Consider the following 57,671-nt stretch of genomic DNA (forward strand, 5'->3'; position numbering starts at 1 on the left):
GAGGCTCCAGCCGAGCTTTATCCACGGGGCCGGAGGCTCGCGCCCGGGGGCAATCCGCTGCGTTATGTCTAGAGACATTTTTGTATTTGCCGAGTTCACTTTCGATTCTGAAACCGGCATTCTCATGCGGAAGAATCGTGGTTCCCATCTTCCGGGCCAAACCGCCGTGCTGCTTGAGGTGCTGCTCAAAAATGCGAATAATCTGGTGAGCCGAGAGGAGCTCCGCCAGGTGCTTTGGCCGAACGAAGAATTTCTCGACTACACTCAGGGGATCAATGTCGCTGTCAACCGGCTTCGCCACACTCTTCGCGACAGTTCACGGAATCCTCGCTTTCTTAAAACGATTCCTAAGCGCGGCTATACCTTCTATGCAGAAGTCCGGGTTGTACCACGAACCACGACCTCTACAACAACGTCCCCGGCCTTGTCCGTTGATCTGTCGGCCTCTCCTCCGGCAGCCCCCCTCGAAATCCGAGCGGCCGAAGCTGGCGATCGTGCTTCAACGGAGATTGAAGCCGAGCCGATTGCCCAGATATCGACCAGTTCATCGGAATTTAGTCCTGTTCATGTCCTTCCGCCGTTCGCCCCGGCGACTGCCTCCCCGCTTTCACCCCTCAGCCGGTTTTCCAATCGACTTTCTGCGACGATCGCTCTCAGCCTCTGCGGTCTGATTGCGCTTATGGGGGGAATCCACTTTCGCCATGCCCATGCGGCTACTCGAGTGCTCAAGCTTGGCATTATTCCACTGCGCGCTCATGGAGATACTCAGACCGGTGACGCTGGCGAGGGATTTCGGCTCATGCTCAGCGACGACCTCTCACGCTTACCGAACGTCCAGGTGCGCGCCACCAGCAGCCTCACCAGCTCCGACGCCGCCGACATCCCACGCCTTTCCCGCAAACTCGGCCTGGATGACCTCCTCCTGGGCAGCATCGCGCGGCAGGGAGATCAGTACGATCTGAAGTTCGAGCTCGTGCGCGCCGAGGATGCGACCCATCTGGCATCCTTTGAATACAGCGGCGCAGCCAAGGACCTTCCCTCCCTCAGCCAACGTTTGCAGCAGGATGTCTTCCACTACCTGCAATCGCAGACCCAGGCGCTGCAAACGATCAAGGGCAGCACCAACGATGCCGATGCATATGAACTTTACCTGCAGGCCTCTTACCATATGTTCGAGCGGGACCAGGACTCACTCCGTCGCGCCCTCGATCTCTTTCAACAGGCCACTATGCGCGATCCCAACTTTGCCGCTGCCCACGCCGGCATGGCGACGGCCTGCCTGAAACTGAGCAACTACTACACCAGCCCGCAGGAAAATTATCTCGGCAAGGCTGAGCATTTTGCCCAGACCGCCATTCGCCTCGATCCCTCCTTAGCGCAGGCGCATGCCGTCCTTGGTTCGACTGCCTACAAGCTCGACCGGGACTTTCCCCGTGGCGAAGCCGAGCTGCACAATGCTATTCGCATCGACTCGACTCAGGCCGAGTACCGCAACTGGCTGGCCATCCTGCTTGCGGAAGAGGGACGCTTCGACGAAGCGCTGGCTCAACTTCAGCTTGCCCAGACCAGCGCTCCCTTCTGGCCATCGGTTTACGCAATGCAGGGGTTGGTCGGTACTTACGCCCGTCGCGATGATATTGCGCTGCGCGCTGCAGCTCACTATGCCGAGCTGCTTCCGGATCTTCCCATCGCGCACAACACCCTGGCGTGGGTCGATTTCGAGACCGGCCATTATTCGGAAGCTGCGGCGGAGTGGCGGCGGATGGCACTGCTTCAAAATGACCAGGCCCGGGTTGAGCTGGAAGAAAAGGGCATGGGAATGCTCAAGACGCAGGGAATTCGTGCCTATGCCGAGCTCCACCTGGCCGCAATCCAGAATCACCGAGGCGTCGCTCAGGTTAACGATTTCTCGCCCGCCGAGTGGTATGCCTGTGCCGGACACCGCAATCAGGCAATCGCCGAGCTCGAAAGGCTCTCCGCCGCGCGCGACCCGTATCTGCTGCACGTCGGCGTCGATCCCCTCTTCGACTCGTTGCATGGAGATCCGCGCTTCGCCGCGCTGCTTGAAAGAAGCGGCGTTGCGATTCCTGCATCCCTGGCCACCCAAGACTCGCATCTCTGCGAACCGGGCGTAAGACGCAGTGCACGACCGACTTAGATCGACTTACACATACCGCGTGAGCATTGGCGTAAAAACTCCCCGACCGGTCCCTTGGGCTGCCAAAGAAACTGATTTAAGGGTGCTCCTTTCAGAGACTCCCAAGTTGTACCGTCCGCGCTACGCATTAAAAAAGGAGTTATCTTCAAGTGGGCCATAAGTCGGCAAGTCGGATACATGGTTGCGGCGAGCCGGCCGACTAACATTGCGGATAACTCTCATCGCGCAGTAAATATTCTGGTTTTGAGGTGGCGGAAAGGCCGTTCTGTAAGGGACACGGTCCGAGTTGGCTAGATGGCTGCCTCGTTCTTCGTGGGTCGCGTCCGTCCGTTTGAGAATCCTAAGATTGCCGTCATGGCCACAAAAGGTGGAACGTGTGAGCGACTCGATTTCAGTGCGACAAGGTTCGCAAGTCATTCCAATCGTCCCTCACGTCGTAAGAAGACATCCGAGTCTCGCGGTACGGGGAGTGCTTGTCGAGCACCACGCGGTTGAACCGGCCGAGTTCCCTGAGCGTGAGCCCCAACAGCATAACTTCTTCATGTACACCAGTCCGGCTGTGCGAGCGGAGATCAAGAGCCCTGATTTCTCCGGATTGCGATGGATTCGTCCCGGCGCTCTTTGGGTGATGCCTCAAGGTTGTCGGCATGAAGTTCGTTTTGAAGGACCGGTGGAAGGAATTGCGCTGGCGTTCGAACCAGTCCGGTTCGACCACCTGGTGGAGTCTGCGGGCGGGAAGTGTTCTACAGCGATCGTTCAATCGCTAGCGGCCAGTCCGCCGAAGATTGAACACCTGATGCGCGCGCTCGGTCACGAGAGCCAACTGCCCAGCACCCACGACCACTTCGGCCTGGAGTGCATTGCCACAGCAATCGCCTTGGCGCTCAGCCAGCACGCAAGAGCCATAGCAATCGAGTCGTCGAAAACCGGCGCCCGGCTCGCGCCACGGCAAATTCGCGCGGTTCAATCGTACGTTGTTGAAAACTTGGATCAGCGCATTACCCTGGCCGAACTGGCTGGCGTGGCCGGTCTGAGTTCCTTCCACTTTCTTCGGGCTTTTAAGCGGAGCCTGGGAGTAACGCCTGGCCAGTACGTTCTTGACCTTCGTATGGAGAGAGCGAGGTCCTTGCTCATGACCAGCAATCTGACTGTAGCTGAGGTAGGGGTCCGTGTCGGCTTTGACTACTCGAGCCATTTCACCCGCGCCTTTCGTCGCGCTATTGGCACCGCACCATCCACGTTCCGGAACGGCTTCTAAATTAGCGCAAGATATGTTTCTGGGCGGCAATATCCGGTAGCAGCCTTTCCGCGCAATTCCATCACAATCGACTGAGTGCGGCGAAAGTCGGGCTCAACGCCTTATGTTTGTGAGCGCCCTCGGAACTTCCGCCTGCGGCTCGGTTAAAAGTCAGGAACCACTCTGAAATGAAATCGCAAAACGGCAGTTGAAGGAGTTTGCCATGAAAGTTACGATCGGAAATGTATCGCTGGCGGTTGAAGAGCGGGGAACAGGAAATGTTTCCCTCGTCTTCCTGCACTATTGGGGTGGAACGCACCGCACCTGGAACAAGGTGGCTGCGGAACTCCAGTCGACCTACCGAATCGTCACCTACGACATGCGCGGTTGGGGGGAATCGAGTGCGGCAGACGACGGCTACTCCATCTCAGCCCTGGCGGCCGAGTCTGCGGCGCTCATCGAGCACCTCGGGCTCAGCAAGTATGTTTTGATAGGTCATTCGATGGGCGGGAAAGTAGCCCAACTGGTTGCATCGCGAAGGCCGCAGGGACTTATTGGGCTGATCCTCGTAGCGCCAGCTACGCCCACGCCATCTCATCTGCCGGAGGCAGCGAAGGAGCAACAGATTCATGCCTATGACAATCGCGAGACCGTGCTTCAGACCCTTGCTTTTCTCAGCGCTCGCATTCCCGATCCGGATACGGTGGAACAGATCGTTCAGGATAGTCTGAGTGGAACTCCAGAAGCGAAGCTAGCGTGGCCAACCAGCGCTATGCTGGAAGACATCTCCTCGGAGGTTTCAAAGATCACCGTGCCGACCCTTGTACTCGCGGCGGAACTGGATCGTCTTGACTCGATCGAACAGCACCGGCGCGAAGTAGTCGCGAGGATTTCGGTTGCAAGGCTGGAAGTTATCCCGCACAGCGGACATCTTTTACCAATAGACGAACCCATGCAAACGGCGAGAGCAATCGACTCGTTCATCGGGCAATTGCACGTTTAACTCAAACCATCCTGCGAGAGTAGGCCCTCTCTATCGAGAGAGTGTAGAGTGACTGCCACTTAGCTGAGTTGCTATTCAGAAGCTCTTTGCAGTCTCCGGCATCACACCTGCCTCCTGCGTCCTCGGCTATCCTATTCAATCCATTTGCACCTCCTTTTTGCTCGCGAAATTTTGCTATTGAGCACATTGAATACGAGTTCAGCGGTTGCCCACCGTCTTGCGCGCCTGGCCGTTTCGTATCGCAACACGTTGTTCAACTTGCGGTTGCCGACGATGGCGTTTTGTGGCAGCAGATATAGATGTGGAAAAAACCGGTGCAGTATTAGGATTTCGGGGATTGAACCCTGTAGTTGAGAGATCGTAAGCGTACATAAATTCCCGTTTCTTGAGGTAACGCCACCGGCCAAAACCCCATCGGCTGAAGCGGCAGTTGCATTCTGCATGACCTGAGCAATATCTCCCGCCGCATCACTCCGGGCACGCTAGTCACTTGACCGGCATCAGTGTGAATAACTGGACCAACGGGACCTTCATCAAGGGCGCACCCGAGTTTGTTCGGCAAGCCTGCTCCCAATTGTTGCCTTGGAGCGAGGTTCAGGGCTTTGATCGGCAAAGTGCGTCCATCGGTCAGACGAACGCCTGAAAGCTCAACGTTTGGGCCCGCAAGACCTGCGACCTTTGTAGGTTCTAGCGTGACCCCGCGTTCCGCGAGCTATGCCCCGAACGCTTTTATCTTCGAGCGTATTTCCATCTAGGAATAACGTCGCGTGACCCCAATCAGAGATCAGTAGCGCCTGATAGATCGAGAGGGGTGCGACATGATTACGCCAAGTGGGCTGCCTTTGAACTCGAACCCGTGGCAATAGGGGCAATGCAGCACCGTCTTACCCGACGTTCAGCTACCCCCGGCAATTCAGGAAGAACGTCGATCCGCCCAAAGGCAAGGAGCAGCTTGGAAGTGCTTAGCGTCTCACCGGAACTCAGTGTCACGCTGAAGGTCCCTGTGTTCTCTCATGGGACCGGAATCAACTAACTGCGTTGCTTCGACCGCGGACGCCTTTGTACTCATGCTTCTGCCTCCTCAAGCTACGTCAGTGGGACACTGATGTTAGGTAGTTTCGAGAGTGAGCTTCAACGCTCGTGCCACACCATCGCCGTAGGCGGGATCCGCTCTTTTGCAGTTCGCAACATGCCGCTCAAGAACCTCTTGAGACGCTCCGTTGATTGCGCGAGCCGTGTTATCAAAAAGCAGCTGCTTTTGCTCAGGTGACATCTTGCGGAAGAGATTGCCTGGCTGCTCCCAGTGATCGTCATCCAACCGATGGTCATAGTGACGAGCATCGCCCTCAAGCGCAAGCGGTGGTTCGGCGTATTCCGGTTGATCGTTCCAGAGCCCCTGGCTGTTCGGGTTATAGCTGATGGTCGCTCCAAGGTTTCCATCGGTGCGCATCTCGCCGTCACGGTGATAGGAATGGAAGGGGCACACCGGCGCGTTCACCGGTATGTGATTGAAGTTCACACCGAGGCGATAGCGTTGGGTATCTCCGTAGGAGAACAGGCGAGCCTGCAACATCCTATCGGGAGAAAAACCAATTCCCGGAACCACATTCGCGGGAGAGAAGGCCGCTTGCTCCACTTCTGCGAAGTAGTTCTGCGGATAGCGGTTGAGTTCCATGACGCCGACTTCAATCAGGGGATAATCGCCCTTTGGCCAGACCTTTGTCACGTCAAAGGGGTTGTGCTTGTGCGTCTTTGCTTGTTCCTCTGTCATTACCTGGATGAACAGAGTCCAGCGCGGGAAATCTCCGCCTTCGATAGCTTGCAAGAGATCGCGGCCGTTGCTCTCCCGATCATTCGCGACGACAGCGGCAGCCGCCTGGTCCGTCAGATTCTCAATCCCTTGCTGGGAACGGAAATGGAACTTGACCCAGGTGCGCTTGTTTTCGCTGTTGATCAAAGAGAAGGTGTGACTTCCAAAGCCGTGCATGTGGCGGAATGACTTCGGAATGCCGCGGTCACATGACGATTGTGACTTGGTGAAGTGCCTCTGGAAGAAGAGTCCAGAAGTCCCAGTTATTTTGAGCGCTCCGAAGCCCGGTGCGTGGATCGCGCTTGATGGCGTGGTTGAGATCAGAAAAGCGTAGCGGGTCACGAAAAAAGAAGACTGGTGTATTGTTTCCCACCACGTCCCAGTTCCCATCTTCGGTGTAGAACTTGAGAGCAAATCCTCGGATATCGCGTTCCGCGTCGGCCGCCCCCCGCTCGCCAGCCACGGTCGAGAAGCGCGCGAACATCGGCGTCTCCTTCCCAACCTTCGAAAAGATCGCTGCCTTCGTGTATTTCGTAATGTCGTGAGTGGTGATGAAAGTCCCATGCGCCCCCCAACCCTTGGCATGCATTCTGCGCTCAGGTATGACCTCGCGATCAAAATGTGCAAGCTTCTCGATCAACCAGATGTCCTGGAGAAGGGCCGGCCCACGGCGGCCCGCTGTCAAGATGTTCGTATTGTCCGGTACGGGCGAGCCTGTAGCGTTGGTAAAGCGGTTGGAATCGGACATATTGATCTCTCCTAAACTACCTAAAGCGTGTTCACGCAGTGGACATTGCGCCGAGCGGCGACATTCACCTAGCAGACGACTTAAGGCTGCTATCGAACAGCCCATCTCTCATGTTGGGTTCTTGAAGCTGCTCCGAAGTTTCGATATCGACGAGGTTCCGCGTGCCCGTGACACATCACCGGGGTGATCTCACTATCACTTCTTTAACGTCGGGAAAATTCCTCAAAACTCTCAAAGGTATGTGGAGTTCGCTCAAAGGCGCGCCTGTCCGCAGCAGAGGTGAGAGGTACGAGTCACTTAGCCCTATGGAAGTTTCACGTCGACGACGTGAAAGAAGGCCCTCGCTAGATATGAGCGTGTCTTTGCGAGTTTCAGGCAATCACTCTCGCACCAGGCGAGAGAAGCTTGAGGAGCCATAGGCAACGGTAATGCGTGATCATTGTAAAAGGCCTAATGAACTGACTTGTTGAATCGCGATCATGAAGGTGGGCAACTCTATAAAGCCTTCATCATCCTCATGGCTGGCTGGACGGGGGCCCGCGTGCGCAAGAACAACTGAGGCGTCTAATCATTTCAATGTTCTGAGTGGAGACTATGGCCACCGTCGCGGAGATCTTGGTAGAGACACTCGCACTTTCGGGCTTGGCGAATGAAGGGGGCGACGTGAAGATCGCCCTCTTTGTACCATGCTACGTCGACGCCTTTTTTCCAGAGGTAGCCATCGCTACCCTTCAGCTCTTGGAGCGTCTCGGGCACGAGGTCGTAGTCCCGCCTCAGCAGACCTGCTGCGGTCAGCCCATGGCGAACAGCGGAGACCAGGCTGCGTCTGCCGCAACAGAGGCGCACTTCGTAGACACCTTCAAAAGCTACGACCTGATCGTTGGCCCGTCGGGGAGTTGCGTTCACCATGTTCGCCTGCATCTTGACGCATGCGAGCAGACACCAGAGGCGGCTCACGTGCGCAAGTCGATTCGAGAGCTGATCGAATTTTTACATGAAGATATAAAGAGCCTCCCCCCAATCGATTTCAAGCACAAGGTCGGGCTACATAACGGCTGCACCGCGCTGCGAGGACTCGGCCACGCACGACCGTCCGAGCGAGTCCATGAACCGGATTTTTCAAAGGCCAGGGACCTCCTCACGCATGTCGGCGGCCTCGAGATCATCCAGTCCGATCGCGTGGATGAATGCTGCGGGTTCGGTGGCAGCTTCTGTGTCACCGATGAAGCTGTCTCCTCCAAAATGGGTCAAGACCGCGTCGCTGACTTTGAGCGGAACGGGGCCGAGTACATCGCATCTGCGGACAATAGTTGCCTCATGCATATGAAGGGCATCATCGATCGCGAGAAGCGGCCTCTGAAGATTGTTCACATTGCACAGATCCTGAATGGAGGACCGTTCGCATGAATCTGTTCAACGTTCTGACCGACAGACCTGTCGACCCCGAGAGCGCAGCGGCAAAGTTCATCGCTGATACAAAGCACGAGGAGACACACGATCGTCTGGTGTGGGGTATGCGCATGCACAGGGATGAGGCGGCGCGCCAGATTCCTGGGTGGGAAGAACTTAGGGAACTCGCTTCACAGATCAAAGAACACACGCTGACCCACCTCGACCAGTATCTCGAGCAATTTGAACAGAATGCCATCGCTCATGGCGTGCATGTCCATTGGGCCCTTGATGCCGCCGAGCACAATGACATTGTGCTGAGCATCTTTCAAAAGCACAACGTTAAACGGGTGATTAAGAGCAAATCCATGTTGCAGGAAGAGTGTGGCATGGCAGCGGCTCTTGAAACCCAAGGAATCGAGGTGCGCGAGTCGGACCTAGGTGAACGTATTCAGCAGCTCGCGCACGAGCGGCCTAGCCACATTGTTGTTCCGGCCATTCACCAACTGCGGACGGACGTGGCGGCTCTTTTCGCCAAAAATTTGGCTACAGATGAGCAGAATTCAGATCCGCACTATCTGACTGAAGCCATGCGTAACGATGCTCGGCCTGCTCTTCTGCATGCTGATGCCGGCATGACAGGGGCTAACTTTGCCATTGCGGAGACCGGTGGAATCGTCATCTGCACCAATGAGGGCAATGCCGACATCGGTGTTACCGTCCCTGATCTTCAGGTCTGTAGCATAGGTATTGAAAAGCTGGTGCCGCGCTCCGCTGATCTCGGTGTTATGCTGCGCCTCCTCTCACGCAGCGCGCTGGGAACGCCGATGACTCAATACACGACGCACCTGCACCGACCCAGGCCGGGTACGCGGATCCATTTCATTCTCGTGGACAATAAGCGCTCTGACCGGCTGGCCTCGCCCGACTTCTGGCACGCACTGAAGTGCATTCGGTGTGGTGCATGCATGAACACTTGTCCGGTTTATCGTCGAAGCGGCGGATTGTCCTACCAGGCAACTTATTCCGGACCGATCGGAGTGATCCTCGACCCGGGCTTTGATCACACCAAATATCGAGAGCTTCCGTACCACTCCACTCTCTGTGGAAGCTGTTCCGAGGTATGCCCGGTCCGGATTGACATAGCAGACCAGATTTACAAGTGGAGGCGAGTCATTGCCGATGAAGGGCTACTCCCTCTGGCGAAGAGAGCGGGTATGGCGGTTATGGGCGAGACCCTTTCTCATACCGAAGCCTTCCATGGAGCCGAAGCTGTCGCGATCAAGGCAATCGAACAACTGCCCGGCGTCGTCTTCAATAATCCTCTCAACCCGTGGACAAAGCACCGCGATATGCCGAACCCGCCGAAGCAGACATTCCATCAGTGGTACCAAAAGAATCGAGGCTCGGAGTGAATCCACAGCAGATCGCACGAACCACGATCCTGAATGCTGTTCGCAAAGCGCTGCCGACTCAAAAAATTGATCTCCCTGCGGTCCCTGTGGAGCAGAAGCACTTGGGCGCAACTGGAGGTTTTGGCTACCGAGGGAATCTTTCGTCGCTCGAAAAGATTGAAGGCGCTCCTCAACCGGGCGAGTCTCTCACGCCTTACTTTGAACGTCAGTTGGCCAGAATGGGAGGCCGAAGCCTTACCATCAATACCGCTGCAGAGATCCCAGATAAAGTGAGGGAGTTGTTTCCGGCCGCGCGTCGGATCTGTTCTGTCATTCCGGAGATGTCCGACGCGAAGCCACTTTCACAGGCAACATCTTCTCGTTCTTTAGCTGACGTAGATGTCGCGGTAGTGCGAAGCCACTTAGGTGTGGCAGAAGCGGGCGCCGTCTGGCTTACAGATCTCGATTTAATCGTTCCCGCTCTTGGCGTCCTCACGCAACATCTTGTCGTTCTCTTAGATCCGAAGGATATCGTTCCGACCCTTCACGAGGCATACGGCGGGATCATTCCATTCGACAAATATCCGTACGGAGTCTTCATGGCCGGGCCGTCAGCTACCGGGGACATCGAAGGTGTCATCATTCACGGCGCGCAAGGCGCTCGTACGCTTACGGTTTTTCTCCTGGCGACCTAACTTTCGCGGGCAAAGGCAGCTTCGAATGTGTAAGCTGAGCGGATCCTGGCGATGAATTCAGCAACGCCGCGAGTAACGAGGATAGGCTTCAGATCTAGCGAAGGTACTAAGCAAGCGCGCCGGTCCGCTCGGATCGTTTCGGAATTAGAAACTGTTGAAAGTAGAGAGGGGGTCCACCGATGCTTTCTTTCCGTCTCTCGTTAGTCGCCAGCACCGTCGTTCTGCTCGTCGTCGCCGGGGCGATGATTGCAACTCCAGCTGCCCTTGGTCAAACGCCCGCCCGGGTTCGCGGAACCATTACCGCGATCGATGACCGCAGCATTACGCTCAAGGATCAGAGCGGCCGCACTCTCACGCTAAACACGGGAGCGTACTCGACGTATGCCAACTTACTTCCATCGGGCCTCGACGAGATCAAGATTGGCGATTTCGTCGGTTCCGCCGTCAAAGGAACTCCGAAGTCGATGATCGCGGTCGAAGTCGCGCTCGTTCCCAAAGACATGCGCGCCGGACGGATTGCCTACTACGGATGGGACGCCTTGCCCGACCCTACCGCCAAGCACTCCTCTGTCAAGACTCCAACCAAGATGACAAACGGTCTGGTCACAAACATCTCGGAAGCAGTAGCGACCAAACTCGTCGACGCGAGGATGACCAGCGGCGTCGTCTCGGACAAGAGCAGTAGAGTTGGCCGCACGCTTACGGTCGCTTACGATGGCGGCAGCAAGACTTTTAGGATCACGGTGCCTGCTAACGCGCCGATCGTGCGCTACGTACTGGCGGACCGATCCGCGTTGAGCATTGGTGCAGCTGTGATGATTAAGACAAGCCCGGGCGACGAGGCCGGACTTGTCAGCATTGGCAAAGGAGTTATACCGCCGATGTAATGCCTGGGTCAACACTTTTACCGGTGCGAGCTCACCTCGCTTTTCGATTTACCTAGATCTCGGGAAGAGAGCCCCGAAGCCCACTCCATCCACGAGGGGTCTGTATCGGGAGCGCAAGCCTCCAAGGGGCAGAACGACTGCAAGCGACAACTCCATACGAAGCTAAGTGGTGACTTGCTAAAAACGGCGAAAGATTATCAGAATCTTGCGATTCGTGCGAACCGTACGTAATCACTTGCAACCGCCTAATTTGCCGGGCACATCGTAGTAGTCGGGACGCGAGGAGGTACGCGCTTTTCGGCTGCCTCTGCAAGAGAAGTTTTGTGATCAGCGTCCAAGTCCTGTTTACGAAAGGCGGCTGGATTATCCGGCGGAGATGGATTTTATCCCAGCCCTGATGCGCCTGTGCCCAGTAGCTAATCAGAGCCGCACCCGTTAAGGAATCTCGGTTCACTTGAGACAGCCATGCGCAGTGTCTTCGCAGCCACGATTCACGTGAAGTCAGGATTCGGTCTTCACGATGGCTCAGGGGAGAAGTTCCTTCTGAAAGACGACGCGATGCTTTTCTTGCGCCACGAGCGCTGCGATGGGCGTTCGAACTTGAAAGGAGGTTGTTTTGACCGCTCAAGATGCTATTCCAGTGAGGAACGATGTCATTGTGTCATCTCGGCAGGCGTGCTTGGAACTCCTCGCGCGTACTCTCGAGGCCCAAGTCAGGCCGGATCCCAAAAGTGTCATAAAGAAGACCGTAGTTCCTGAAATTTCCATCATTCGGTCCAACCAGGCAACGGTGCCGAAGGCTCAGTTGTCGCGACCGGCAGTTTGGATAACGCTGCAGGGCGCGACTAGAGTTATTCGCAGGAAGCAAGAGTCCTCTTATGGTTCCGGTGAAGCGTTTCTCTTGACGGTTGACTCGGGCTGCAGCTGCACGATTCACGCAGGTAGTGCAGGGAATTCCTATCTCGGGCTCTGTATAGAGTTGGATTACGCCTACTCCCGAGAGATCGCGGATAGACTTGGTCTCTTGCGGAAGCCGGAAGGTTCCTCCGACCAGTCCGATATTTCGGTACTTGATCTAAGCTTGCCGCTACTGCAATGTTTGTTGCGCGCCATCTCTTTACTCGAGCGCCCGGAAGCACTGAAAATTCTCCGGCAGAGTCTGCTGCGAGAATTTAGCTATTGGCTACTGTCAGGTACGGGCGGCAGGCAGCTTGCGCAGCGCCTGGTTACAGCTGGTCAGGGAATTCGCGCATCCGACGCTGTGCAGCACTTGCATGCAAATTATAGCAATCCCGTGTGTATTGACGACCTGGCAGATCTTGTATGCATGAGTCCAGCGACGTTGCATCGCCAGTTCAAACTCTTGACCTCCTTGTCCCCACACCAGTACCTAAAAAGGCTTCGGCTTCTCGAAGCCAGGCGGCTCCTCTTTGGTGGAAAGACGAATGTTAAGAGCGTTGCCTTTCAGGTGGGGTACCTAAGTGCGTCCCATTTCAGCCGGGAGTATGCACGCTTGTACGGCCAGCCCCCAGGACAGAAGGAGACGACGCGCGCAAGCGATCGTACCTACCGAGATCAACGACAGAATGAGGTGACAGCTTGAGAGCTTTAGACACGAAAGCCGCATCTTGTTGGACAGGTGGATGTAACGGTGGCTAGGGATCGAAAGAAAGCAATAAAGTGGGGTATCGAGATCCTGGTGAATAATGCCGGCGTACTTGAGTTTGGCGCGGTCGTAGATATTCCAGGGGACAACATGCGAAAGGAATTCAAGGTCAACGTCATCGGCGCGATCATTCTTACGCAAGGAATTGCTAAAGTCAGATACTCACTGTGAGGTAACCCAATGGACTCGATAGATATCGATATAGAGCAGGCTAACGTCGACCTGATCCGCCGTCATTTCGCTGACTTTGTAGATCGCAAGGACGTCACGGCAGCGGAGCGCAACTTTGCTCCGGACCTCATCGACCATAATCCTCCCGGCGGGACCAAGACGATTGCCGAAGGGATGGCATTCGCAAGGCGCATCTATGAGCGGTTCCCGGATATGTGTTGCGAGCTAAAAGATGTCCTTGCGCAAGGCGACAAGGTAGCGGTGCGAGCCGTCTGGAGCGGACATGACGCAGAAAGCGGACAACTGATGGAGTTTCACGGCTTCACGCTTTGGCGGTTCAGGGGCGACAAGATCGTTGAGAGGTGGGCCACGATGACTGATCTAAAACCGGTTAGTCGCGACGATCCGAGCTGGTAGTCCTTACGTTGCAGATTGCAAAGCTTCGGGCATCTGCTCGCTTGTGGGGACCCGCGCCAATGTGCAGGAACCAACTCAGACGGTTTGTTGGCAAGAAGGCGATCCTCAATCGAAAGCTTATTTGACGGTTCTCTCCGCAACGCTGATCTGTGTCAAGGTCGCCCCAGCCCTTTGCCAAGTTCCTCCTAGGGTCTGCGGCACTGGTACCGACGTTGTCGAAGGTTAAGTGACAAAAAAGCAGTCGAATGGCAAGATCCTGAAGCTGAGCATTAGGCCTGATCCGAGTAGGCAGAAGGTTCCTGCAACTCTTGAAATGGTTGCGATTGGAAGTTTTGTTGGTACAGCAAGTAAGGGACCAATAGATCGTTGGACAGCCGTTGAACTCGTCATTGTGCCTAAAAGCATGCAGGTTGGGAGGAGGGGTTTAGCTCCTGAACCAGGCGCAACGTCTATCAATGAGGCGCTCAATGTTTGCAAGTTCCAGAGTCGGTATTCCGAGCGGCAACGTATAAGATCGACAACTCTTTCATCGTTTGCAACAAAAGACCCAACGTCGATTGGATCTTCGATTCCTCGTTCTATAGCCAACATGACCTCTGCAAAAGTTACGTAGTGGGCCTGCGCGTGAGCCGATACTAGGCCAGCAGCGCCCGGCTTCATGGAAGGCTAACCGCGCAGCGAGGGCGAGATCAGCGGCGACATAGTGCTCGAGGACCGTATCTCGAGGATGATGATGTTGGCGGTCGAAGCGACCGTCTACCGAACTATCGGTTCGTCGTCGGAGACGATATCGCCACTGGCCACTGGTCTAAGATCCTGCCTAAATAGGAAGGGACCTAGCGTCCTTGAGTCTTATAGACTCGGGCCAGCCGCGCACCGGACACGGCTGCCATGCTTTATCAATTTCGTCGGACCGGAGGTCGCCGTGGCCGCTCGCAGGATCGCTGCCGAGCCCAACCCTGGACCTCTTGCGGCGCGCTCGGATTTGTTTTGGACCATGTTTTGGCTCTCCATACGTCGGCGAGACGCTCGGCTCAAATAACGCTAATACTGTGATTCGACCAGTGCTTAATGGACCTGCAAAAAACAGCGATAGATTATCCAAAACTTACGGTTTGCGCGATGGGAAGGGCAGCAAGGATGAACGAGCTTCGCGGCCGGTGACCGGAGAGCATCACCCTAGTGTGCGTCAACGATCATGTGGTCGAAATCGCAACGACGACCGAGCCAGGTGTCTCGACGAATGATCATCCCGGTTCCGCATGAATAGGCGGTCACTACCCGTTAGGAACCCGATCGCTCTCGAACACGGATTGTCGCGCGGCTTGCTGAATTCTGTCGCTTGAGGATTTCGACTGCCAATGCACTGATTGACCGCTAATCAGTGAACGCATTGCCGATTATGCACTCGTTGCAATCTGCGGTGGGCTCGAACGCAACTCCAGGTTGCCACCAACTGGTGTCACGATAAAAGGGGGCATATCACTAGTCTTTACTTTTCTCGGGTCCGATACGAAGGCTGTAGTGAGAAGATCTATATTCCGTTGGACTTTGTGAGAACTTCCGGCGGAAGGCGGCGGCGAACTGAGATGCCGTACCAAATCCGCATGTCAAGGCAATATCAAGAACCGCTTTGTCTGTTTCCGCAAGCATCCGTTTAGCAGCTTCCATTCGTAGGTGCTGCACGTGCCGGTGAGGTGTTGCTCCGACGGCTTTGCGGAAGAGAGTTGCGAAGTGAAATGGACTAATGCCCGCCTCTTTGGAGAGGACGCTGAGGTTCAGGCTTTCAGAAAGATGCGCTTCGATGTACTCGAGTACGCGCACGAGGCGGTAATCGGAAATGCGCTCTTTGGCGAGCGACTGACGCCATTCAAAACCTTTGGTTGCGCCAAGCAACAGATGTGCTGATATCCATTGCGCAGCGGCTTGAGCGTAAAAATCTGGAGCTCCATTCTGGAGGGCCGACATCGCAGAGAAGGCGAGGTTGCCAACGACCGGATCATCAAAGAACGGACAATCGCTGAGAGAACCTCCTATGAGGGTTCTCGGATTTTGCACTTCCTGGGCGACGACATCCACGGTCTCTTGAGGCACAACCAAGAGCAATAAATTAAGAGCTTTCCCTACAAAGTCGTGGCGTACAAGGCGCGGGCACCCTGCAGGTGTGAGCATGCCGGTGCCTCGGGTGTAATCGATCTTGCGCCATCGTCCTTCAGAGAAATGGCTTATGCGGAAGCTTCTTTCAAGGACAAGGATCATTGAGGGATTAGCAAAAGCGTCGATGGGGAACGGTTCGGGAGAATACGCCTTCACTCTCGATCGGAGGTAGAGTGACTTCCATCCAGCTGACTCGCTAGTCAGAAGTTCCTTGCTGTGTCCCGCATCGCACTTGCCTCTTACGTCATCGGCTAGGCTATTCATTCGTTTTGGCCTCCTTCCCCCTTGGTCAGCTCCTGAATCGAGCATATCGAAGGCGATTTCAGTGGCTCCTGACCACGCTTTGCCGATTCACATCGGATGCATCCTACGTTAGCTCACCGCCGCCGATGCATAGCATGTTGTGAAACAAGCCTGACTGCGCCCGACTCAGGAACGGAAGATTGCAAGAACTGGCGAAATTTTATCGAAATCTTGCGATTCTGGCGAACGAACCACGAAAAGGGGGTCCAGACAAAATGATACAGAGAGATACGAAACAGTCTGCAATTGTTGCTACTCCTCTAAGATTAGCCCTTCACTTTTGTCTCGGAGTTGGATTAGCAGGGGCGATCTCAGACATTGCAGAAATTGCGACTGGCCGCCGGGCCTTCGGTAGCAAACGACTAGCTCATGTGACACGGCGACCGCAACCGTGTTCTATGATGACGCCGGTGCGGCACACATCGCTTTTACACTGACGATATGAGTGGAACCGGGGCTGCACTGCGGGCAAAGGGCGTGACGGTTCTCAGGAAGCGCCATAGCGAGATCGCCAAGCAAACGGGCCAGATCCCGCACGGAAGGCTACTGAAGGATGCCGTGACGTTTGAGTGGTTCGTGCGCAGCCGCCACCTTCCGGTTTGCCAGGGAGACTGGTGGCCAGAGACGGCGAAGGAGAAGACGGCTCAGGTTGAAATCATCTTCAAGTTGGGATCACCAATCTTGGAGTCGGTAGACAAGTTTGAGCTTCAAAATGCATGTGAATCATCTGGCAAAGACGGATTGCCAGGATCGCGTGAAGCAAGCGAGGTCGTATCTCGATGAAGTAATCGAGCAGGAGTTTCTGGTCAAGGACCCGACCCGCAGCAAGAAATCCGACGTGGGCGAGTGCTGACCGTGAGGGATCAGCCCGACTATGAGTTGCGTTCTACGTCGGACAACAGCCCGCTGCGAAACGCCATTGCAACCGCCTCTGTGCGGTCTGATACGGCGAGCTTGTCCATAATGCTGTGGACATAGTGGCGAATTGTGTAGTCACTGAGATGTAAGGTCGAGCCGATCTGCTTGTTCGTTAGCCCCTTGGCGAGCAGCTCGAGAGTCTGTACCTCGCGTGGGGTCAGGTCGGCCCTCATCATGCGATCGGCCAGTTTGGCTGCGATATGAAGGGGGATGTACCGCTTGCCCGCATGAACCACGGTGATCGCGGCGATGAGATCTGCTTCCGCAGCATCCTTGAGGACATAGCCTTGAGCGCCTGCGCGAATCGCTTGATAGATGAGTTCGTCCTGCTCATAGCTGGTGAGCACAACGACCTTCGGTGCCACTGCAAATGACTGTAGAGCCTGAAGTACGGCGATGCCGTCCATGCCCGGCATGCGCACATCCAACAGCAGCAGATCGGGGCTATAGATGTTGACCATCTTGATAGCCTCCGACCCGCTTCCGCATGTTCCGATGACCGTCATGCCCGCCTGACCATTCAGGAGGTTCGACAACCCTGAGCACATAACAGGATGATCATCAACGATCAGAATGCGGATCGAGGAGGCGCTTGTTCTTTGCATGAATTGTATTCTCCAGGAAACGGATGCCCGCACGAACGTACGATGTTAGCCTGTTTATTCCAAGGACGGGTACGGTGACCGAAACGCACGTTCCAGTTCCGAGCATACATGAGATATCCAGCTCGCCGGCAATCTCCGAGGCACGCCTCCGCATGCCTCGGATACCAAACCCAAGAAGATCGCCGCTCATCGTGAAGCCTCGACCATTATCGGTCACCTTCAACTGAACATGCTCCGGCTGGTAGTCGATGGCGATGGCGACCTTAGTTGGTGAAGCGTGACGTACGGAGTTCGCAATGGCCTCCTGACCTATGTGGAACATCTGCTCAGTAATCGCACTGGGCAGAGCACGTGATATACCCGAGGAGCTTGTCTCGATCGCAATATCCCCGCTACCCGTGAGACCCTGCGCACACTCTCTTAGCGAGGAGAGCAGATCCGTGCTGGAGAACGACTTTTTCGATATGGGTGTCAGACTTTTGCGAGCCTCACGGTGGCTGAACTGAACCAGCCTTCTGGCTACATCCACATGATGTAGAGCGCTGTCCTCCTTATTGGCGACGCTCCTGCGGATCACCTGAAGTTGGAAGCCGATCCCGGTGAAGCTTTGCGCGAGGGTATCGTGGATGTCTCGCGCTAGCCGTTCTCGTTCGTGCAGAACAGTCTCCATCTTCCATCGTTTGAGCTGAACATAGAAGAGAAGTACGAGGATGACTGCCGCCACAGCTCCGAGCGCAATGGATAGATTCACGAGCCGCGCCGTTGTCCACCAGGGGGCGGCACGAACTACGGAGACATCCGCGAGACTACGAAGGAGCAGCTCCGATCGAATGGCGTTTCCATACGTCAACCCGGTTTCGCCGGTGAGAACGTTGATACCCGACACCCGGACGGCGCTTCCCGGAACAAGGGCTTTCGAAGAACCCGTGCTATGCGCTTCGAGCTCCGCCGTGATCACTTGATCGTCCTTTTCAAGCAGCAGTAGAGTCCGCGCGGGTTCGTCGATGACTCGCAACAGGCGCATCTCGATGCTGATGAGACAGAAGCGGTATTTGCTCGACGAAGTACTCTGCAGATCGAGATGCGCAGGCGTCAGGGGAGTGCCGTGGCCGAGCTTGCGCAGCACAGCATCCCGAAGAATGGGGCCTGTCGCGTCAGGGCTCGGATATCCGACTGCTTCGACCAGGTCTCCGACCTGCAGCGTTGGAGCGTCCGCTGAAAAGATCTCGATTGCCTGCGTACCGTCCTGCAACACCAGGCTATTGCCGGGTGCATAAAAGGTCAGCACACCACGCACACGCACGGGGTGAAAGTAGTCGGTCCCGGATCCATACCGCATCAGGTTTCCGATCTGTAACATCGGCGTTTCGAAGGGATCGGGTGGCTTCGGCTGAAGGATTTCGATGTTGTTTGGATCCGGGATGGCGAGAACGACGCCTGTCGACTGCATGTTGTCGTTCTTGCGGTCCATGGCTGTCGCTGTGACACGTACCCTCGCGTCGAAAAATGCGGAGAGAGGCAGCTTGAGGGACGAGGTAAGGATCGCGTCCACACGACCTTCCGGCATCATGATGGAAAACGCGATGCCCTCCAGACCAGCGATTTTAGTTCTGGAGTTCACGGCACGGATCGTGCCTTCGATCGAGACGTACTGAACATCCTGCTGTCCGCTGCTCAACTGTCTGAAGGAGACCTCTGTGGGAGTCGGCAGCGGACCGTGCCCGAGGAAACGGATGTGCGGAGCCGTGATGCGGGGCGAGTACTGCCCGGGGCCGACCAAGCCGACCACCTCAATGCGGTCGCCGGGCTCATAGCGCCTGGAAGTGCCATCGGGGTCCACCCAAAGGCCGGCTGTGTGGTCGCGAACGACGAGCCCGAGACTGCTTGAGAGTGTGACGGTTCCGACAACGCGCGCCAGGCCGCCCTGCGCCGCTACTCCGTAGGGCAAGGCAAGGATTGAGGCTGCACTTGTGTACTTGATCCTAGACGAAGGAACCTGGCCGTCCTGAGCGAGAAGGACGGAGCATAACGTACAGAGCCACAAGAGCGCAGCGATTGCGTGTGTCTTCGAGACGATCCTTGCTGCGAATTCGGAGTCACTACGCCGGTTCATCTTTTAAAGCCTGCAGAGGATCGGTTGCATCCTCCTTCAAAACGCATGCTATCGCACTCGGGCCTTTAGCCGCTGGACACCGCTGGCATATGGCACAAATGTGCCATATCAATGTGGCCCATGTGATGGCTGCTTTACTGCGCTAAATAGGCCACCTCTTTCCGCTCATCAGTCCGTTCACGATCGTGTTCGTGGTTGCGTATCGTTCGCGAGGTACATCAATAAGCGTTTTGTGCGCTCTGATCTGCGGTTTCCGGACTGCCCGTGAGGCGAGGCCGCTGCGGTACGGGAGCTGCGACAGAGGAAAGTTGCCGAATGAAGATGGACAAGGGACTTACACGGCGGGAAGCCATGCAAGGCCTGCTGGGAGCCGCATTGATAGCGGCAACTCCGTTGAGTGCTTATACCGAACAGAAGCAGAAGGGAACGACCGCCTGGCCAGCAGAAGCTGTGCGCAACCTGCCCCGGCCACAGCCTTTGAATGAAGGCTGGCGTTTTCATCGCGGCGAGTTGGAAGGAGCATCCGCTGGCGACTTCAGCGATGCGTCGTGGCGGACCGTCACGGTTCCCCACGACTGGAGTATTGAGGATGGGGTCGCGCAGCCCCAGTCGATGCCGGGCACCGTCTGGGCCCTGGGTGACAAACCGGTGCGCGTTGGTCCTTTCGACATGTATGAGAGCGCGGGCCAGACGGCAACTGGATGGACCGTCGGTGGTGTCGGCTGGTACCGCAGGACGTTCGAGATGCCCGAGGTCCCTGCAGGCGGCAAGGTCGAGCTGCAGTTTGAGGGTGTCTACATGAACTCCGATGTTTGGATCAATGGCGCTCACCTGGGCAATCATCCTTACGGTTACACCGAGTTCGCGTACGACCTGACCCAGCACTTGAAGCCGGGCAAGAACACCATCGCCGTAAAGGTGAACAATGCCGGGCGCAACAGCCGCTGGTACTCGGGGTCTGGGATCTTTCGCAAGGTCTGGCTCCGCATGAAGGGCGAGCTGAGTATCCCTGAGTATGGCGTCTTCGTGTGGACGCAGAGCGCTACTGCCGATGCCGCACAGATCAAGGTCGAGAGCACGGTTGAGAATCGCGCGTCGACGCCGAGAAAGGTTCGTGTGGCTGTTCGTCTTGTCGATGATCAAGGCGTTCCAAGCGCTTCATCGACACAGGGTATGACCATTCCCGCGAACGCAAGCGCGGTGGCTTCCTTGCCCTTGCAGGTACAGCATCCTCGCCTCTGGTCCTCGGAGCGTCCTCAACTGTATCGGGTTGAGGTTGTCGTCGAAGACGGCACCAAGGTGGTAGACGCGGCCAGCGTCTCGACCGGCATACGCACCGTGGAGATCGATGCGGCCCATGGGCTGAGAATCAACGGCGAGAACGTGAAACTACGTGGCGGCTGCGTGCACAACGACAACGGGCCCATCGGCACCGCGTGCATTCCGCGGGCCGAAGAGCGCCGGCTCGAGATACTTAAGGCGAACGGCTACAACGCCGTTCGCACCAGCCATGCGCCTCCGTCGCGGAACTTCCTCGATGCGTGCGACCGGCTGGGCATGCTGGTGATTGACGAAGCTTTCGATGGATGGGAGCAGGAAAAGAATCCTGACGACTATCACCTCTTCTTCAACGAGTGGTCGCACCGGGATCTTGAAAACATGATCCTGCGCGATCGGAATCATCCCTGCGTCATTCTCTGGAGTATCGGCAACGAGATGAAGGAACGTGCCGAACCTCGCGGCGTGGAAATCGGCAAAGGCCTAGCCGCCGTCGCCCACAAGGTCGACCCCACACGCAGGGTGACAGCGGCTATCTGCGAACCGTATGACCACCCTAAGCAAACTTGGGAGGACATGCAGCCGGCGTTCACCTATCTTGATGTCGCCGGCTATAACTACCGGCTTGATAAGTACGAGTCAGACCATGCGAAATACCCTGACCGCGTGATGGTTGGTACTGAGTCCTATCCGGGCGCCGTGTACCAGATATGGGATTTCATTGAGAGATCAAGCTGGGTGATCGGCGACTTCGTCTGGACGGCGGCCGATTACATGGGCGAGTCGGGGCTGGGCTTCACGGCTCTTCGAAACGGCCCCGGCCGCGCTGCTGGACTGCAGGGCTACCCGTGGTTCAACTCCTATTGCGGTGATATCGATCTGATCGGCAACAAGAAGCCGCAGTCTTATTTCCGCGATATCGTGTGGCGGCGCAGCAAGATAGAGATGGCCGTGCAGAGGCCGATCCCCGCAGGGTGGTCGGAGCGCCTGGGGGATTGGTCCTGGAGTGACGAGCTGCGAAGCTGGAGCTGGTACGGCTTCGAGGGAACTCCTCTCAAGGTGCGTGTGTACACGCGCGCGACGCGTGTGAAGCTTCTACTGAACGGCAAGGAGATCGGCACGCAGGAGTTGAAGCCGAGCGATGGCCTTAAGACGGAGTTCGCCGTTCCGTACAGCCCTGGCGAGTTGAAGGCAATTGCCTACGAAGGCGACATCGAGACATCCTCGATCGCCTTTGCCACGACAGGGCAGCCTCACCATCTGGTCCTCACGCCCGATAGGCGCAGGCTCATCACCGATGGCGACGACCTCGGCTATGTCATGGTCACCGTCGTGGACGAAGCAGGTAGGCCCGTCCCGGATGCTGTCGTGCCGGTTTCCTTCACGGTAGAAGGCGCTGGCGAACTTATGGCCGTGGGCAACGCCAATCCTAAGGACGTTACCAGCTTCCAACAGCCACATCGCGATACCTACCACGGAGTTTGCCTGGCTGTGGTGCGGCCGCGCGGCGCAGCCGGAAAGATCGTCATCCGTGCGCAATCCCCTGGCTTGCAGGGCGGCACGGCCGAACTGGAATCCGCATCAAGCTAGCCACTCGGAATAAGGAGCGTTCCCGTTCCTCGCAATGTTCAGCGAAGCTGTGCGGGGAGAGACAAAGACCAACCCTATCAAGGCTCGATGCTCACAATTCGACAGCTCGGCGACATAAAGAACGCCTACGGCCGCGCCTCAGGCGCGGACTCATATGAAACCAACACAAAGGCAGGATGTATGACTACCAACCGGACACTTTCTCTCCTCCACTCTCTTGGCGGCAGCCATGCGGGTAATCTGCTTGCGCTTGTCGCGATCTTGGCCTTGGCTCTTGTTCCTGTGGGAGCTCAGGTCACGGCGGCTTCGCTCTCCGGCTCAGCGACGGACCCGAGTGGAGCGGCGCTACCGAACGCGACCGTGACCGCACTGAACGTCGACACCGGTGCATCGCAGACCACCAAGACAAGCGGCGCAGGTACGTTTACCTTCACGACCTTGCCTCCTGGAACTTACCGCGTCACGGTCGCAGAGGATGGCTTTGCGACCAAGGTCCAGGAAGGTCTGCAACTCACGGTCGGCCAAGCGGCCACGCTCAATACGGTCCTGACGGTTGGCGCTCAATCAGAAAGTGTGACGGTCAATGCGGAGTCAGGCACTCTCATCAACTCGAGCACTGCTGAGGTCAGCTCACTGGTGAATGAGCACTCTGTCAAGGAGCTGCCGCTGAATGGCCGCGACCCGTCGAGCCTCGTTTTGCTGGCGCCGGGCGTCACAAACGTTTTGAACTCCAGCGGTACTCTGCAGACGATCGCCGCCTTCCCGACGGAGTCGGGTGCGTCCGCCAACGGTGGCCGCCAAGGCAGCACTTACTACCTGCTGGATGGCGTGCAGAACATGGACACATACCTACTGCTGGCCGCACCGTTTCCGAATGCGGATGCCACGCAGGAGTTCCGAGTCATCACCAACAACTTCGATGCTCGTTATGGCTTCGCTCCGGGGGCGGTCGTCAGCATCCAGACAAAAGGCGGCAGCAACGAGTTCCATGGCGGCGCCTTTGAGTTTCTCCGCAACAGCGCTCTGAACGCCGGAAATTACTTCAGTCACCAAGTTGATCCGCTGCGGCGTAACCAGTTTGGTGGCGATCTGGGTGGCCCTGTCATCAAGAACAAGCTCTTCTTCTTCGCCAACTACCAGCAGACGCTCGCGAGCACAACTGCCGCCACCAATGTGACGGACACGCCGACCGCGGCCATGCTGGCCGGAGACTTTAGCGCTGTGCCGATCACGCTTGGTGGCCCCTTCACGACGATCGGTGGCAAACCGAATCAGGTGGACCCCGCACTTCTGAGCGCTCCTGCACTGGCTCTCTCCCAGCAGCTGCCGCTGGGCATGGTTCCTGCCACCGGGCAGGTGACCTATACGGGAGCCTCGCAAAGGTACAGCTACAAGGAAGCAACCGGGCGACTTGATTGGGATGTATCTCCTTCCCACCGAATCACCGCACGCTCGTTCCTCGACTTTCTTGATCAGCCGGGACTCGGTGTTCCCGGCAATGTCCTGACCTACGTGATCGGTGAGAGAGGCCGGATCTATAACGAACTGATCTCGGACACATGGACCATCTCCCCGAACTCAGTGAACACACTCTCCGCAGCCTGGCTGCAGAACGACTATTACACCGCAGCGCAGGTCCTCAATCATGATGGGTCCCCCTTCTGCCTCTCACAAATTATCAACGTCAGCGACCCCCCGGGTGTCTGCTACATCGAGGGTGGCGTGAGCATATCTGGTGCGTTCAATCAGGGCTATTCGTCGCCCAACACCGAGGACCGCAGAACCTGGACGCTGAACGACGACTACTCCCGCGTTATCGGTCAGCACGTCGTCACCGTGGGTGGAAATCTGCTGCGGCAGTACGCCAATGAGATCTCTGCCTACCCGGCAAATCCGCAGGTCAACTTCAACGGGCAGTACACGGGATTCGGCCTGGCCGACTTCCTCCTTGGCGATGTGCAGAGCTACGGTCAAGGCGCGGGTGAGGTTCAGAATGAGCGTGGATTCCTGCTCGGTATCTACGCACAGGACGCTTGGCGAATCAAACCGAACCTTACGCTCACGGCCGGTGTACGCTGGGAGCCGAACCTGCCACCTTCCTTGCAGAACGGGCGCGGCGCGGCCTTCATTCCGGGTCAGCAGAGCACACGATATCCCAACGCCCCCACGGGCATGGTCTTTCCTGGCGACGCTGGCGTGAGCGACAGCCTGATACCGCGTGACTACACGCAGGTGGCTCCTCGCATCGGCATTGCCTGGCAGCCTCGCTCCTTACCGACAACGGCCTTCCGCGCGGCCTTCGGCACCTTCTTCGCGCCCCTCGAATATTCCATCTACAACCACACCGCCGACATCAGCCCTTTTAGCCCTACCTACAGTTTTGCCGGAACACAAACAACGCCTATCCCATTTGCTTCGCCGTGGACCTCGCCTCAGTCGGGCACGGGTGGTGTCAATCCGTTTCCGCCGTTTGCTTCGGCATCGCAGGTTCCCGGACCGGACGCTACCTTCCCGACCGGTCCCAATGCGGTCAACATCTCTACCGTGTTTGCTCAAGACTTCAAGCTGGCCCGGACGCAAAGCTGGAATCTGTCAGTCGAACAGCAGCTTCCAGGTGATCTAGCCATGCACCTTGCCTACGTTGGTAGTGAAACGAACCATCTTCAGTTTCCTCTCGATCTCAACCCTGGCATCTACAGCACCAATCCAGCGCTGAACGGGGCACGTACGATCTATCCAGCCTTCTCGCGCGTGCAGGAGAACGTGAGCGGAGGAAATGCGAGCTACAACTCCTTGCAGGTTGGTCTGGAAAAGCGGTTCTCGCATGGGCTGCAGTTCCAGTCGAACTTCACCTGGTCGAAGAATGAAGATCTTTTCACTGCAAACAGCATCTCCTTCGTGAACAACATTCCAGACCCGTTCGACCCGAAGCAGAACTTCGGACGCTCCGATCTAAACATCCCATTGATCTCGGTCACGAATCTGGTTTACACCACGCCTTCGCTGTCGAACCACAGTGTCTTGCTTCGCGAAGCCCTCGGCGGCTGGCAGGTGAGCGCCATCTACACCATGCAATCAGGCACGCCATTCAGCATCCAGGGTGGCAGTGGCAACAACAACTCTGGCGCGCAGCAGAACGGCGATCGTGCCGATTTCGCTCCCGGCGCGAGCTACGGCAGCAGCAGCTTCGGCATCCACAACGGCAGCAAGCAGCAGTTGAACCGCTACTTCGACATTTCCAAGTTCGTTCAGAACGCGCCGGGGACATTTGGCAATACGCCGCGTAACCTCTTCAATGGGCCTGGTATTAACACCAGCGATCTTGGACTGATGAAGAACTGGATGTTCGAGCAGCGCTTCAATCTGCAATTCCGCTGGGAGATGTTCAACGCCTTCAACCACCCGAACTTCGCCAATCCGAATACATCCCCAACCAGCGGTAACTTTGGCCAGATTACGACCATCGGTCCTATTGCGCCCCGCGTACAGCAGGCCGCTCTGAAGCTGACGTTCTAATTCTGATTGCCTGTAGACGACGATAGATGGCGCCCGGCATACCATGTATCGTCGTCCTACCTGTCTCATTCGAAACTGCGAGGCACGAGCGGAATCGCTCTACGTCCGGTGGGCCGTCCAATGTTCCAATTGGAAAATTGGACTACGCTGAAGCCTTCGCGTAAAGCCGCTCGGGCAGAACGCCTCGAAAGCAGCGCTGAACAGGTTTAAGGTCAACCCGGCGTGGGAATTGCGGGACACAAACATGATGGTCAACTCGGTTTGCCCCGGCTAGGTCGCCACGGGTCTGAACAACCACAGTGGCCCAGGCTCGCAGCCGACGGCGCCATCGCGATTGTGAAGTATCCACAAATTGGCGGAGAGTAGTGCCGCCGATCGAAGCCGTGGCCGCGCTTTCACGGTTCGCTGAACCTAGTTGGGTTGTATGAATCAGGCGGGAGTTGGTACGAGGGCTCGCACAGCCGCGTGGGATGCTGCCCAGGCGCTAAGCGAACGTGGCCTTGAGTTCCGTAGCCCGAGATATGGCAGCGGCGAGAGCCATTCGGACGGGGTGCGGATAGCATGTCCCCCAATCGATCGCCCTGCTCCCGAGTCGTCGAACGGCAAGAAGTGGTCAGCATTCTTGATCGCGAGTGGCAGATTTTGGAACCTGCGGAGATCGCGGCGGCGTTCGTCGATCTCCGACGTTGTGGCCATTCGCGTCTCCAAAGAAGGAGCTGACGCCGACCAATTGGTTTTCCAGGACCTTCAGAATGAGCGACAAGATCGACCGCTCTCAATGTGCGCGTCTGTGCGTTCTAGTGTCCTGAGTCATTAACTCGTCCACGAATTGGATTAGATATCGCCGTGATGGAAATAGCTGAAAACGCGAATCCGTCGCTACGCTCAAGATGACATTTATTTAACGAATGAACGACCCGAGACACTAGTGTCATGCATTCCAGCCTAGACGATTGCAGCCGGGACGGCGCGACGTAGCGCCACGGACGGCCTCAGGGAGAGACCGCTCGTGGCGTTGAGCGCGGCGTTCGAGTTTCTACTGGGCATTCACGATTTGGAAGAGGACGGGAGAGCCCTTCTCCGAATCGATGTCGTTGCCGGTGTAGACGGCGGTGATGTCGTGCCCCAGCGGAGACAGCCCCGAGTAGGTGAAGGTTGCGACGCCGTTCTTCAGCGGAGCCGTGCCGAACACCTCATCCCCGCTGCGAAAGAGCACCGTGCCGGTCGGTACCGGACCGGAATCCGCCTTGACGGTTGCGGTGAAGGTGACCGCTTCGCCTAGCGTTGAGGGGTTCGCCGAAGACGTCAGAGTTGTGGCTGTCTGAATCGCGTGAGGGTTGATCGTGTAGATTCCCGTCGTGACCGAGCTGGGAGTATTTCCCGACTGGACGGCGATCGCGCGCACGATCAGCGAAGATTGCGGGTTGGGGTTTATAAGTTGTGCTCCACCGACCGGGTAAACGGCGGAAGAGGTAGTCGGAGTAGTCCCGTCCGTCGTGTAGTAGATAGTTGCGCCCGGGGTCGGGGACTTAATCAGGACGCCATTGTGGATAGCCAGATCGCCCGCGAAATATTTCGGAGCATACGTGCCGGGGACCGGGTAGAAGATTGGAGCGGCCACTGCTCCGCCCGTGACCTCTTGGGTGACGACAGCGCTGCCGGAAGAACTCGCCTTGCTCCCGAAATAGCTGGCATTGACTACGTGAGCGCCGGCTGAGAGCGCTGAGGTTGTGTAATCGGCGTTCCCCGCTCCGTCCAGGACAACGTTCGCCGCCGGGATGCCGTCCACGAGGAACTCGAGGTGACCCTGAGGAATCGTCCCTCCAGACTGGGATCGAACCGACGCGCTGAAAGTGACGCTGCTCCCCAGCTTCACGGACGAGTCGCTGCTCGATACCGTCGTGGTGGTTGCGCCATTGAAAACGAATTTAGTGACGAAGCTGTTCGCGTAGCCCTTGTTTGTTCCGTAGCTGGACTTGCCTTCGCTTGCCGGGTAGTAAATCCCCTCTTTGTTGACGGTTTGAAAGGCTCCATCGGTGACCGGGAAATCGACCGAGCTAGTGACCCCAGCTAGATATACATTTCCTAGTGGATCGCATGCGACGGCGCTCGCCGCGTCGCCTGTCGGATGGGTAGTTCCATCATTTTGGAAAGACCCGACGGATCCGCTGCCGCCGAGGTAGGTGGCGTAGGTGAGAGCGGAGCCCGTGGGATTCAGTTTGGCGAGAACTGCATTGATTGTCTGGCCGTCCGGATTGCTTTTGAACGGGTAGGCATCACTGGTGATCGGGAAACCGGGCCCACCAGACCCGGCAAGGAAGACATCCCCCTGGGGACCGGCTGCCAGCCCGTTGAAGGCGTAAGTAGCATTTTCAGGCACCAGGAAAGTGCCAAAGACCAGCGCAGTTCCGCTGGCGTTGAGCTTGCCTAACCATTCGCTGCCACTCTTGAGATATGCCCCTTTCGTGACCTGATCCTTTCCGTAGCTGTACAGGTCGAGCGCATAGATATTGCCCTCTTGATCCAACGCAGACGCTACGTAAGGAAAAAACGTGGAGTAGATCAGGCCCGATCCTGAAGGGTTCAACTTCGCAGCAAATGCCATTTCGTCAACACGCGGCGCGTAGGTTGGATCGTACGCATTCGGCGTGATTGGAAAATCCGGCGAATACGTCAGGCCCCCAACATAGGCATGGTTGGAGGAGTCGACAAACACTGACATGCCGTAGCTTTGGTACTTCCCGCCCAGAAACGTGGAATACAGCAATCCGGACCCATTCGCGTTAAGTTTGGTCACAAATACCGTGGAGGCCCCGCTTGGATTTGTCTTTGTCGTCTGGAAGGCCCCGGGGGTTACGGGAAAATCGTTCGATTGGGTGGCGCCTACTATGTAGGCATTCCCCGAGGAGTCCGCCGCTATGCCGTAGGCCTGTTCGGCGATACTTCCTCCGAGGTAGGTTGAATAGACAAGGGTCGAACCAGTGCTATCAAGCTTCGCGACTGAAGTCTTCCCGTAATTACTATTGGTTGTTTGGAAGGCGCCAGGCGTGACCGGGATATTCGCCCCGGCCAGATAGACATTCCCGGCATTATCCACCGCGAACAAGTTAGGCGCGTTGCCACTGACATAGGTGGAATACATCAAAGCGGAGCCAGACGCGTTCAACTTGCTGACGAAAGCACTATAGTGCAGATTGTTCGCCTTCAAGGCACGGCTCGTGACCGGGAAATCCGCGGTATCCGTTTCACCCGAAAAGTACGCGTTCCCAGCCGCATCCACCGCCACCTTGGAAATTGCGTATCCGTCGGTGCCATATGCCTCGCTTCCGCCAATGTAGGTTGAGTAAGCCAGCACCGGATCGATCACCAACTCGCGGCTGTGATCGTAGCTGCCGAGTTCAAAGCCTACAGTGTTGCCGGCCAACAGGGCGAACTTGCCCTCGACCGGCTGGCGCTGGCCGTCTTTCTTCTGATAAACGACGGGCTGGTGGAACGCGATCTCGCCGTCTCCGGCGCTCACCTTCAAGTCGCCGTTGCTGGCCAGCTTGAGCGATTCCGCACCGTCGAAGTGCAGCTTGACGGGCTTGGCGCTGGCATTCGGCGCGACCACGAAATCGAATTCAAGCTGCTGCTGGTTGCCGTAGTAGAGCAGGTCGACGCCGGGATAAACGCCGGTGTACCGCACTTTGCTGAAGGTCGGCACATTGGTGTGCCACTTGGCCGGATCGCTGCCGATGAAGTAATTCTTCTTGCCTGGCAGCGGCACGGCGCCGTCGACGCGAAGGCCGTTTGCGGCTCCGGCAAGCTCCATGCGAACGACCGCGCTCTCGGCAGATCTGGTCTCAGGGGATTTGCCCGACGGCTTCGCCAGCGACAACACCGCCGCCTTGTCGGTCAAGAAGAGGGAATAGCCCTGTCCGCGGGAGAGGAAGCGGACCTGCGCGTCGGTCTGCCCCTGGTTGGCTTCAAAGCTCAGCGGGAGCTTGCCATAGTTGGCCGCGACCGCCGCAGTGGCAAGGTGGTTTGTCGAGAGGGATGATTCCTGCGAGAATCCATAAGCCTGGCTGAGAGTGGCCAGAGCAATACCGAGGCAGAATTTAATTTTCATGGAAGTCTCCTGGCTAGGGAGCAGTGCAGAATCGTAGTCCGAAGCTGCCAGCTCATCGTGTATGTGGCTTGCGGAACTTTGAGCCTAAGTCCGAAGACGACCCTCGCCCGACTGAGGCCGATGATCGTTTCGAACGTCAACATCCTACCACGCTGATGGCGAGTTTTGGTTGAGACCCCAATCCTGTGATTGGTTGGGACGTGGGACGGAGGCGACCGCAAAAAGCGTTGCCCGTCCCGCCTGACCGAAGACTATACTCGCAGGCTGAAACGCGGGAACGAACTTCCGGGCTCCCAATATCCCGCAGACCGTCGGCTCCGCCGAGGAAGACATCCGCTCCCATGCCGAACGGCTGCAATTTGAGACCGTCGCCGACTCCGCCAACGCTCCGCTCTTTCCGCTCGCCAAGCCTTTGCCACTCGGCACCAGCGAGGATGCGTGGCCATTGCTCAAAGAGGCGGCGAAGGCCACCGGCGCCTTTCCGCTCTTCCTCGCGCTCAGTCGGCTTTACCGCGTCGCTGGAGACTTCCTCAAGTCACTGTGGGAGCCGGACCTCTACGTCGAACCCTACGACTTCGCCGACAACAGCAGCATTTCCCCCGTACTTACTACATTGGAAGAACGGTTCTTCCTACAATTAGTTTGCTTGAGCGGCTTCATACACCTTCAGTTGCACATAGGCCGCCGCGACGAGCGGCGCGGATACGCCTTTGGCTCGGTCGACCAGATCCCCAAGGATGTGGTCGGCCTCAACGGGGGCTCCCTTTATCAAATCTCGGTACATTGAAGAGGAAAGCGTAGACCCAGGTTGGGTCATGGTGTCGATGTGGTGGAGGAGGGCAGACTCCGCGATCGGATAGCCATTGGCTTGGGTGATCGCTGCGCATTCCTCGATCACGGCACGAGCCAGTGACGGGCCATAAGGCACAACGGCGGCAATGTCGCCCACGACTCCGCGCCCCAACACGCAGGTAGCGCTGAGGCTTGCCAGGAACCACCACTTCTGCCACAGCGTGGCAAGAATGTCGGGTTCCAGAACAGTTTGGAAGCCCGCGTCCCTGAGCGCTCGATCAACGGACAGAATCCGTTCGGAGCGCTCTCCAGAGTGCTCGCCATAGTTGATCTGGCTAGGTCCTGCGGATTGATGAATTCGACCTAGTTCGTCCATCTCCGCGTAGATTCGTGCGCACCCACCCAATACGTGCTCTGCACCGAACCTTTCATCAAGCATAGAGAACTGCCGCATTCCGTTCAGGATTGGCAGAAGCATTGTCGCCTGCCCAACTGCCGGGGCCAAGTCTTCCATTGCGGCTTGAAGTTGATAGGCCTTGGTGGTGAGCACGATCAAGTCGAAGCGTTCTCTGCTTTCACGAAGTTGTTCCGCGGTAGCGACCTTAGGCTGTATTGTCAGATCGCCGTTTGGCGTAGTGATCTCGAGTCCGCGCTCGCGAATTTGCTCCGCTCGCCGCTCGCGGAGCAGAAATGTTACATCGCGTCCAGCCTCGGCAAGTTTGCCGCCAAAAAATCCACCCGTCGCACCGGCGCCGACCATAAGGATACGCATTTCAAATACCTTCCTCAGAAATTGACACCGAGTTTCTGCAAGCCGGAGGCTCACCCTAATGATCGCTGTCGTGGAGATAGCGTTCAGGGATGGGGAGGTCGGGCCGCTCCCAATTCCAATAGACTCCGACGATGTACCAGCGGTTTGCACTTTTCAGCAATTCGAACGACTTGATGCCGCGACGTATAGGCTTCGGGTCTTCTAAGTTTGTGCGGGATTCAAACGTGGAGTAAACGTGAGCCATCTCACCGAACCTCTCGATCTGGTTGGCTGGATTGCTATCAAAGAAGCCCGACGTAACCGTCTGGGAGTCGGATATAGCGGCATACTCTTCTGGCGAAAGAAAGCGAACATCCGCTGTACGCGAAGAATTTGGTGGCACACTAGCCGCGATCCGTCCACCTGGGACAAACAAGGACCGTAGACGAGTTTGATCCAACTTCCCGCCAGCCGGAGTTGAAATGGTGGCGTAGAACGCTCGGATAATGTCTTCGACGGTGTCAACATCGGCTGGGTTCGCCTTTGGCCATTCCGGGTGCGAGGCGAGGGCGGACTGCGTATGCTGCTGTGGCGTGGCTGGCGGGTTCTGAGCAGACATAAGAGTTGCGGAACACAAAATGAAAGAGAGAGCAAAGTGGCGAATAACGGCCTCCAAGGAGAGAGACAGGTCTGGTCATCATGACCGCGTACTACAGTTCCAGCTTACATACCCGTTTTGAGAAACAACAGTTCGTAATTCTGACATTATTGTTGATTATTATTAAAGTATGAATCTTACGAACGTAGATCTCGACAGTCTTCGAGCGCTTGTGATCGCGCAAGATCTTGGCGGATACGGACGCGCAGCGGAGCAGTTGGGAAGAACTCCCTCAGCGATCAGTCTCCAGATGAAGCGCTTGCAGGCAGAAGTGGGCGTGTCGTTGTTTCGCCGCCAGGGGAAACGGACCCTCCTGACGGAGCAGGGCGAGATTGCAGTTCGCTACGCTCGTCGAGTATTGGAACTGAACGACGAGATGCTCGACACGTTGCGCGGCGCTTCTCTATCAGGCGTCGTGCGAGTTGGCTTCGGGCACGATTTCGTTGATACACTGCTTCCCTTGGCATTGGCCCGCTTCAATGCTCTTTATCCACTCGTCAAGCTGGAAGTGACGATCGACCGAAACTCGTTACTGGAAGGCGAAATCGGCGCGGGAAGACTTGATGTAGCGCTTACCCTCGGCAATCATCGTGAGGGATCAGGCACGAAGATCGGGAAGTTGCCGCTTTGTTGGATCATCAATTCTAAGTTCCCCCTCAAACCCAAAGACCCTCTACCTTTGGTTCTCTTTGAGCACCCCTGCATCTTCCGAACTTACGCACTCGATGCGTTAGACCGTGCAGGATTATCCTGGCGCATAGCGATGACAAGCCCGAGCGTCGCAGGACTCTGGGCCGCCGTCAAGGGCGGGCTAGGAATGACCGTCCGTGCCAAGATCGGTGCTCCGGAAGAATTCGATTTCGCTCCTCCGGCGATGCCATCGCTGGGAATGACTGATGTCATCCTTCATCGCCGGAAATCCGCAAGAGCGGCTTATGTCCGTCGTTTTGCTGAAATCGTTGGTGAATTGGCAGTTTCGCATTACAAATTGAACGGTACGACGGGCAATCTCTGATCCGCGGCGAGGAACAAGTGGGTCCTGATCCTGCCTCCTTCGGCGGCCATATCGGAAGGAAGCCAACTACGGCCGCTGCGCCACCGTAAGATCGTGGCGACAACAGCGATGCCAGCGCCCACCGGGCAGATAACGTTGCAGACCCAGTTGGCGGCATTCAGGAATGCCCCCTCTGGCTGCGACGCGGTCTGACCCTGGACTGCGTGGCCTGTGGCTGCTGCCGTTCCTAGGTTTTGGGCCACGCTGACGACGGGAGCTACCAGCGCGGCTCCGATGAAGGATACGACCATGATCGCCCGCAGCTGCTTCTGCGTGGCGCGCAAAACTCGCATGAAATGACTTGATCATGGACTTGCCTCCTTGACGGGGTTCCATCAAGGTGGAAGTCGCATCGTTCTGGATTTCGATCAATTGCAGAAAGGCACTGATTGATTACGGGCGGCGCACGTAGCAGTCAGTACTGACTGTTGAATTGCCCCGGTAGCGTATGCTGGATCGCTACTCAGCGTTCATTGAACCTACCTGAACCGTGCCTCTTGTCTTCTCGTGCCGAATACAAGTGCGGCTTATGTGGCGACGTGGATGCGGCATTACATAAGTGGCGCACACGCATTTTCTCTCTTCATCGATCGCGGGACGTCGCGATGCATTACATGAGTCTAGTCATTTGGATCGCGCGATCGGGACCGAGGAGTGATTCTGACTTCCAACAATTGCCGAGAGCGGCTTTTTCGATGCAAATCTTCTGCGGATAGGTTCGACGACACTCACGTGGACACGACGTCGGCGCAGTCTTGGTTTGCCTGCTTTAGCTATTGGGTGGCACTGAGGAATACAGGCTTCACCATAGCTTCAATTCTGGCGGCCATCTCTTCAGCGGGGATGCGGCCGGGAGTCTGAAGCCAGCGTCGCGCGGCTCCGAAGACGGCCCAGGCAGCCGTGGTCGCCAGAAGCACTGTATCGACACCGGGTGCCGGCTCATGACGGGCGGCGCCCTCCATGAATATGCCCTCAATGACTGGAATAATGGAGCCTTCAATGGGCATCTTCGCTAGCTGGCTTGGGCAGCCGGTCGTCTCGGCGAGATAATCACAAACGCCGAGCGCTATGGCGCGAAGTGCGCCGTTGCAGTCTGTGAAGGAAAGGCCACGGCGCGCGATCAGCTCACGGAAGCGGGCGTCGGTCATGGCTTGGAGCAAGGCGTTCTTATCTGGGTAGTGGAGGTAGAAGGTAGCCCGGTTGAGGGTCGCCTCATCCGCAATCTCCTGAATCGAAATGTCGGCGAACTCCTTTTGAGTCAATAGCCTGACCAAGGCTTCCATCAGCATGCGCCGACTGCGCAGAATGCGCGGATCGGTCGCTTCAGGTGCGGCGGCTGATTGTAGTGCCTGGGTCATCTCAGGCTTAAGGATACTCTTCCCGCGTCATTTGATGCTAAAGCGACAGTTGTCGATGTATTATGAATCAACACGTGTCGATTAGACATCAACTGTCGTACAGGAGATTTTACTATGCCCACCCTTCTTCACATCGATTCAAGCCCACTCTACGGCCGATCAGTCTCTCGTGAACTCACCGCTGCATTCGTCACCCAATGGAAAGCATCGCACCCGGATGGAGCTGTCATCGATCGTGACCTCAATGCAACCGCGATCTCGCCGATCACCGAGGAATGGGTGGGCGCCGTGTATACGCCTGAAGAGGCGCAAACTCCAGAGCAGAAGAAACTCCTTGCGCCATCGGATGCCCTGATAGCTGAACTAAAAAATGCTGACGAATACGTCATCGGAGTTCCGATGCACAACTTCGGTGTGCCCTCGGTGCTGAAGCTTTGGATTGATCAGATTTCTCGTGTTGGCAAAACATTCTCCTATGCGGACGGAACACCGAAAGGTCTCATCATTGACAAGAAGGCGACGTTCATCATTGCGACCGGCGGCATCTACGACGCCCAGACACAGATGGCCTCGTTCAACTTTGTAGAACCGTACCTGCGATCGCTATTCGGCTTCCTTGGCCTGACAGATGTGACGTTCCTGACCGCGGGCGGAACGATGGCCCTGAATCATGGGCAGGACCGTGTCGCGTTTCTTGCGCCACATCTTGAAGCTGTGCACACGCACGCTGTGACGATCTAGTGAGGAGGATAGACATGAAGGTTGTTTCAATCATCGCTCGCTATCTGCTTGGCCTGATCTTCGTCGTCTTCGGCCTGAACGGATTTCTCCATTTTATCCACCAGCCGCCACCGGCCAACCCACTGGCACTCCAGTTCCTTGTTGCTGTCAGCACCTCGCACTTCGCCGCCTTCTTTTTCGCTGTGCAGGTTCTTGGCGGGCTGCTCCTGCTCTGCGGGTTTTTCGTTCCACTTGCGCTGACACTGCTTGCGGCAGTGCTCTACAACATCCTTGCATTTCACCTGACGCTCTCGCCGGGAATCGCGCCGGGGTTGGTGTCCTGTGTCCTTTGGGTGCTGGTCTTCCTTCAGTACCGCGAAAGCTTCAACGGCATCTTCAGCGCGAAGCCCACGATACACGCCTAGCACGGTCGCACCAGGAAGGGGTACGGTATCATTCTGCTGCGAAGTACTTACGCCTGCCTTAGGGCCGTTTCCGGCTTAGGAACAAGCCTGCCAGCAGCCACACACTACCGCCGCAATACTCCGATTTCTAGACTCACTGCTTGAGTGATGAGCACCAGCGATCTACCAGCCTCATTTTCAACGCGGCGTTTGTTACAAAGCAAAGTACACATTTTTTCTCTTCTCACACGACTATTTTGACGGGATCGTCGGCATGGATTGAAGCCATTCCACAGAACACCCAAGAGCTGCTTGGCCAGCGACTCCGACGTTTCCGGGAATTCGATCGAAGAGAATGTGATGTTCACGAAGCCCGACGGGTCTGCTTGCGTGATCTTACCTACGATGCGGCTTCTGCAGGGATTAGAACTGCTCCGTCCCGCTCGTAGTTGTACTCAACCGCCGCGCTTACTGGGGCATGTACGGCGGTTGAGGCGATTGACTCGATCCGGGTTGCGACGTGATATCCGGAGCTAGGCCCAGATTGCCGGCGTTTGGTCACGACGTTCGCGAGTCGGAGCGCACACCGCTAGTGCTTCGACATGGGCAGTGAAGACAAGCGACGGTTGGTTCAATTCTTCCTCTTCCATGTTAGGACCTGCTGTTCATTTCGACCGGCACTATAGGGAGGCGGTGTCCACTTCGGAGATCCATTAGACGTTGTGTCCGGCTGCTCGAACGTGGGCACCTGATTGAGGCGCTTGCTGCCAGGTTGACCACTTTGGGCAGTCGCGTCCTGTACGTAAACGGGAGTTCCAGTCTTCGGCTGGTAGAGCAAAAGACTATGCTCGTGAAGACGGTGGCGCTCAAGGAGAATTGCGTCGCGGATTCACCGGCCGCTCCAGCGCATGAGAAGCGTGGGGTGCGGAGGCAAGTCCGGGTGTCCTCAATCGGGATGTAGCCTCCGCGCGGATCGCCTTACACGCACTTCGCCTCGAGAATTCTCTGAACTCATCAGGAGGGAATTAGTCGATCTGAACGACCTTGACCCTTCCGAGGCCGAGTGTGGGATTTTCGATCAGGTAGCGACGTCGCACGCAGGCCAAGAAGAAACCGATAACGCGGCTCTGCTTCGTTTGCTTGGCAAGGGCCGCCATGCTTCCATTTGCTGCGGAAGTTGAGCAGAGCGTCGAGATCGATCTCGTAGATATACTCGAATCCCTGTGCCTGGGTCCAAGTGAGAAACTGCTTGTCGAAGATGGTCCCGAGCTTGTTGAGTGTGGCCTCGGCTAGGCTGCGGCTGACCGCATCCTCGACGTAGGCTTCGACGGCCTTCTTGATTGGGACAGGTAGTCTCTTCGGTGCAGAAGGCAGAACTTTGACGGATGAATGTGCTTGAATAGCGGGTGATGAGAAAGCGAGAGGCGTTGTCGGCGCAACGGCCTGCTGTACAGGGAGCACCGGCGGTGTAAGAGGCGCTGGCGCAGTTCTTCGGCTTCTTCCCATAGACGGGTTCTGGCGCTCCGACGAATGAACTTGCCGTTGACGGATCCCCAAATCCACTTCGGGCCGTTGCAGCGACGCCAGGCCTTGTCGCCCGAATTCTTGCAGTCCGGATGATGACGGGTATAGACGGAAAGCATTTCGAGCCCGACTTCAGCGAGATACTGCTTCGATCGCTGAAGAGGAACATCTGAGGCAACTGTACAGTCACGGTACAATTTTGCCCTGATTTCTTTGTCCGATTGCCTAACTTATCGACGCGAGGTCAGTTAGGAATGGTGGAGGCGGCGGGAGTCGAACCCGCGTCCGAAATCGTTGACAACAAAGAGACTCCATGCTCAGTCGCGTTCCGGTGACTTCGCGTTACGCGCTCAGAACGGACAAGGTGCGCGTAACGCTAGCCTGTGGATCTCGTTCTCACAACCCAGACGTAGCGGTAAGAACCAGCCTGCTGTGCGACGTCCTTTCGAAGCCCGCAGACAAAGCCGCGAAGGACGGCAACTTAATTAATTAAGCTGCGTATGCTAGTTGGTTGTTGGCAACTATGTTTTTCCAGGCGATTACGGGTGCCCAGACCCCGGCATGCCTCTTTGCCGCAAGCAATTCCGTCGAAACCGTGACGCCCCCATCGGGTTGTCCTGCGATCAGCCGGAACATCCTTACAACAAATCTAGTTTACGCCCAAATGGACTCAGGCGCGCAGGACGCAGACCACCCGTCGACAGCTATTCTCCCGGAACGCTCTTTCGGCTGTCTCCAAGCGAGCTTGGCCGTGCTGCCGCAACGGTCTGCAGATTAAGAGACTCATACTCCTTGCGTTCGATCCCTTCACGAATCTGCTTGGCCGTCATCTTTTTCTGAGTCATCAGATAGGCGTAATGCTCTTCTTTGGCGCAGGTGGAGCAAACGGCGCCGTGGGTCCCTTCGAAACAACTATGCAGGCTGTTGTGTCCCATTGCCTGATCGCAGCGGCAATAGCAGGGAAGCTGGTGGAGAACCGGTTGAATGGTTGCGGCCTCCTGGTAGACCTTGACCTGCCAGGGATACCTGAAGGAATCCCCCGTAAGCTGACTACCCGAGAGAATAGGGGGAAGCTTGGAACCTTTCGCCGGCGGCTGGGAGTTGTAGGCCGGGATGTCATCCGCGGGATTAGACCACTGCGCGTACCCAGCAACCGTCAACGTTCCTACCAAAACCGCCCAGGCGCTCTTAACCAACAACCGTCTCATTGATAGCTCCTGACTGCATTGTAACGGGAAGGGAAGCGAGGGAGGGCCCGGCGTCTTTTTACCTTCAAACAAAAAAAGGCGGCACGATCGGTCTTTTGAATCGTGCCGGGAGGCCAGTGACGCAACTTATAAACTTTTCAAGATAAGGAGAGCGCCGCTCCATCACTCATCTGAAGTCATCTTACATACACATAGATGTAGAAATCCATGAAAAAGTTTCTATATTCAGAATATTTTCTTTCGAAGAATTCGAAAGCACCTATTTGTCTACCGATCTCCCAAGATTCCCTGTTTAAAATCAAACGTTTAGACGGGTACTCTATAAATCAAGGCAGGGAATCGTAGAAAAAGGCAATCCAGCTTCCAAGATAAATCTTCCTGGATCTACATTTCCGCATAGAATTCGGGCGGCCCGATCTTGATTGGGGCCACTTCCTCCCGATGTTGTAGCGCTCAATCTGCATCTGTTACAAGAAAGGAGTGGCGATCCATGGAACAAGACTCTGAGAGTTCGAGGAAGAGCGCTCCCCACGGGATAGGGCAGACGGCTTTATGGGTGGCGGCGAGCGTCGTGTTTGGCTCGCTGGCGCTGGTTTTGTGGAACCGGAGCGCCCTGAAGTCGCTGCTTGATGCCGCTCAGAATGCCACAGAACCACTGGGCAGCCGGGACGATGAGGGAATCTACTGATCTTGAGCATTTGCCCAAGCGCAGCGGAAGCGGAAGCTAGGCTAGCGAGTCGATATCCAGGGCGAGTTCAAAGTCACGGTCTGTGAGGCCCCCCGCATCGTGGGAAACCAGAGCCAGCTTGACCCTGTTCCAACGAATATCGATGTCGGGATGGTGGCCGGCGCTCTCCGCCTTTTCAGCGACTCGATTGACAAAAGCCATGGCCGCGTTAAAGTCGGCGAAGGTCAAGTCGCGCACGATTTCGGCCCCCACCAGGCGCCACTCCGGCAACCTAGTGAGTTCTTCAGCCACTTCAGCATCAGTCAACTGAGTCATAGGCTCTCTATCGATTGCGAAGTGTCTCCGGCACGTCGACAGCAATCGACATTTTAGGATGATTGACCTCGGTGCGCAAATCTTCCCAGAGCTGGTCCGGCAGGGACTGGAAGACCCTGACAATCGCTGGATCGAACTGTGTTCCACTGCAGCGTTCGATCTCCCGCCGGGCGTTCGCGAATGGCTGCGCTTTGCGGTAAGGCCGATCGGAGGTGATGGCGTCCAGCGCATCGGCTACGGCAAAGATCCTCGCGCCCAGTGGAATTTCTTCGCCTTTCAGTCCCCGCGAGTAACCACTACCGTCGAAGTGTTCTTGATGGCTAAAAACAATTTCCGATGCCTTTTCGAGGAAAGGTATCTTTTTCAGAATCGTGTATCCCCGCAAACAATGCTCACGCATGATCGCTTGTTCTGCGGGATCCAGTTTTCCCGGCTTCGACAGGATCGCGTCCGGAATGGCCATTTTGCCGATGTCGTGCAGGTAAGCGCCACGCGCTATGATCTTGACCTCGGCGGGATCGATGCGCATCGCCCGGGCCAGCACGATCGCGTAAGCGGTGACTCGCTTTGAGTGCCCCTCGGTCTCGGCATCCTTAAGATCAAGTGCATTGCCCAGGGCTTCCAGTGTGATGTCATAGGAACGCTCAAGGTCGGTTATGGCGCGGCGCAACAACTCCGTGCGCGCTGCAACCAGATTTTCCAGGTTCTGCCGCTCTTGCGTCAGTTGTCGGCCATGTTCACGGTGTTCCACCGCAGCCTGGACTGTGTTCAGCAATTCCTCCGTCCTTAGAGGCTTCAGCAGATAATCGTAGGCCCCCGCCTTGATGGCCGTAATCGCCACCCGGATGTCCTCGAGGGCTGAAATGACGACAACGGCTGAATCCGGGTAGAGCTGCAGGATTCGCCGTAAAAGCTCCAATCCAAGAGCGCCATTGCCTTTGATGTCCAGGATCAGAGCATCGAAGACGACTTTGCCGTTCAGATTCTGCAAGGCTTCGGAGCTCGCCCGCACGAAGACGGGGATGTACCCGGCGTCTTCAAGCAGGCTGCCGGTCTTGTGGCCGGAGCTGGCTTCATCATCAATAATCACGATTCGCTTGGCAGGCACTAGCTACGCCCTTCCTGTTCGAACGTTCGCAAACGAAGCCAAGAAGACTCGAACCCACACAGCGTATGGAAAAGTTTAAGTCTTGGATGATCTAGGCCGGATGCCTTAGCGAAGGAGGCAAGCCGCTACATTTCGAAATTGTGGCACTTAAGTAATTGGCATCTTGTTCTGAAATCTGTGTGCCAGGAATTGGATATAGTTCTTAGCTTACTTATACATTCCGGTCCGCCGAAGCACAAAAGGTTAAGGGCGCATAAGCGGAACATGGTAATTGAAATTCGGTTTGAACCAACGCAAGCCTCGCGGGGATTGCGTATCCTGAGCAGAACATAAATCGGGCATTAGGAGACGCCCCGGAACCAACGCTACCCAGATCGCGTATTCCCTGATCATGAGCTGCGTAGGGGTCCTACCGTGGAGCAACATTGGAGGCGAGGGAAGAACCAGTCGCGGACCGGCGAAGACGTCGATTACGATCCTGCCGGGATCAGCCGACGGCCGTAGGGCGACGCAAACGAGTTCAAACTCGTCTGGGAACCCCACGGAGCAGGAGCCCGACAGACCGGGTAAATCGGGTCAAAGCGCGACCCGTGCGGCTGTGGCGCCGATGGCAAGCTGGGAGCGAGGAATTCCGGTTCCGGGTAGTGACCGGGTCCGGCAAGCTCCTGCTAGGGGACTTGAGGAGAGACGCTTGGAAGTTGACTGGGCCGTAATTGTCCGGCGGTGCCTCGATGGAGATTCGCTCGCTTGGGCCGAATTGGTCCGAGGTCAGCATCGGCGCGTCTACAGTCTCTGCTACCGTTTCACCGGTTCGTCGCATGACTCTGAAGATTTGACCCAGGAAGTTTTCCTCAAGGTCTATGGGAATCTAAACAGTTTTGACCTGAGCCGAGGTAGCTTTCAGACCTGGCTCACAACGCTCACTCGCAACCTGCTGGTGGACCACTTTCGCCGTGGACGTCAGCAGCGCGCAACCGACTCGATCGATGCGGGCTGGGAAGATTCCAGTGAACTCCAGATGTCCGACCGGTTGGCAGACACGCAGCCGAGCCCGCACCAGCAGGCGGCGGCGCGGGAACTCGAGCGCATGGTGCAGCAGGCGCTCACCAAGATTTCACCAGAGCTCCGGGAGGCTGTGATCCTTCGTGATCTCCAGGACCTTGATTACAAGGAGATTGCACAGGTATTGCGCATCCCCGAAGGCACGGTGAAGTCGCGCATCAGCCGCGGCCGGGCGGAACTTGCAAGGTTGCTTGAACGTAACAAAAGGCAGGTGGTTTAGATGTCAGAACACAGTCAACATAAGACGACGAATGAGGACCTACCAAGTAGGAACAGAACTGGCGCATCGCCCGCCATCAGAAAACTCACCTGCGAAGAGTGGGAGGCCATGCTAGTGGATTTCCTGGATGGCACCCTGGCTGCAGGCGATCTCGAAAGTTTCCAGGCTCATCTCCAGTCCCCTCCCGAAAGTGCATCGGGGGGCGACCAGAGTTGTGCACCCTGCTCGGAGATGTTTTCGCATGCGCCCCAGGGCCGCGAATGGTTGAACTTTCTTCGCGTCGAACCGCCGGTCTCTTCGCTGCTGGTTTCGAAAATCCTGGCCAAAACCAGCGGCACGGCTGCCGCCAGGACAATCGACAGCGGCAATCTTGCCAGCGAGGGACCTTCGGCATCGGTGCTCGCCGTCCCCAGCGCTCCCGCGCTGCCTTTTTGGAAGCGGGGAACGATGGCAACTGCCGGCCGACGTGTCGCACAGCCCCGCCTGCTCATGACGGCTGCAATGGCATTTTTCTCCATAACCCTGACGCTGAACATGGCCGGGGTGCGGTTGACGGCTATCCGCGTTTCGGATTTGAGACCCGCTGTGCTGAGCGTCAATCTCGACAAGCAATATCACATGGCCAGTGCCCGCGTCGTTCGGTACTACGACAGTCTCCGCTTCGTTTATGAGATGGAAGCTCAATATCGGGAACTGCGGAGAGATGCCGATCTCGACAACAGCAGCCCTGCCAGCAATCCAACGCCGCCTGCCTCGAATGGTTCTTCGCAGGATGGTAATCATAAAAATGGCGGCAAGTCCGAGGCGCCTGGCGCCCAGGAACCGCAGGCGATCCTCTGGGGTGAAAAAGTCGAAGCAGCGTTGCGGCTCCCGGCTGTGCAAACCGAGAAGAGTCGACCTGGATTTAAGCCAGATTTTCGAGAGGATATGGGGAATACGTTGGACCAGATCGACTTTAAAGCTGCAGATCAGGCAAAGGAAGGCATCGCATGAACTGCATCAATCATCCCGAAACGCCGGTATCGTCGTATTGTCAGAATTGTGGCAAGGCACTCTGTGCGGAGTGCACTCGACCTGTGGGCGGCTTCATCTATTGCGAGCAATGTTTGGCCGCCAAAGTTGGAATACCGGGCGCCCAGCCGGGTGTTCCATTTCCCGCTGGAGGGGCCTTTTCGCAACCTGGACCGAATCCTGCGTTAGCCACAATCCTCGGTGTCATTCCCGGGGTGGGCGCGATGTACAACGGCCAATTCGTCAAGGCCATGATTCATGTCCTGATCTTCGTGCTGCTCATCGCGATCACCAACGAACACGACTTTTTTGGCTTCTTTATCGCCGCCTGGGTGTTGTACCAGATCTTCGACGCAAATCAAACGGCGAAGGCGCGCCGCGAAGGATTACCGTTGCCTGATCCCTTCGGCATCAATGAACTCGCGAGCCGGCTGGGAAGCCAATACCCGGCCGGTGCCGCTCGCCCCCCGGTGCAACCTGGTTTTCATCCCGGGTATCCACCCCCGCCCTACACGCCACCGGTTGCCACCCCGTTTGTGGGCGAGGCCTATCCTCCGAATCCGGCAGCCGGAGCAGCTTACGTGCCGCCGCCGCCAAACGTGCCATTCACACCTTCTGCCCCCTACCCCGAGGTTCCACCGCCGCCCTTTCCTGAGATGGCTCGACGCAATGAGCCAGCGGGCGCGATCGCACTTATCGTCCTGGGCTTCCTGTTCCTCTTCGGAACCTTGGGCATCTTCCGCTTCGATTGGATCGGTCGTGGGTGGCCCTTGATCATCATCGCCATCGGCGTCTGGCTCTTTCTCAAACGGGCGCGGGAAACGACTTCCGGAGGTGGACGATGACTCAGTGGCTGCTCATTCGCAGACTTCGCGGACCGGCCTTCCTGCTTCTCCTGGGGATTATGGCTATGCTGCACGAGTGGACGGACTTCGGGTTTAGTCGAAGCTGGCCGCTGTTTCTAATCCTCGGAGGGGTCCTCGCCTTGGCAGAACGCGCTGCTCTTGCTCAGGCGGACCTCGAGGCCTATGACCCAACCACTGGACAGCCACGCTCGATGGCGGGCTCTACCCATATCGACACCGGCAATCCGATCGGTTCCCCGGTTTCACCCGCGGGACCAGGACCGGATCCCACCGCGGGGAGGCCCTGAATGGCCGCTTCGCCTCCCCCCTATCCGCCTTCGTCGCAAGATCCGCGTCAACAGAAAGCCTATTGGCGTGCACAAAAAGAGGCTTATCGCTCCCAGAAAGACCTCTGGCGCGCGCAACGGCGCGATCAACGGTACTATTGGCAGTCGATGCACCGGCCGTCGATCGTCGGACCGGTCGTGCTGCTGGCCATCGGCATCGTGGCCCTGCTCATCACTTCGGGAAGACTGAACGCGCCGTACTTCTGGGATTGGTTTCTGCGCTGGTGGCCGGTTCTGCTGGTCGGCGTGGGTATGGTCTCGCTGCTGGAGTGGTTTCTCGACCGCGATCAACCTTACCGGCGGAAGAGCGGCACCTTTGGCATTGTGCTGCTTATCTCGATTCTGGTCGGCATCGCGTATTCGCAGGATCATGTCCACCGGCTCGCTGAAGGTTTTGGTGTCGAGGGCGACAAAGGGTGGCCTAACTTCATGGGGAACGACCATGATCACGACGCCGACAGCAGTGTGTCGATTCCGTCGAACGCTTCGGTCGAAGTACAAAATCCTCGCGGCGACGTGACGGTCACTGGTTCCGGAGACAATCAGCTGCATGTTCACGCCCACCAGGTCGTCAACACAAACTCCGACTCGGACGCAGAGCGCACGTTTCCTGCGCTGAATCCGCATGTGACCGTAAATGGGAACAATGTCCTGGTTAAGATCGAAAGCCGCAACAACGGGCATGCAGATCTGACCATTGAAATGCCGCAAGGAGCGAGCGCCGACATCACCGCCGGTCGCGGCGACGTCAGTATCGATGGTCTCCGCGGGAACTCGAATGTCATCGCCAATCGGGGTGACGTGAAGTTATCGAGTATCGGAGGGAGCGCCCACGTGCACATGAATAAAGGCGACTTCTCCGCCCATGAAATTGGCGGCCCGGTCTCGCTCGATGGCCACTTCGGCGACGTGACGATTTCCGAAGTCACCGGAAATCTCTCGATGGATGGGGAGTTCTTCGGCGACACCCACCTCGAACAAATCGCCTCGCCTCTGCACTTTCACTCCAGCCGGACAGACATGGAGGTCGCCCGGCTCGCTGGGGATCTGACCATGGACTCGGATGACTTACATATTGGCCAGTCAGTCGGGCCGTTGCGGATCGTGACTCATTCTAAAAACATTGAATGCTCGCAGATTTCCGGAGACATCCATATCGAGAATGCCAATGGGGAGGTCTCGGTGACCGCAGTCGAGCCGCTTGGCAATATCCAAATCACGAATGCCAGCGATCCCGTCAATCTTACGTTACCGCCAAATGCGAGCTTTTCTATGAATGCGACGACGAACGGCGGCGATCTGAACAGCGACTTCAACTTGAACGTCAACGGAAGCGATCAACATCGGACCGCGACGGGAGATGTAGGGAAGGGTGGGCCCAGGATCGAGCTGAATGTGCGCCACGGAGACATTTCGATAAAGAAAGGCGATTTCAATCCTCCGCCACTTCCACCGATGCCTCGGATGCCTGTAATGCCCGCCATGCCAAAGACGCCCGCATTGCCCAAAGTTCCGGCACCGCCCTCGGGGCCAGTGAGACATCTCCACGCCTCGGATGGTGAGAACCCGGACTCCAAAATACTCTAGCGGAATCCGCGTACTTGAAGGCGCGGCCGAACAGTTCACTGTCGTGTCGGGTTGATTGAGTTACATCCGGTAATTGCCCTAAGCCAGACCAAGCCGCTCGCGAATGATCTCCTCGACACGCGCGATGACTTGATCCAGGGTGAGACTCGTCGAGTCTATTACGACCGCGTCGGCAGCGGGCTGAAGAGGCGACAGTGCTCTCGTCCGGTCTCGCTGATCGCGTTCGCGCATCTCCCGCAGAACGGACTCGGCGGCGGCTATGGGTGCAGCCGGCGCTGCCTCGATCTGCTCGTAGCGCCTCTGACTCCTGACCACCGGATCGGCATCCAGGAAAATCTTGACATCGGCGTCTGGAAAGACGGCAGTGCCGATATCCCGTCCCTCCATGACAATCCTGCCATTTTCTCCGAGCTCGCGCTGCAACCGCACCATCCATTTGCGAATTGCCGGATGGACGCTCACCTTGGACGCGGCGTCGGTCACGGAGTTGTCGCGAAGCCGGGAAGTCACCTCAACTCCGTCCAGGTAGACGCGATTGCCGTCGGGAGAGGCTTCGAGCCGAATTGAAGAACTTGCGGCAAGCGCTTCCAGCCCGGCGGCATCTTCAGGCGAGACGCCATTCTCGATCGCTTTGAGAGCGAATGCCCGATACATTGCGCCAGTCTCCAGATTCAGGAGATTGAATCGGCTGGCGATGCGTGCTGCCAGCGTGCTCTTGCCTGCTCCTGCTGGTCCGTCGATCGCAATAATACTGCGCTGCTGCTGATTCATGCGGAAGGCTCAGGCCGTTTCTTGAACTTCGACGGTCCCCCGGCTCGTGGCTTTGAGAAAGGCCGTCCGGCGCTTGACCCAGGCCTTGGACCTTGGCCAAATCCGGGCCGTGCGCCGGTTCTGGTCCCAGAGCTTCCACCAGGCTTCGAGCCTCTTGGTTTGTAGTCTGGCTTGAACCCAGATCCAGAAGGCCTGCCACCGCTACTCGATGGTCCGCCAAATTTGCTCCCGCCCGGCTTGCCGGCGAAGGATCTTCCCGAGGCTGGCCTTCCGGTCGCCGATCGACCCGAAGGCCCGGATCCGCGGTAAGCAGAGGGGCCGCCTGGCCTAGGTCTGTCGGTGCTAGGTCTGTCGGACGCTGGTCTCCCATACGGCGGCCGGCCGCCAGGACCGCTGGGTCGCGGCTTGAATGGCCTCGACTCTCCCGTGCTTGGCCGAGAGGCGCGGAATTCACCGCCTCGCGGAGGCCGAGGAATAAATTTCCGGTCGCCGCTCGCTGCGCGATCCCGGGGAGCTCCGCCTACCGGCGAACCATCCGCTCTCGGCGGTCGCGGGTAAGGACGTGTTCCCTCCGGTCTCGTGCCGGAAGACCCGCCCGCCGATCGCGCCGGCGGACGGCCCCCGAACCGGGTATCGGTCGAACGCGACGGCGGCTGGTTGCCACCTTCGCGACTCCCGACTTCGCGACTTTTGGTCCCGCCGTAGCTTGGGCGGTCCGAACGCGGTCCGGAGGAAGGGCGGAAGCCGCCTGCTGGACGTCCCGTTCCAGATGCGCGCGGAGGGCCGCTGCTCTTGAACGGAGGCCGCGTTCCGGCGGAACGGTAAGGGGGTCTTGCCGCTGAGGATCTTGCATCTGCTGGCCGTCGGAAGCTCGCCGTCTCCTGACGTGGCGGTCGAGGCTCCCGCCCTTCGCTGGTCGATGCTTCCGCCTTTCTGGGACCAAATCGCGCCGGCTTGCCTTTCTGATCAGGCCTGCCGCCGGGCAAGTCTCGCCAACGCGCCTTCTTCGGAGTTCCGTCCGGACGCAAACCGGAACCCGGCTCTGTACGTTCGACGGAAGATGCCTTGCTAAAGGAAGAAGAAGTCTTCGGACGGAAGGCGGGCCGGGATCCACCTGTTCCTGGCCGAGAGCTGCTCGAGTTCTCGCGTTTGCGAGGGGCGGAGTGACCACTCGCCGCTGGACGCACTCTTTCGCTGACGGCGCCGGGCTCTCGGGCTACCGATGGCCTGTCATGGGAAGGCGGAGAAGGGCGCTTGTAGGGGGGTCTTGTTGTTGAGCCTCCCGTCCTCCGTGACAAGGATGCCTGGAGGCCTTCAGGAGAAGTAGGGTGCTGACGCCGGACGACCTGTGCCGCACCTTCCACCATCGGTGGCTTCTCCGCTTCGGCGAACTCCGGCAGCGATCCTTCGACATGGAGAAGGGAGTGCGTTTCCATTTGAATCAGTGCGAGCTGGCGAGTCGCGGTAAGTCCGCGAACTACCTCGCGCACCTTCGAGCGCGACGCTAACGGCGAGAGAAAAGACTCTGCATCGTCGCTGCTCGACGCCACCACCGACTGCAAGTACACGGAAACGAGAACGGAAAGGGCGGTCACCTGGGACATTCCCGCGCCAGAGTTGATTGCTTTTTGGTACCGTGACTGCAATGGTTCCCAAAGCGTCTCTTGACCTCCCGGCTGATAAAGGGGCACCACCCGCAGCGAAGACCAGAGTTCATGCAAGGCGCGGATTACAGCAGCCTCGGTCAGTTCGCGGCCGAGCTCTTCCTGAATCTCCGTGGCGGTCAGAACGCCGCGGCGTTCCAACAACTTCCAAACCTCCGCAATTAACGGCGAAACGCGGTTGGCGCCCGCGGTTCCAGGAGCATGCTTCCAGTCGCGATCTCCACGCAGCGCGTAAACGAATGGCAACGCCTCGATGCTTACCAAAAAATCCGGATGATCCACCGACGTACCCAGCAGATTAAGCGGCAGGGCAGCATTGGCTTCAATTAGCCGGATGAGCAGCTCTTTGGCGGTCTCGATTGCTTTTCGAGGCGGAGTTGGGTTGGTTTCCCCAAGACATGCTTCCACGAAAGACGGAGCAGGAGCGGAGATCTGGGCCTTTCGTGGAAGAAATAAGCAAAGGCCTGATTGCAAGAGCCAGGATTGCGCGTCGTCAAGGGTCAACAGGGGATCGCCCTTTTGCCGCCAGAGAGTCGCGCGAGTTGCTAAAAGCTGTTCGGATGTCAAAGAAACCTTTTTCGTGAGCGGACGGGATCTCGACAGCAAACCTCTTGATTCGCGCCTAAATCCGCTGAAAAGCCCGCTGGATGTCCTTCCAAGAATACCTCAATGCGATGGGTCGGCCGTGCGGACAGCTGGTCGGGTGCGCAGTTTTCGCTAGTTCCGTCAGCAGCCACTCCATGCGTTTTGGATCGAGGCGAGTGTTGATCTTGATTGCCGCATGACAGGCAATCGAAGCGGCAATTCGGGTACGCGCCGCTTCCAGGTTCTCTGACTGTGTCTCCTTCTCGGTCTGTTCCAGCACTTCGGTCAACATGCGCTCGAGCTGCCTTCCCTCGAGACCCACCGGGGCCGCTTTGATGGCAATCGTCCGCGGTCCAAACGGCTCGGCTTCGAAGCCATTCCGCTCCAACTCCAGCGCAATGCGAGCGAAGATAATCATCTGCTCTGGAAGCAAGTCGATCAGCATCGGCATCAGCAATTGCTGCCGCTGCACACGTTCGACCTCTCGCTCTCGCAGGACCTTCTCGAACAATACCCGTTCGTGGGCCACGTGCTGATCGATGATCCAAAGCCCCTCATCGTTGACCGCAAGGATGAAGGACTCGCGCAGCTGCCCAAGGGGTTTCAAGCTTGCCAGAGAATTGAGGCTCGGCACAGTCTCACTTGCTGACAAGTCTTCTGGCTCTTCGACCAGAAATTGCTCTCCGCAGTTGTGGGTCGCAGGCAGCGCAATCGCCGCGCCGAGGGCAAGCAGGGAATCTCCGTTGAAGGGCAGTTGCTGCGGGATCTGCCGTGGATCCAATGGTGCAAGGCTGAACGGTACGGCGTCCTCCGCCTGCGCGGGCGGGTCCGACTGCAGTTTGTGGTTGAGCGCTTCTTCAGCCGCCAGGTCCGGCGACGGCGAGGCCACCGGCAACAGCGAAGCGGTAGCATGAGCGCTCGCGGTGATTGCCTGCAGGAATGCCGCTGCCGGCCGCGCACTCACCAGCACGTTTCGGATCGTATCGCGCACGAAATCATGCACGAAACTCGGTTGCCGGAAGCGTACCTCCGTCTTTGCCGGATGGACGTTCACATCGACCTCCTCCGGTGGCATCTCCAGAAACATGAGGATCACCGGAAAAGAGGTTGGCGGAATGATATTGCGGTATGCTTCAATCACTCCATGAACGATCAGCCGGTCCCGGACCAACCGCCGATTGACAAAGAAATAAATTGAATTCCGATTCAGCTTTTGCAGCTCCGGCTTGGAAACGAAGCCGCTGATGCGCAGGTGTCCGGGCGATGGAGGCGTGTAGCTCTGATCCCGCTTCCACGGCGGGGGCTCCGGCAGCCCGGTGCGCTCCATCCTCAACTCGGCCGCCACCGGAATCAACTGCTGCAAAGTATCGCCGCCAAAGATCTGAAAGATGCGCTCGGCAGGCTTCTTCACTGGAGGCGCAATCAGCAGCGCGTGGGTAGCCGAATGCAATTCGAAATGCTTCTCTGGATGGGCGAGCGCATAATGCGTCACTAACGCCGTTACATGAGAGAGCTCGGTTGACTCTGCCTTGAGAAATTTCCTTCGAGCCGGAGTATTGAAGAACAAATCCTGCACAGCGATCGTCGTCCCCGGCGGACCGCCGGCATCGTCAACCCGCAGGATCTTGCCGCCGGCTATCTCAATCGCGGTGCCGGTGGACTCCTCCGCCATGCGGGTCGTCAAGTCAAGTCGAGAGATCGAAGCGATCGAGGGTAGGGCCTCGCCGCGAAAGCCCAGAGTGGCGATCGACAGCAGGTCCTCGCTCGAGCGGATCTTGGAAGTGGCATGGCGTTCGAAGGCGAGAAGAGCGTCATCACGCCCCATGCCATGGCCGTTGTCCGCCATGCGAATGAGTTTGCGTCCACCCGCTTCGACATCGATGCGAATGCGGGTGGCGCCCGCATCGAGCGAGTTCTCCAGCAGCTCCTTGACCACCGAAGCAGGGCGGTCCACCACCTCGCCAGCCGCAATCTGGTTGGCTACCTGATCAGTGAGGATATGGATACGGCCCATCGAATCAGCTTACTCTTCGCGGGATGCTCCAACCGGAGGCTTCCAGCGAAGCACTGGATTCCGTGCGGCCGCAGTCTCATCCAGCCGCGAGATCCGCGTCGAGTGCGGCGCGCTCAGAATGACTTCCGGATTCTCCTCCGCCTCTTGAGCGACCTGCCGCATAGCGTCGATGAAGAGATCCAGCTCCTCCTTCGACTCGCTCTCCGTCGGCTCAATCATCAGTGCGCCGGGAACGATCAGCGGGAAGGCCGTTGTGTAGGGATGGAAGCCATAATCAATGAGCCGCTTGGCAATATCGCCGGTTTTGACGCCGCGCTGGGTTTGACGCCGGTCGCTGAAGACAACTTCATGCAGAGTTGGCGTTTTATACGGCAGTTCATACACGTCTTCCAGCTTCTTGCGAATGTAATTTGCGTTCAGCACTGCATCTTCGGTAGTTTGGCGCAGGCCATCGGGGCCGTTGGCGAGAATGTATGCGAGTGCTCGAACGAACATCCCGAAGTTGCCGTAGAACATCCGCACTCTACCGACGGATTGAGGACGATCGTAGTTAAAGCTGAGTGACCCGTCGGCTTTCTCGACGACTACGGGTGTGGGTAGAAATGGCTCCAGGATTGCCTTGCAGGCGACTGGGCCCGACCCCGGACCGCCACCACCGTGCGGTGTCGAAAATGTCTTGTGCAGGTTGAGGTGCATCACATCGACCCCGAAGTCCCCGGGTCGCGTTTTACCCACAAGCGCGTTCATATTCGCGCCATCCATGTAGAGCAACGCGCCCTTCGCATGGAGGATGTCGGCAATTTTGTGGATCTCGCTTTCAAAGACCCCGATGGTGCTGGGATTGGTCAACATCAGGGCGGCGACGTCCTCGGTAACCAGGTTTTCCAAAGCGCCTACATCAACCATGCCCAATGCATTTGATTTGATGTTCTGCACTTTGTAACCAACCACAGCTGCCGTGGCCGGGTTGGTTCCGTGCGCCGAGTCCGGCACCAGCACGGTTTTGCGGGCATTCCCCTTCGACTGGTGGTAAGCGCGGGTCAGCAGAATTCCGGTGAATTCACCATGCGCTCCAGCCGCGGGCTGCAAGGTGATGGTATCCATACCGGTGATCTCGATGAGGCAGTCCTGCAAGGTGCGGATGATCTGTAACGCGCCCTGTGACAGATGCTCCGGCTGATACGGATGCGCCTCGGCAATCCCTTCCAGGCGTGAGACCAGCTCGTTCACCCGCGGGTTGTATTTCATGGTGCAGCTACCCAGCGGATACATCCCAAGATCGATCGCGTAGTTCCAGGTCGAAAGCCGGGTGAAGTGGCGAATTATCTCGATTTCGCTGAGTTCCGGCAGGTATCCGGCATCCTCACGAACAGCGCCGCCAAGCACGGCGGCCGCATCTACTTCAGGCACGTCCAGGGGCGGAAGCTTGTAGGCCTTCTTACCCGGCGAGGACTTCTCGAAGGTCAACGATTCGTTCTGGGTCAGGTGCGCCGTAACCTTGCGGGTATTGCCGACAAACGGCTTCTTTGTCGCTCGAATTTCTTCTTGTTGAACTTCGGATGCACTTGCCATAAGTCCTCTCAGTCACGTTACAAGGGGGCGACTCGTTCGGCGGCTGGACCTACGCCCTCGAAGTTGCCGCTACGGGGGAGTTCGCCAGCACCGACGCCACCTGGTCGATCTGTTCACGCGTCGTCAACTCGGTGGCACACCAGAGCGAAGCATTTCCAAGCTCGGGATACCACTTTGCAAGGGGAAGTCCGCCGATAATCTTCTTTTCGAGCAGTCGCGACGAGACTGATTCGACGCTCTCCTCGGTCTCCAGAACAAATTCATGGAAGCGCGGCGTTCGCTTGAAGAGCAGCCTCGTCTCTGCGGTCCCGCCGAGTGTCTCGGCGGCGTAATTGGCCTTGGCCAGGTTCTGCAACGCTAACTCGCGAATCCCTTCCTTGCCGTAGACGGTCAGGAAGATTGTCGTCATCAGCGCCACCAGCGCCTGGTTGGTACAGATGTTGGAAGTCGCCTTCTCGCGCCGGATGTGCTGCTCGCGGGTGGACAAGGTCAGCACGAAGCCGCGCCTGCCTTGTTTGTCCTTGGTCTCCCCGACTAGTCGCCCGGGCATCTGGCGAACATATTTTTCCTTCGCAGCAATAACGCCGCAGTACGGGCCGCCATAGCTGAGCGCAACACCGAATGATTGCGCCTCGAGCGAAACGATGTCGGCCTCAACGGGCGGTCGAACAATGCCCAGCGAGACTGCTTCGGCGATCGAGACCACCAGTAATGCGCCTTTTTTATGGGCGATTTCAGCGATTGCGGGAATGTCTTCGACAATGCCGAAGAAGTTAGGCGACTGCACCAGCACACAAGCGGTCTGCTCGGTGACGGCCGCATCGAGAGCAGCAAGATCGACTCGACCGTCTTCTCCGAAGCCGATTTCGCCCGCGCTGTGGCCCTGATGCTGCGCATAGGTCTGCATGACCTCACGATATTCGGGATGCACACTGCGGGCGACGATGACCCCATCGCGTCCGGTGATGCGCACCGCCATCATGACGGCTTCCGCCGCGCCGGTGGATCCGTCGTACATCGACGCGTTGGCGATGTCCATACCAGTCAGCTCGCAGATCATGGTCTGGAATTCGAAGATCGCTTGCAGCGTTCCCTGAGTAATCTCTGCCTGATAGGGGGTGTATGAGGTCAGGAACTCGCCGCGCTGTACCAGGGAATCAATAATCACCGGACGATAGTGACGATAGGCGCCGGCACCCAGAAAGCTGCTATAGCCGGTCGCATTCAGCGCGGCGGCATGCTTGAAGTAATCAATGATCTCCGACTCACCTAACTGGCGCGGGATATTGAGGTCATGTCCAAGCCGGTATTCGGCGGGCACAGTAGCGAACAGATCATCGATTGCAGCGACGCCGATTTCGTGCAACATGGTGGCGCGGTCGGCAGGGGACTTCGGCAAATAGCGCATGGTCTTCCTTCTCGAAACTGCTCGGAATTCAGGCGGGAAACGATAGGCGCCCGTCCTCAATCCACGGTTAGCTGGTCAACTCGACCGGTGCGCAACGATGTGAATCAATCTGGAATGCCTCAATTCACGCCGAAGCGTCGTGACTCGATCCGGTAAGTGCTCGATCCGGTAACAAAGACTTATTCTGCTTTAATGCGCGCCCTCTTCGGCGATGTACTTTTGATAATCCTCGGCGCTCAGCAGGCTGCCGATTTCACTGGGTTCCGAGAGTTCGAGTGTCAGGATCCAGGCGGTATGCGCATCGGTGTTGATTTTCTCCGGCGCTGTCGCCAACTCCTCATTGACTGCGGTTACCGTTCCACTCGCCGGCGCGAAAAGGTCGGAGACCGACTTCACCGATTCGACGCTGCCAAAGACCTTGTTCTTTTCGAGCGTGGAACCGATCTTGGGCAGCTCGACGAACACAATGTCTCCCAACGAATTCTGGGCGTAATCAGTAATGCCAATCTTGGCCGTCTTGCCGTCAACCTCAATCCATTCGTGTTCTTTGGTGTAGCGAAATGACTCTGGATACGCCATCGAGTGTCTCTCTTTCATCTTACGGTGAGTTACGGCAGGCAAGCACTCTTCCGTGAGGGCTTGTTGTCCCGCCATATTTACTGATCAGGTTTTCAACTGCGGCGGTTTACGACTGTTTTTTGGGTTTCTTGTAAAAGGGGAGACCAACCACTTTCGCGCGCACTGCATTGCTGCGGCACTGGACAACAACTTCGGTGTCGACAGCCGAGAAATCTAGAGGAACGTAAGCCATCGCGATGTTCTTTTTCAGAAACGGAGAAGGCGAGCCACTGGTTACGTAGCCAATCTGCTTGCCTTCATCGTCGAAGACGCCGTAACCATCGCGAGCGATGCCGCGTTCGATGACCTCCAGACCGACCAGCCTTCGCTTCGGGCCACCCTCGGCTTTAATCTTATTCAGTGCTTCTGCGCCGACGAACGGTCCTTTTTCCAATTTGCAGTAGCGGTCGAGGCCAGCGTCGAACACTGTGATTTCTTCCGAAATTTCATGTCCATAGAGCGCCATCGATGCCTCGAGGCGCAAAGTATTGCGCGCACCCAGCCCGCACGGCAGTATCCCGAACTCGCGTCCTGCTTCCAAGACCTCATTCCATACCCGCACGCTGGTCGGTTCATCGGAGGGCACGTAGATCTCGAAGCCATCTTCGCCGGTGTAGCCGGTGCGGGCGATCATGGTGTTGGCCAGACCGCAGACCGTGGCCCAGGTGAACCAGTAATTCTTGATGGTCGACAGGTCAGCGTTCGTCAGCTTGGCCAAGGTCTCCGCGGCGCGCGGTCCTTGTATCGCGAGCTGGGTGTAGTAGTCGCTGTAGTCGCTTACGTGGACACCCGGCATAGCGCCTATTTGCGACCGAACCCAGTCGACGTCCTTCTCCCGCGTCCCTGCATTGATGACCAGCAGATAATCATTTTCGGAGAGTTTATGAACGATCACGTCGTCCACAAAGGTCCCCTGCGGATACAGGAGGGCCGAGTAGTGCGCCTGTCCAACCGCCAGCTTGGAAGCATCATTCATCGAAATCCGCTGGACAGCCGCAAGCGAGGATGGTCCCCGCAGCTGGATGTCGCCCATGTGGCTGACGTCAAAGACGCCAACTCCGGTTCGTACCGCCATGTGTTCGGCGACCAGGCCGGAGTATTCCACCGGCATATCCCAACCGCCGAAGTCGACCATCTTCGCGCCGAGATGGCGGTGAGTGGAGTTCAATGCAGTCTTACGTAGCACGGGAGCTGTCGCGGCGCTGGACAATGGGTTTCCTTGGAAATGCTTCTTACACTAACGGTAGCACCCCCATTTTTGAGGGGTCAAACCCGGCCGCCGAATCTTTCGTGTCGCGCCGGCAAATGACGCCTCGATGCCAGGCGTGGTCCCAGGGGACTGATGGCGGAAATTGCATGCTAGACTGGCGCTACTTCTCTGCTCTAAGAAGGTCGGCTTGCAAATCTTCCGGATTTTAGCTGCGGCGGTCTTGGCCTGTATGCCGGTCTTTTCAAGCACTCTGTGTTGTGGACAGCGGATTGAGATGACGGTCCCCGCTTCTCAACCCCTTCATGGCCACCTCGTTCTGGTCATGTCAAGGAACGACAAAACTGAGCCTCGGAATCAACTCAGTGAGGATTACCTTTCAGCCCAAGGCTTTGGAGTCGATGTTGACGGTTTAGAGGCGAATAAACCCATAGTTGTCAGTGCCGAGACCTTTGGCTATCCGCGCCGATCGCTCGCTGATATCGATGCGGGCGACTATTACGTGCAAGCCGTATTCAACGTCTACGAGCTCTTCCATCTCGCCTCCGGCAAAAGCATCTGGCTTCCCCCGGACAAGGGCGAAGGGCAGCATTGGAATGCCAAACCGGGCAATCCTTACAGCCGTCCGGTCAAGCTTCACTTCGATCCGAATTCGGGGGCAACGATTCGCTTGACGCTTGATCAGGTCATCCCACCGGTCGAGGGTACTGACCAGGACCCGCTGGTCATCGCAGCCAGAAGTCCAGCCAACAAGTGGCTGAAGTACATGCGCTTCCGCAGTGAGAAGTTAAGCAAATTTTGGGGCCGCGACATGTATCTGGCCGCATGGATTCTTCTGCCGGACGGTTTCGACGAGCATCGAGATGCTAAATTCCCGCTGGTTGTTTATCAGGACCATTACCACGCCGGCTTTGCACCCGTGCCATTCGTCACTTCGCTGCCGGATGCTAGTGGTCCGGAGGCCCGCCGGCAGCAGAACGGCTATCGGTTTTTTCAGGATTGGACTTCCGGGCGGCTTCCACGGGTGATCATGATCTACGTCCAGAATGCAAACCCATATTATGACGACTCCTATTTGGTCGACTCGGCAAATGTTGGCCCTTATGGGGCGGCCATCAACGAAGAACTGATCCCAGCCATTGAGGAAAAGTACCGCGGCATCGGCCAGGGATGGGCGCGGGCCACCTTCGGCGGTTCGACGGGGGGATGGGAGGCGCTCGCGACCCAGATCTTCTATCCCGATATGTATAACGGTGCCTACGCCGCTTGTCCCGACCCGGTCGATTTTCACGCCTTTCAGAATATTGACCTCTATGAAGACAAGAGCGCCTTCGTTCGAAGAGGCGATTTTGCCGAGGTCCCTATCATTGCTGACCGGAAGCCCGACGGGTCGGCTATCGCGACCGCCCAATATGAGTACGCCTATGAATATGTGCTCGGCACTCATGGGCGTTCCACCGAGCAATGGGACATCTGGCAAGCGGTCTTCTCTCCCGCAGGCCCGGACGGCTATCCCGCGCAAATTATCGATCCGCTCACCGGCGAAATCAATGAGAAGGTCCTCGTCTATTGGCATGACCACTACGATTTGACCGCGATCCTCAAGCGAGACTGGCCCGTTCTAGGACCGAAGCTCGAAACAAAGCTTTACCTCGCGGTAGGGGATGGAGACACCTATTTTCTCAACAACGCTGTTCATTTACTGCAGAAGCAGCTGGACGCCACCCGCAGTCCGCACTCCGATGCCACCTTTCAATATGGTCCGGGGATGCCCCATTGCTACACCGGCGGCCCGCCGGAATACACAATGCAACAGAACAACGCCAACTGGGCACAGCGCGTATTGCCGCTCATGTCAGAGCATATGACCGCAAGCGCTCCGGCGGGCGCAGATATTAAGTCGTGGAAATACTGACTCCACGGTGGAGCCTGCGCCGGTTTACTTGCGGAACACCCCTTCCCCCTAGAGCCTAGAATCGCGGCCAAGGTCTTCTTCGCCCTGCTATTCTGAAGCTCC

At 57.3% G+C, this 57,671-nt stretch carries 44 protein-coding genes, 1 other RNA gene and 2 pseudogenes; 24 read left to right on the forward strand and 23 right to left on the reverse strand.

All coding sequences use genetic code 11. The features are described from left to right. Positions 1-64 precede the first annotated feature (64 nt). The 3 genes from ACPOL_RS19710 (at position 65) to ACPOL_RS19720 (ending at position 4,398) form a co-directional block, all read left to right on the forward strand. Positions 65-2,158, forward strand: a complete 2,094-nt coding sequence (locus ACPOL_RS19710) for a winged helix-turn-helix domain-containing protein (RefSeq protein WP_114208566.1) — start codon at positions 65-67, stop codon at positions 2,156-2,158. Positions 2,159-2,534: 376 nt separating this feature from the next. Then, a complete protein-coding gene (locus tag ACPOL_RS19715) occupies positions 2,535-3,416 on the forward strand; it encodes an AraC family transcriptional regulator (protein WP_150133069.1) in 882 nt (293 codons plus the stop codon). A 202-nt stretch (positions 3,417-3,618) separates the two neighbouring features. Continuing rightward, positions 3,619-4,398: an alpha/beta fold hydrolase gene (locus tag ACPOL_RS19720; RefSeq protein ID WP_114208568.1), complete on the forward strand. Its 780-nt coding sequence runs from the start codon at positions 3,619-3,621 to the stop codon at positions 4,396-4,398. A gap of 1,108 nt (positions 4,399-5,506) precedes the next feature. Here the strand turns inward: ACPOL_RS19720 and ACPOL_RS36845 are convergent. Then, a complete protein-coding gene (locus tag ACPOL_RS36845) occupies positions 5,507-5,848 on the reverse strand; it encodes a catalase-related domain-containing protein (RefSeq protein WP_338026801.1) in 342 nt (113 codons plus the stop codon). Positions 5,849-5,854: 6 nt separating this feature from the next. After that, positions 5,855-7,061: pseudogene (locus tag ACPOL_RS19725) on the reverse strand (catalase); the annotation flags it as partial. Positions 7,062-7,550: 489 nt separating this feature from the next. Here ACPOL_RS19725 and ACPOL_RS19730 point away from each other — a divergent pair. The 7 genes from ACPOL_RS19730 (at position 7,551) to ACPOL_RS19760 (ending at position 13,575) form a co-directional block, all read left to right on the forward strand. Continuing rightward, positions 7,551-8,363, forward strand: coding sequence for a (Fe-S)-binding protein (locus ACPOL_RS19730; RefSeq protein ID WP_201758907.1), 813 nt, complete (start codon positions 7,551-7,553; stop codon positions 8,361-8,363). After that, positions 8,360-9,760, forward strand: coding sequence for a lactate utilization protein B (locus tag ACPOL_RS19735; protein ID WP_114208569.1), 1,401 nt, complete (start codon positions 8,360-8,362; stop codon positions 9,758-9,760). The genes ACPOL_RS19730 and ACPOL_RS19735 overlap by 4 nt, the downstream gene beginning before the upstream one ends. Continuing rightward, entirely contained in the window at positions 9,757-10,434 is a 678-nt protein-coding gene (locus ACPOL_RS19740) for a LutC/YkgG family protein (protein ID WP_201758908.1), read from the forward strand. The genes ACPOL_RS19735 and ACPOL_RS19740 overlap by 4 nt, the downstream gene beginning before the upstream one ends. Before the next feature lie 179 nt (positions 10,435-10,613). Next, the gene (locus ACPOL_RS19745; RefSeq protein ID WP_114208570.1) at positions 10,614-11,321 is read left to right on the forward strand and encodes a metal ABC transporter permease; all 708 of its coding nucleotides are present in this window, start codon (positions 10,614-10,616) and stop codon (positions 11,319-11,321) included. A 658-nt stretch (positions 11,322-11,979) separates the two neighbouring features. Next, entirely contained in the window at positions 11,980-12,924 is a 945-nt protein-coding gene (locus ACPOL_RS36405; RefSeq protein ID WP_414633384.1) for an AraC family transcriptional regulator, read from the forward strand. A gap of 48 nt (positions 12,925-12,972) precedes the next feature. After that, positions 12,973-13,158, forward strand: a complete 186-nt coding sequence (locus ACPOL_RS19755; RefSeq protein WP_201758909.1) for a hypothetical protein — start codon at positions 12,973-12,975, stop codon at positions 13,156-13,158. A gap of 9 nt (positions 13,159-13,167) precedes the next feature. After that, complete coding sequence (locus tag ACPOL_RS19760) at positions 13,168-13,575, forward strand: ester cyclase (protein WP_114208573.1); 408 nt, start codon at positions 13,168-13,170, stop codon at positions 13,573-13,575. Positions 13,576-15,060: 1,485 nt separating this feature from the next. Here ACPOL_RS19760 and ACPOL_RS19765 read toward each other — a convergent pair. Further along, the gene (locus ACPOL_RS19765; protein ID WP_161557454.1) at positions 15,061-15,996 is read right to left on the reverse strand and encodes a helix-turn-helix domain-containing protein; all 936 of its coding nucleotides are present in this window, start codon (positions 15,994-15,996) and stop codon (positions 15,061-15,063) included. Positions 15,997-16,747: 751 nt separating this feature from the next. Between ACPOL_RS19765 and ACPOL_RS33660 the strand changes: the two genes are divergently transcribed. Then, on the forward strand, positions 16,748-16,888 hold the full coding sequence (locus ACPOL_RS33660; RefSeq protein ID WP_161557455.1) for a hypothetical protein: 141 nt from the start codon (positions 16,748-16,750) through the stop codon (positions 16,886-16,888). Positions 16,889-16,907: 19 nt separating this feature from the next. On the opposite strand, the gene ACPOL_RS19775 is transcribed toward ACPOL_RS33660, so the two are convergent. Next, entirely contained in the window at positions 16,908-17,558 is a 651-nt protein-coding gene (locus ACPOL_RS19775) for a response regulator transcription factor (protein ID WP_114208576.1), read from the reverse strand. After that, complete coding sequence (locus tag ACPOL_RS19780) at positions 17,515-19,671, reverse strand: sensor histidine kinase (RefSeq protein WP_114208577.1); 2,157 nt, start codon at positions 19,669-19,671, stop codon at positions 17,515-17,517. Before ACPOL_RS19780 ends, ACPOL_RS19775 begins: the two co-directional genes overlap by 44 nt. Positions 19,672-19,986: 315 nt before the next feature. On the opposite strand from ACPOL_RS19780, the gene ACPOL_RS19785 reads away from it, so the two are divergent. Continuing rightward, positions 19,987-22,539: a glycoside hydrolase family 2 TIM barrel-domain containing protein gene (locus ACPOL_RS19785; RefSeq protein ID WP_114208578.1), complete on the forward strand. Its 2,553-nt coding sequence runs from the start codon at positions 19,987-19,989 to the stop codon at positions 22,537-22,539. An 87-nt stretch (positions 22,540-22,626) separates the two neighbouring features. Then, the gene (locus tag ACPOL_RS19790; RefSeq protein ID WP_236656906.1) at positions 22,627-26,055 is read left to right on the forward strand and encodes a TonB-dependent receptor; all 3,429 of its coding nucleotides are present in this window, start codon (positions 22,627-22,629) and stop codon (positions 26,053-26,055) included. Between the two features lie 429 nt (positions 26,056-26,484). On the opposite strand, the gene ACPOL_RS19800 is transcribed toward ACPOL_RS19790, so the two are convergent. The 5 genes from ACPOL_RS19800 to ACPOL_RS19820 form a co-directional block, all read right to left on the reverse strand. Then, positions 26,485-26,751: a hypothetical protein gene (locus ACPOL_RS19800; RefSeq protein WP_114208579.1), complete on the reverse strand. Its 267-nt coding sequence runs from the start codon at positions 26,749-26,751 to the stop codon at positions 26,485-26,487. Between the two features lie 340 nt (positions 26,752-27,091). Beyond that, the gene (locus tag ACPOL_RS19805; RefSeq protein WP_114208580.1) at positions 27,092-30,163 is read right to left on the reverse strand and encodes a DUF7948 domain-containing protein; all 3,072 of its coding nucleotides are present in this window, start codon (positions 30,161-30,163) and stop codon (positions 27,092-27,094) included. Between the two features lie 144 nt (positions 30,164-30,307). Further along, positions 30,308-30,634: a hypothetical protein gene (locus ACPOL_RS19810; protein WP_114208581.1), complete on the reverse strand. Its 327-nt coding sequence runs from the start codon at positions 30,632-30,634 to the stop codon at positions 30,308-30,310. Positions 30,635-30,800: 166 nt separating this feature from the next. Then, positions 30,801-31,727: a ketopantoate reductase family protein gene (locus ACPOL_RS19815; RefSeq protein ID WP_114208582.1), complete on the reverse strand. Its 927-nt coding sequence runs from the start codon at positions 31,725-31,727 to the stop codon at positions 30,801-30,803. A gap of 55 nt (positions 31,728-31,782) precedes the next feature. Then, entirely contained in the window at positions 31,783-32,325 is a 543-nt protein-coding gene (locus ACPOL_RS19820; RefSeq protein WP_114208583.1) for a hypothetical protein, read from the reverse strand. A 169-nt stretch (positions 32,326-32,494) separates the two neighbouring features. On the opposite strand from ACPOL_RS19820, the gene ACPOL_RS19825 reads away from it, so the two are divergent. Next, complete coding sequence (locus ACPOL_RS19825; RefSeq protein ID WP_114208584.1) at positions 32,495-33,379, forward strand: LysR substrate-binding domain-containing protein; 885 nt, start codon at positions 32,495-32,497, stop codon at positions 33,377-33,379. Here the strand turns inward: ACPOL_RS19825 and ACPOL_RS19830 are convergent. Continuing rightward, positions 33,346-33,711, reverse strand: a complete 366-nt coding sequence (locus ACPOL_RS19830) for a hypothetical protein (protein ID WP_114208585.1) — start codon at positions 33,709-33,711, stop codon at positions 33,346-33,348. The genes ACPOL_RS19825 and ACPOL_RS19830 overlap by 34 nt on opposite strands. Positions 33,712-34,191: 480 nt before the next feature. Then, positions 34,192-34,776, reverse strand: coding sequence for a TetR/AcrR family transcriptional regulator (locus ACPOL_RS19835; RefSeq protein WP_114208586.1), 585 nt, complete (start codon positions 34,774-34,776; stop codon positions 34,192-34,194). 114 nt (positions 34,777-34,890) lie between these two features. On the opposite strand from ACPOL_RS19835, the gene ACPOL_RS19840 reads away from it, so the two are divergent. Both ACPOL_RS19840 and ACPOL_RS19845 read left to right on the forward strand, forming a co-directional pair. Further along, positions 34,891-35,517 carry an FMN-dependent NADH-azoreductase gene (locus tag ACPOL_RS19840; protein WP_114208587.1) on the forward strand — a complete coding sequence of 209 codons (627 nt, stop codon included), beginning with the start codon at positions 34,891-34,893 and terminating at the stop codon, positions 35,515-35,517. A 14-nt stretch (positions 35,518-35,531) separates the two neighbouring features. Beyond that, positions 35,532-35,921, forward strand: a complete 390-nt coding sequence (locus ACPOL_RS19845; protein ID WP_114208588.1) for a hypothetical protein — start codon at positions 35,532-35,534, stop codon at positions 35,919-35,921. A gap of 1,758 nt (positions 35,922-37,679) precedes the next feature. On the opposite strand, the gene ssrA is transcribed toward ACPOL_RS19845, so the two are convergent. Continuing rightward, positions 37,680-38,030: a transfer-messenger RNA gene (ssrA, locus tag ACPOL_RS19855) on the reverse strand. Between the two features lie 98 nt (positions 38,031-38,128). Next, on the reverse strand, positions 38,129-38,632 hold the full coding sequence (locus ACPOL_RS19860; protein ID WP_114208590.1) for a CYCXC family (seleno)protein: 504 nt from the start codon (positions 38,630-38,632) through the stop codon (positions 38,129-38,131). Positions 38,633-39,122: 490 nt separating this feature from the next. Here ACPOL_RS19860 and ACPOL_RS19865 point away from each other — a divergent pair, with 490 nt between their 5' ends. After that, complete coding sequence (locus ACPOL_RS19865) at positions 39,123-39,320, forward strand: hypothetical protein (protein ID WP_114208591.1); 198 nt, start codon at positions 39,123-39,125, stop codon at positions 39,318-39,320. A gap of 36 nt (positions 39,321-39,356) precedes the next feature. Here ACPOL_RS19865 and ACPOL_RS19870 read toward each other — a convergent pair whose 3' ends face one another. Further along, the gene (locus tag ACPOL_RS19870; RefSeq protein ID WP_114208592.1) at positions 39,357-39,635 is read right to left on the reverse strand and encodes a 4a-hydroxytetrahydrobiopterin dehydratase; all 279 of its coding nucleotides are present in this window, start codon (positions 39,633-39,635) and stop codon (positions 39,357-39,359) included. 7 nt (positions 39,636-39,642) lie between these two features. Next, the gene (locus tag ACPOL_RS19875; protein WP_114208593.1) at positions 39,643-40,743 is read right to left on the reverse strand and encodes an HD domain-containing phosphohydrolase; all 1,101 of its coding nucleotides are present in this window, start codon (positions 40,741-40,743) and stop codon (positions 39,643-39,645) included. A 691-nt stretch (positions 40,744-41,434) separates the two neighbouring features. On the opposite strand from ACPOL_RS19875, the gene ACPOL_RS19880 reads away from it, so the two are divergent. The 6 genes and pseudogenes from ACPOL_RS19880 (at position 41,435) to ACPOL_RS19900 (ending at position 45,815) form a co-directional block, all read left to right on the forward strand. Continuing rightward, complete coding sequence (locus ACPOL_RS19880; protein ID WP_236656907.1) at positions 41,435-42,025, forward strand: RNA polymerase sigma factor; 591 nt, start codon at positions 41,435-41,437, stop codon at positions 42,023-42,025. Further along, positions 42,026-43,018 (forward strand): zf-HC2 domain-containing protein, encoded by a 993-nt coding sequence (locus tag ACPOL_RS19885; protein ID WP_114208595.1) that lies wholly within the window; start codon positions 42,026-42,028, stop codon positions 43,016-43,018. It abuts the gene before it with no gap. Next, positions 43,015-43,083, forward strand: a pseudogene (locus ACPOL_RS36410) (B-box zinc finger protein); the annotation flags it as partial. The gene ACPOL_RS19885 and the pseudogene ACPOL_RS36410, both read left to right, overlap by 4 nt. 48 nt (positions 43,084-43,131) lie before the next feature. Beyond that, entirely contained in the window at positions 43,132-43,881 is a 750-nt protein-coding gene (locus tag ACPOL_RS19890; protein ID WP_236656908.1) for a LiaI-LiaF-like domain-containing protein, read from the forward strand. Continuing rightward, complete coding sequence (locus ACPOL_RS19895) at positions 43,878-44,189, forward strand: hypothetical protein (protein WP_114208597.1); 312 nt, start codon at positions 43,878-43,880, stop codon at positions 44,187-44,189. The genes ACPOL_RS19890 and ACPOL_RS19895 overlap by 4 nt, the downstream gene beginning before the upstream one ends. Further along, complete coding sequence (locus ACPOL_RS19900; protein ID WP_114208598.1) at positions 44,190-45,815, forward strand: DUF4097 family beta strand repeat-containing protein; 1,626 nt, start codon at positions 44,190-44,192, stop codon at positions 45,813-45,815. Between the two features lie 78 nt (positions 45,816-45,893). Here the strand turns inward: ACPOL_RS19900 and cmk are convergent, their stop codons facing one another. From cmk to gcvT, 7 genes are all read right to left on the reverse strand, one after another. Then, positions 45,894-46,586 carry a (d)CMP kinase gene (cmk, locus tag ACPOL_RS19905; protein ID WP_114208599.1) on the reverse strand — a complete coding sequence of 231 codons (693 nt, stop codon included), beginning with the start codon at positions 46,584-46,586 and terminating at the stop codon, positions 45,894-45,896. Then, entirely contained in the window at positions 46,583-48,817 is a 2,235-nt protein-coding gene (locus tag ACPOL_RS19910) for a DNA glycosylase AlkZ-like family protein (protein WP_114208600.1), read from the reverse strand. Before ACPOL_RS19910 ends, cmk begins: the two co-directional genes overlap by 4 nt. Before the next feature lie 55 nt (positions 48,818-48,872). Then, on the reverse strand, positions 48,873-50,849 hold the full coding sequence (mutL, locus tag ACPOL_RS19915) for a DNA mismatch repair endonuclease MutL (RefSeq protein WP_114208601.1): 1,977 nt from the start codon (positions 50,847-50,849) through the stop codon (positions 48,873-48,875). A gap of 9 nt (positions 50,850-50,858) precedes the next feature. Continuing rightward, on the reverse strand, positions 50,859-52,421 hold the full coding sequence (gcvPB, locus tag ACPOL_RS19920; RefSeq protein WP_114208602.1) for an aminomethyl-transferring glycine dehydrogenase subunit GcvPB: 1,563 nt from the start codon (positions 52,419-52,421) through the stop codon (positions 50,859-50,861). A gap of 49 nt (positions 52,422-52,470) precedes the next feature. Then, positions 52,471-53,829: an aminomethyl-transferring glycine dehydrogenase subunit GcvPA gene (gcvPA, locus tag ACPOL_RS19925; RefSeq protein ID WP_114208603.1), complete on the reverse strand. Its 1,359-nt coding sequence runs from the start codon at positions 53,827-53,829 to the stop codon at positions 52,471-52,473. A 189-nt stretch (positions 53,830-54,018) separates the two neighbouring features. Further along, positions 54,019-54,408, reverse strand: coding sequence for a glycine cleavage system protein GcvH (gcvH, locus tag ACPOL_RS19930; protein WP_114208604.1), 390 nt, complete (start codon positions 54,406-54,408; stop codon positions 54,019-54,021). Positions 54,409-54,514: 106 nt separating this feature from the next. Continuing rightward, positions 54,515-55,657, reverse strand: coding sequence for a glycine cleavage system aminomethyltransferase GcvT (gene gcvT / locus ACPOL_RS19935; protein WP_114208605.1), 1,143 nt, complete (start codon positions 55,655-55,657; stop codon positions 54,515-54,517). 187 nt (positions 55,658-55,844) lie between these two features. On the opposite strand from gcvT, the gene ACPOL_RS19940 reads away from it, so the two are divergent. Further along, positions 55,845-57,569 (forward strand): alpha/beta hydrolase-fold protein, encoded by a 1,725-nt coding sequence (locus ACPOL_RS19940; protein WP_236656909.1) that lies wholly within the window; start codon positions 55,845-55,847, stop codon positions 57,567-57,569. Positions 57,570-57,671: the final 102 nt, after the last annotated feature.

Origin of the sequence: Acidisarcina polymorpha (genome assembly GCF_003330725.1) — a bacterium.
Classification (GTDB): Bacteria; Acidobacteriota; Terriglobia; order Terriglobales; family Acidobacteriaceae; genus Acidisarcina; species Acidisarcina polymorpha.

Coding starts and splice junctions, on each gene's coding strand:
- ACPOL_RS19710 (WP_114208566.1), top strand. CDS start 65: ATGTCTAGAGACATTTTTGTATTTGCCGAGTTCACTTTCGATTCTGAA.
- ACPOL_RS19720 (WP_114208568.1), top strand. CDS start 3,619: ATGAAAGTTACGATCGGAAATGTATCGCTGGCGGTTGAAGAGCGGGGA.
- ACPOL_RS36845 (WP_338026801.1), bottom strand. CDS start 5,848: ATGCGCACCGATGGAAACCTTGGAGCGACCATCAGCTATAACCCGAAC.
- ACPOL_RS19730 (WP_201758907.1), top strand. CDS start 7,551: ATGGCCACCGTCGCGGAGATCTTGGTAGAGACACTCGCACTTTCGGGC.
- ACPOL_RS19735 (WP_114208569.1), top strand. CDS start 8,360: ATGAATCTGTTCAACGTTCTGACCGACAGACCTGTCGACCCCGAGAGC.
- ACPOL_RS19745 (WP_114208570.1), top strand. CDS start 10,614: ATGCTTTCTTTCCGTCTCTCGTTAGTCGCCAGCACCGTCGTTCTGCTC.
- ACPOL_RS19760 (WP_114208573.1), top strand. CDS start 13,168: ATGGACTCGATAGATATCGATATAGAGCAGGCTAACGTCGACCTGATC.
- ACPOL_RS19765 (WP_161557454.1), bottom strand. CDS start 15,996: ATGAATAGCCTAGCCGATGACGTAAGAGGCAAGTGCGATGCGGGACAC.
- ACPOL_RS33660 (WP_161557455.1), top strand. CDS start 16,748: ATGCATGTGAATCATCTGGCAAAGACGGATTGCCAGGATCGCGTGAAG.
- ACPOL_RS19775 (WP_114208576.1), bottom strand. CDS start 17,558: ATGCAAAGAACAAGCGCCTCCTCGATCCGCATTCTGATCGTTGATGAT.
- ACPOL_RS19780 (WP_114208577.1), bottom strand. CDS start 19,671: ATGAACCGGCGTAGTGACTCCGAATTCGCAGCAAGGATCGTCTCGAAG.
- ACPOL_RS19785 (WP_114208578.1), top strand. CDS start 19,987: ATGAAGATGGACAAGGGACTTACACGGCGGGAAGCCATGCAAGGCCTG.
- ACPOL_RS19790 (WP_236656906.1), top strand. CDS start 22,627: ATGCTCACAATTCGACAGCTCGGCGACATAAAGAACGCCTACGGCCGC.
- ACPOL_RS19800 (WP_114208579.1), bottom strand. CDS start 26,751: ATGGCCACAACGTCGGAGATCGACGAACGCCGCCGCGATCTCCGCAGG.
- ACPOL_RS19805 (WP_114208580.1), bottom strand. CDS start 30,163: ATGAAAATTAAATTCTGCCTCGGTATTGCTCTGGCCACTCTCAGCCAG.
- ACPOL_RS19815 (WP_114208582.1), bottom strand. CDS start 31,727: ATGCGTATCCTTATGGTCGGCGCCGGTGCGACGGGTGGATTTTTTGGC.
- ACPOL_RS19820 (WP_114208583.1), bottom strand. CDS start 32,325: ATGTCTGCTCAGAACCCGCCAGCCACGCCACAGCAGCATACGCAGTCC.
- ACPOL_RS19825 (WP_114208584.1), top strand. CDS start 32,495: ATGAATCTTACGAACGTAGATCTCGACAGTCTTCGAGCGCTTGTGATC.
- ACPOL_RS19830 (WP_114208585.1), bottom strand. CDS start 33,711: ATGCGAGTTTTGCGCGCCACGCAGAAGCAGCTGCGGGCGATCATGGTC.
- ACPOL_RS19835 (WP_114208586.1), bottom strand. CDS start 34,776: ATGACCCAGGCACTACAATCAGCCGCCGCACCTGAAGCGACCGATCCG.
- ACPOL_RS19840 (WP_114208587.1), top strand. CDS start 34,891: ATGCCCACCCTTCTTCACATCGATTCAAGCCCACTCTACGGCCGATCA.
- ACPOL_RS19845 (WP_114208588.1), top strand. CDS start 35,532: ATGAAGGTTGTTTCAATCATCGCTCGCTATCTGCTTGGCCTGATCTTC.
- ACPOL_RS19860 (WP_114208590.1), bottom strand. CDS start 38,632: ATGAGACGGTTGTTGGTTAAGAGCGCCTGGGCGGTTTTGGTAGGAACG.
- ACPOL_RS19865 (WP_114208591.1), top strand. CDS start 39,123: ATGGAACAAGACTCTGAGAGTTCGAGGAAGAGCGCTCCCCACGGGATA.
- ACPOL_RS19870 (WP_114208592.1), bottom strand. CDS start 39,635: ATGACTCAGTTGACTGATGCTGAAGTGGCTGAAGAACTCACTAGGTTG.
- ACPOL_RS19885 (WP_114208595.1), top strand. CDS start 42,026: ATGTCAGAACACAGTCAACATAAGACGACGAATGAGGACCTACCAAGT.
- ACPOL_RS19895 (WP_114208597.1), top strand. CDS start 43,878: ATGACTCAGTGGCTGCTCATTCGCAGACTTCGCGGACCGGCCTTCCTG.
- ACPOL_RS19900 (WP_114208598.1), top strand. CDS start 44,190: ATGGCCGCTTCGCCTCCCCCCTATCCGCCTTCGTCGCAAGATCCGCGT.
- cmk (WP_114208599.1), bottom strand. CDS start 46,586: ATGAATCAGCAGCAGCGCAGTATTATTGCGATCGACGGACCAGCAGGA.
- mutL (WP_114208601.1), bottom strand. CDS start 50,849: ATGGGCCGTATCCATATCCTCACTGATCAGGTAGCCAACCAGATTGCG.
- gcvPB (WP_114208602.1), bottom strand. CDS start 52,421: ATGGCAAGTGCATCCGAAGTTCAACAAGAAGAAATTCGAGCGACAAAG.
- gcvPA (WP_114208603.1), bottom strand. CDS start 53,829: ATGCGCTATTTGCCGAAGTCCCCTGCCGACCGCGCCACCATGTTGCAC.
- gcvH (WP_114208604.1), bottom strand. CDS start 54,408: ATGGCGTATCCAGAGTCATTTCGCTACACCAAAGAACACGAATGGATT.